Annotated in this window: 40 protein-coding genes and 1 pseudogene; 25 read left to right on the plus strand and 16 right to left on the minus strand. The window is 62.3% G+C overall.

Translation table 11 applies throughout. The features are described from left to right. The 5 genes from ACYVHT_RS20360 to dut form a co-directional block, all read right to left on the minus strand. The coding region (locus ACYVHT_RS20360) for a murein hydrolase activator EnvC family protein (protein WP_460556480.1) at positions 1 to 896 on the minus strand (896 nt) is incomplete at its 3' end. A 159-nt stretch (positions 897 to 1,055) separates the two neighbouring features. Then, the gene (locus tag ACYVHT_RS20365) at positions 1,056 to 1,835 is read right to left on the minus strand and encodes a DUF4292 domain-containing protein (protein ID WP_460556483.1); all 780 of its coding nucleotides are present in this window, start codon (positions 1,833 to 1,835) and stop codon (positions 1,056 to 1,058) included. Then, entirely contained in the window at positions 1,828 to 3,648 is a 1,821-nt protein-coding gene (locus tag ACYVHT_RS20370) for a tetratricopeptide repeat protein (RefSeq protein ID WP_460556486.1), read from the minus strand. The genes ACYVHT_RS20365 and ACYVHT_RS20370 overlap by 8 nt, the downstream gene beginning before the upstream one ends. A 113-nt stretch (positions 3,649 to 3,761) precedes the next feature. After that, positions 3,762 to 4,772: a sugar nucleotidyltransferase gene (locus tag ACYVHT_RS20375; RefSeq protein WP_460556489.1), complete on the minus strand. Its 1,011-nt coding sequence runs from the start codon at positions 4,770 to 4,772 to the stop codon at positions 3,762 to 3,764. A 128-nt stretch (positions 4,773 to 4,900) separates the two neighbouring features. Beyond that, complete coding sequence (dut, locus tag ACYVHT_RS20380; protein ID WP_460556492.1) at positions 4,901 to 5,338, minus strand: dUTP diphosphatase; 438 nt, start codon at positions 5,336 to 5,338, stop codon at positions 4,901 to 4,903. 137 nt (positions 5,339 to 5,475) lie between these two features. Here dut and ACYVHT_RS20385 point away from each other — a divergent pair, with 137 nt between their 5' ends. Next, a complete protein-coding gene (locus tag ACYVHT_RS20385; protein WP_460556495.1) occupies positions 5,476 to 6,087 on the plus strand; it encodes a hypothetical protein in 612 nt (203 codons plus the stop codon). Here the strand turns inward: ACYVHT_RS20385 and ACYVHT_RS20390 are convergent. Further along, positions 6,084 to 7,595, minus strand: coding sequence for a lipopolysaccharide biosynthesis protein (locus tag ACYVHT_RS20390; RefSeq protein ID WP_460556498.1), 1,512 nt, complete (start codon positions 7,593 to 7,595; stop codon positions 6,084 to 6,086). The two genes, ACYVHT_RS20385 and ACYVHT_RS20390, sit on opposite strands and share 4 nt — an antisense overlap. Before the next feature lie 102 nt (positions 7,596 to 7,697). Continuing rightward, entirely contained in the window at positions 7,698 to 8,489 is a 792-nt protein-coding gene (locus ACYVHT_RS20395; RefSeq protein WP_460556501.1) for an enoyl-CoA hydratase/isomerase family protein, read from the minus strand. Positions 8,490 to 8,717: 228 nt separating this feature from the next. Here ACYVHT_RS20395 and mscL point away from each other — a divergent pair, with 228 nt between their 5' ends. Both mscL and ACYVHT_RS20405 read left to right on the plus strand, forming a co-directional pair. Next, the gene (gene mscL / locus ACYVHT_RS20400; RefSeq protein WP_460556504.1) at positions 8,718 to 9,101 is read left to right on the plus strand and encodes an MscL family protein; all 384 of its coding nucleotides are present in this window, start codon (positions 8,718 to 8,720) and stop codon (positions 9,099 to 9,101) included. 241 nt (positions 9,102 to 9,342) lie between these two features. Further along, on the plus strand, positions 9,343 to 9,789 hold the full coding sequence (locus tag ACYVHT_RS20405; protein WP_460556507.1) for a hypothetical protein: 447 nt from the start codon (positions 9,343 to 9,345) through the stop codon (positions 9,787 to 9,789). A 175-nt stretch (positions 9,790 to 9,964) separates the two neighbouring features. On the opposite strand, the gene infB is transcribed toward ACYVHT_RS20405, so the two are convergent. The 4 genes and pseudogenes from infB to ACYVHT_RS20425 form a co-directional block, all read right to left on the minus strand. After that, on the minus strand, positions 9,965 to 13,048 hold the full coding sequence (gene infB / locus ACYVHT_RS20410) for a translation initiation factor IF-2 (RefSeq protein WP_460556510.1): 3,084 nt from the start codon (positions 13,046 to 13,048) through the stop codon (positions 9,965 to 9,967). A 333-nt stretch (positions 13,049 to 13,381) separates the two neighbouring features. Further along, positions 13,382 to 14,614, minus strand: a pseudogene (gene nusA / locus ACYVHT_RS20415) (transcription termination factor NusA); the annotation flags it as partial. A 128-nt stretch (positions 14,615 to 14,742) separates the two neighbouring features. Then, complete coding sequence (locus tag ACYVHT_RS20420; protein WP_460556513.1) at positions 14,743 to 15,213, minus strand: ribosome maturation factor RimP; 471 nt, start codon at positions 15,211 to 15,213, stop codon at positions 14,743 to 14,745. Positions 15,214 to 15,329: 116 nt separating this feature from the next. Continuing rightward, positions 15,330 to 18,773, minus strand: a complete 3,444-nt coding sequence (locus ACYVHT_RS20425; RefSeq protein ID WP_460556516.1) for a DUF7948 domain-containing protein — start codon at positions 18,771 to 18,773, stop codon at positions 15,330 to 15,332. 311 nt (positions 18,774 to 19,084) lie between these two features. Between ACYVHT_RS20425 and ACYVHT_RS20430 the strand changes: the two genes are divergently transcribed. The 3 genes from ACYVHT_RS20430 to ACYVHT_RS20440 all read left to right on the plus strand — a co-directional run bounded on the left by ACYVHT_RS20430 (position 19,085) and on the right by ACYVHT_RS20440 (position 21,353). After that, on the plus strand, positions 19,085 to 19,621 hold the full coding sequence (locus tag ACYVHT_RS20430; protein ID WP_460556519.1) for a DUF2911 domain-containing protein: 537 nt from the start codon (positions 19,085 to 19,087) through the stop codon (positions 19,619 to 19,621). Between the two features lie 82 nt (positions 19,622 to 19,703). Next, positions 19,704 to 20,741 carry a selenide, water dikinase gene (selD, locus tag ACYVHT_RS20435; RefSeq protein ID WP_460556522.1) on the plus strand — a complete coding sequence of 346 codons (1,038 nt, stop codon included), beginning with the start codon at positions 19,704 to 19,706 and terminating at the stop codon, positions 20,739 to 20,741. An 18-nt stretch (positions 20,742 to 20,759) separates the two neighbouring features. Further along, the gene (locus ACYVHT_RS20440) at positions 20,760 to 21,353 is read left to right on the plus strand and encodes a hypothetical protein (RefSeq protein WP_460556525.1); all 594 of its coding nucleotides are present in this window, start codon (positions 20,760 to 20,762) and stop codon (positions 21,351 to 21,353) included. Position 21,354: 1 nt separating this feature from the next. Here ACYVHT_RS20440 and ACYVHT_RS20445 read toward each other — a convergent pair whose 3' ends face one another. Beyond that, positions 21,355 to 22,743, minus strand: coding sequence for a hypothetical protein (locus ACYVHT_RS20445; protein ID WP_460556527.1), 1,389 nt, complete (start codon positions 22,741 to 22,743; stop codon positions 21,355 to 21,357). 214 nt (positions 22,744 to 22,957) lie between these two features. Between ACYVHT_RS20445 and ACYVHT_RS20450 the strand changes: the two genes are divergently transcribed. The 5 genes from ACYVHT_RS20450 (at position 22,958) to ACYVHT_RS20470 (ending at position 32,265) form a co-directional block, all read left to right on the plus strand. Next, positions 22,958 to 23,377 (plus strand): ribosome-binding factor A, encoded by a 420-nt coding sequence (locus tag ACYVHT_RS20450; RefSeq protein ID WP_460556530.1) that lies wholly within the window; start codon positions 22,958 to 22,960, stop codon positions 23,375 to 23,377. An 83-nt stretch (positions 23,378 to 23,460) separates the two neighbouring features. Then, positions 23,461 to 24,270 carry a class I SAM-dependent methyltransferase gene (locus ACYVHT_RS20455; protein ID WP_460556533.1) on the plus strand — a complete coding sequence of 270 codons (810 nt, stop codon included), beginning with the start codon at positions 23,461 to 23,463 and terminating at the stop codon, positions 24,268 to 24,270. Between the two features lie 101 nt (positions 24,271 to 24,371). Beyond that, the gene (locus ACYVHT_RS20460; protein ID WP_460556536.1) at positions 24,372 to 25,604 is read left to right on the plus strand and encodes an ABC transporter permease; all 1,233 of its coding nucleotides are present in this window, start codon (positions 24,372 to 24,374) and stop codon (positions 25,602 to 25,604) included. A 119-nt stretch (positions 25,605 to 25,723) separates the two neighbouring features. Next, positions 25,724 to 28,702: a DEAD/DEAH box helicase gene (locus ACYVHT_RS20465; protein ID WP_460556539.1), complete on the plus strand. Its 2,979-nt coding sequence runs from the start codon at positions 25,724 to 25,726 to the stop codon at positions 28,700 to 28,702. 629 nt (positions 28,703 to 29,331) lie between these two features. Further along, complete coding sequence (locus ACYVHT_RS20470) at positions 29,332 to 32,265, plus strand: PA14 domain-containing protein (protein WP_460556542.1); 2,934 nt, start codon at positions 29,332 to 29,334, stop codon at positions 32,263 to 32,265. 54 nt (positions 32,266 to 32,319) lie between these two features. Here ACYVHT_RS20470 and ACYVHT_RS20475 read toward each other — a convergent pair whose 3' ends face one another. Continuing rightward, on the minus strand, positions 32,320 to 33,075 hold the full coding sequence (locus ACYVHT_RS20475; RefSeq protein WP_460556545.1) for a phospholipase C/P1 nuclease family protein: 756 nt from the start codon (positions 33,073 to 33,075) through the stop codon (positions 32,320 to 32,322). A 211-nt stretch (positions 33,076 to 33,286) separates the two neighbouring features. On the opposite strand from ACYVHT_RS20475, the gene ACYVHT_RS20480 reads away from it, so the two are divergent. The 14 genes from ACYVHT_RS20480 to ACYVHT_RS20545 all read left to right on the plus strand — a co-directional run bounded on the left by ACYVHT_RS20480 (position 33,287) and on the right by ACYVHT_RS20545 (position 50,993). After that, the gene (locus tag ACYVHT_RS20480) at positions 33,287 to 35,341 is read left to right on the plus strand and encodes an ATP-binding protein (RefSeq protein ID WP_460556548.1); all 2,055 of its coding nucleotides are present in this window, start codon (positions 33,287 to 33,289) and stop codon (positions 35,339 to 35,341) included. A 416-nt stretch (positions 35,342 to 35,757) separates the two neighbouring features. After that, positions 35,758 to 36,135: a response regulator transcription factor gene (locus ACYVHT_RS20485; protein ID WP_460556551.1), complete on the plus strand. Its 378-nt coding sequence runs from the start codon at positions 35,758 to 35,760 to the stop codon at positions 36,133 to 36,135. Beyond that, positions 36,132 to 37,319 carry a sugar transferase gene (locus ACYVHT_RS20490; RefSeq protein ID WP_460556553.1) on the plus strand — a complete coding sequence of 396 codons (1,188 nt, stop codon included), beginning with the start codon at positions 36,132 to 36,134 and terminating at the stop codon, positions 37,317 to 37,319. The genes ACYVHT_RS20485 and ACYVHT_RS20490 overlap by 4 nt, the downstream gene beginning before the upstream one ends. Next, entirely contained in the window at positions 37,316 to 38,062 is a 747-nt protein-coding gene (locus ACYVHT_RS20495) for a TolC family protein (RefSeq protein WP_460556556.1), read from the plus strand. The genes ACYVHT_RS20490 and ACYVHT_RS20495 overlap by 4 nt, the downstream gene beginning before the upstream one ends. Continuing rightward, entirely contained in the window at positions 38,059 to 40,188 is a 2,130-nt protein-coding gene (locus ACYVHT_RS20500) for a GumC family protein (RefSeq protein WP_460556559.1), read from the plus strand. The genes ACYVHT_RS20495 and ACYVHT_RS20500 overlap by 4 nt, the downstream gene beginning before the upstream one ends. Positions 40,189 to 40,195: 7 nt before the next feature. Further along, complete coding sequence (locus tag ACYVHT_RS20505) at positions 40,196 to 41,641, plus strand: O-antigen ligase family protein (RefSeq protein WP_460556562.1); 1,446 nt, start codon at positions 40,196 to 40,198, stop codon at positions 41,639 to 41,641. Next, positions 41,634 to 42,545: a glycosyltransferase family 2 protein gene (locus tag ACYVHT_RS20510; RefSeq protein ID WP_460556565.1), complete on the plus strand. Its 912-nt coding sequence runs from the start codon at positions 41,634 to 41,636 to the stop codon at positions 42,543 to 42,545. Before ACYVHT_RS20505 ends, ACYVHT_RS20510 begins: the two co-directional genes overlap by 8 nt. Before the next feature lie 46 nt (positions 42,546 to 42,591). Then, on the plus strand, positions 42,592 to 43,647 hold the full coding sequence (locus ACYVHT_RS20515; protein WP_460556568.1) for an acyltransferase family protein: 1,056 nt from the start codon (positions 42,592 to 42,594) through the stop codon (positions 43,645 to 43,647). Positions 43,648 to 43,701: 54 nt separating this feature from the next. After that, positions 43,702 to 44,904: a glycosyltransferase gene (locus ACYVHT_RS20520; RefSeq protein ID WP_460556570.1), complete on the plus strand. Its 1,203-nt coding sequence runs from the start codon at positions 43,702 to 43,704 to the stop codon at positions 44,902 to 44,904. 121 nt (positions 44,905 to 45,025) lie between these two features. After that, entirely contained in the window at positions 45,026 to 46,225 is a 1,200-nt protein-coding gene (locus ACYVHT_RS20525; protein ID WP_460556573.1) for a glycosyltransferase family protein, read from the plus strand. 30 nt (positions 46,226 to 46,255) lie between these two features. Further along, positions 46,256 to 47,485, plus strand: coding sequence for a glycosyltransferase family 4 protein (locus tag ACYVHT_RS20530; RefSeq protein WP_460556576.1), 1,230 nt, complete (start codon positions 46,256 to 46,258; stop codon positions 47,483 to 47,485). Between the two features lie 34 nt (positions 47,486 to 47,519). Further along, positions 47,520 to 48,680, plus strand: a complete 1,161-nt coding sequence (locus ACYVHT_RS20535; RefSeq protein WP_460556579.1) for a glycosyltransferase family 2 protein — start codon at positions 47,520 to 47,522, stop codon at positions 48,678 to 48,680. Positions 48,681 to 48,744: 64 nt separating this feature from the next. Beyond that, complete coding sequence (locus tag ACYVHT_RS20540; RefSeq protein ID WP_460556582.1) at positions 48,745 to 50,139, plus strand: oligosaccharide flippase family protein; 1,395 nt, start codon at positions 48,745 to 48,747, stop codon at positions 50,137 to 50,139. Beyond that, on the plus strand, positions 50,136 to 50,993 hold the full coding sequence (locus ACYVHT_RS20545; RefSeq protein ID WP_460556585.1) for a core-2/I-branching beta-1,6-N-acetylglucosaminyltransferase family protein: 858 nt from the start codon (positions 50,136 to 50,138) through the stop codon (positions 50,991 to 50,993). Before ACYVHT_RS20540 ends, ACYVHT_RS20545 begins: the two co-directional genes overlap by 4 nt. An 80-nt stretch (positions 50,994 to 51,073) precedes the next feature. Here the strand turns inward: ACYVHT_RS20545 and ACYVHT_RS20550 are convergent, their stop codons facing one another. The 3 genes from ACYVHT_RS20550 to ACYVHT_RS20560 all read right to left on the minus strand — a co-directional run. Continuing rightward, on the minus strand, positions 51,074 to 51,922 hold the full coding sequence (locus tag ACYVHT_RS20550; protein WP_460556588.1) for a DUF707 domain-containing protein: 849 nt from the start codon (positions 51,920 to 51,922) through the stop codon (positions 51,074 to 51,076). 173 nt (positions 51,923 to 52,095) lie between these two features. Further along, positions 52,096 to 53,292 (minus strand): acyltransferase family protein, encoded by a 1,197-nt coding sequence (locus ACYVHT_RS20555; RefSeq protein ID WP_460556591.1) that lies wholly within the window; start codon positions 53,290 to 53,292, stop codon positions 52,096 to 52,098. A gap of 348 nt (positions 53,293 to 53,640) precedes the next feature. Continuing rightward, positions 53,641 to 54,024 (minus strand): T9SS type A sorting domain-containing protein (locus ACYVHT_RS20560; RefSeq protein WP_460556593.1); only part of this gene is annotated, 384 nt, incomplete at its 5' end.

Here is a 54,024-nt window from a genome sequence, read left to right on the forward strand (position 1 = left end):
GCGGCCCGGCGGGCATCGCGGGCAGCCACCGCAGCGGCTTCGCGGCGGGCGGCCAGGCGAGCGGCCCGGGCAGCGCGGGCAATTTCCTCGCGCACGCGGGCCGCAATCAGGTTATCGAGGCGGTTGACGGCCTGGCGGCGCTCTTCCAGCTCCTGGCGCAGGCCCTGCTCCTGCTGGCTGAGCTGCTGCACCATCTCATCTTCCTTCGACTTAAGGGTGATGAGGTTTTTATTCTCGGCCAGCTGGCTGTTGAGCAGGCTGCTTTTGCGCTGCTGCTGCCGGGTGAGGCCCGAAAGCTGCTGGTGCAGCCGGTACTGCGTGCCCATGATGCGGGCTGCCTGCCGCTGCCGCTCCTCGGTGTACTGCCGGATGTAGCGCAGCCGCAACGCAAACTGGTTGAACGACTCCGAGGCAAACAAAAACATCAGCCGGTTGAAGCCATTCGACGTTTTGGAGGCCGTGTAGAGCAGCCGGGCGTATTCGCTCTTGAGCTGGGCCAGGGTTCGCTGGGTCTGAATAACCTGCTCGGCCGTTTGGTGCACGTTGGTTTCGATGCCGTGCAGCTGGGTCGAAATCCCCTGGATGACCTGCTTTTTCTCCGTCAGCTTTTCGGTGATGACGTGCAGCTGGCCCAGGCTCACTTTTTTCTTTTCCTGGGTCTGGTTGAGGGCCTGCGTGGTTTTCTGAATCTGCTGCAGGTTGGCCAGCCGCTCGCGCTCAAGCTGCTCCTTGCTTTTGGCGCGCGTTCCGGCGGGCCTGGAGGCGCGGGAAGTGGTTTTGCGCTTCCCGCTCTGCGTGGTTTTGGCGGGCTGCTTTTTGCGGCGCTGCTGGGCCATGCCGGGCAGCGCCAGGCACAGCAGCAGCACGGCAGCCAGCCACCATTGCCCGCGCGCCAAACCGGCGGGGGCTTGTCCCAGCTTATTGCTGCCTGTACCCTGTTGTTTTTGCTTATTCAACGTGCGCCGTTCAAAACCTAATCTGGCAAAATTAGCAGTTGGCAGTGAGTTGCTTCTTACAAAGCCGGGGTTTGGCCCGAACCCGCTGCCGAATCCGGCTTACTTCTGCCGCTTGTAGCCCTTCGGCACGGCAAACGGGAAGGCCAGCCGCTCGCGGCCCACGTTCACTTTGCTGTAGTTGATGGCCGCCGTGACCACGCCCGCCGCCGGCTGCTGCGCCTGAATGAAGACGGAGTTCGCAAAGGGCAGCGCGCTGGCATCATCCAGGGGTTTGAAGTCGGTGTAGTCCACCGTCAGGTCGCGCTTGGTGGCCGCGTCGCTCACTTTCAGCTGCTGCACGCGGCCGGTGCCGGGCTGCAGCAGGCGCTCCACCAGCACATCGGCCAGCGGATAGCTCACGCGCTGGCGGCCAGCTTCTTCGTCGGCAATTTTGGGCGAGGTGCCCGCCGGGGCCGGCAGGTAGTCGCCGAGCAGAATGGCCTGCATCTGGGCAAAGCTCACGGGCACGTTCAGCAGCTTGCTCAGGTAGTCGTAGCCGCCCGAGAAGTAGGTTTTTTCCAGCCGGTTCAGCACCCGCACCGAATCGGGCGTGAGCACGGCGCGTACGCCCTCGATGCCCACCAGCGAGGCCGAAATCCAGATAACGCTGTCGCGGCGCATCCGCAGGGCCAGGTTGGCGCCCTGCTTGTTGCCCTTCATGTTGATTTGCGCCTTGCCCTTGGCATTCAAAAACAGAAACGAGGTATTGGTGGCCCGCACTTTAGGCTCGGCCACCGGCGTGGAGGTGCCGGGGCCGCCGGTCGAAACGGTGGGGGTGGCTTTGCGGGCGCAGCTGCCAAACAGCAGCCCCAGGGCCAGCAGCAAGGTCACTTTATTCATAGAGTTTTCGGTCTTTCAATTTGCGCTCCAGCAGGTCCGACGTGCCGCCGAGCTTGCGGGCGCGCTGCCATTCGGCTTCGGCTTTTTCCTTGTCGCCAAGCTGGTACAGCACGTCGCCGTAGTGCTCAACGACGGAGCCGTCCTTGCTGGTTTGCAGGGCTTTTTCCAGCGTGGTGCGGGCCCCGGCATAATCTTTCATCTTATACAGTACCCAGGCGTACGTATCCAGGTAGGTGTCGTTGTCGGGAAACTGCTTCACCACCTTGCCCGACATCTGCTTGGCCTTGTCCAGCTTTTCGCCCCGCAACGACAGGAAGTAGCTGTAATTGTTGAGCACCTGCACGTTGTTCGGGTCCGACGCCAGCGCGGCTTCGTAGGCCGCGTCCGATTTTTCGTACTCCTTCAGCTCGTGGTAGGCATCGCCCAGCTGGGCATCGAACTGGCCCAGCAGCTCGGGGTTGTTCACCACCAGCTTGCGGCCGTGCTCCAGGGCTTTCACGCCCTTGGTGGGCTGCTTTTTGAGCAAATGCGCCACGCCGTTGTAAAACCACAGCGACGCCTGGTTCGGAAACAGCTCCAGGGCCCGGTCCGAATGCACGAGCAGCGAGTCGGTCTGGTTCAGCTCGGCGTCAATCAGCACCACCTGCTGCCAGATTTGGTACTTGGAATTATCGAAGCGCAGGGCCTGCAGGTAGGTATTGCGGGCGTCCTTCTTGTGGTCGGTCAGGGTCTGGATGTCGCCAGCCACGGCGTAGGAGCGGGCATCCTTGGGGTAGGCTTTGACAGTGGCCGTGGCCAGGTCCCGCGCCATCTGGTTCACCGTTTCCTTGGGGCTGGGCAGCTGCTTGATGTAGCCCACCAGAATGCGCACCCGCGCGTCAATGTCCAGCGCCGGGCTGTCGAAGGCCAGGCGCACTTGCTGGGCGGCCTCTTCGGGCAGGTTCTGCTGGCGGTACACGTCCGACAGAATCAGGTGGGCCTGCGGGTTGCTGGCGTCGAGGCGCAGCGCCTGCTGGGCCACCCGAATGGCCTCGGGCAGGCGGTTGTTGCTGGCGTACATCTCGGCCTGGGCCAGCACGTAGCGCGGCTCGTCGGGGTTGGCGGCAATGAGCTTTTCGCCCTCGGCCAGGGCCAGGTCCAGCTTGTTCTGCTTGAGGTAAATCTGCTGCTTCTTGAAGGAAATCTCATCGACCTGCCCAAACTCCTTTTCGGCCTGGTCGAGCGTGGTCAGGGCTTCGGGCAGCTTGTTCTGGGCCAGGTAGAGGTCGGCCAGGTTAAACAGGTAGCTGCCCGAGTTGGGCACCTGCCTGATGAGCGTGGCGTAGGTTTTGGTGGCTTCGTCGTACTGCTTCTGGCTGGCCTGAATCTGGGCCAGCAGCAGGTAGTAGTACGCATTCTTGGGGTCGAGGCGGGTGGCGGCGTTGGCGTAGTTGGTGGCATCGCGCAGGTTGCCGCTCAGCAGGTTGGCTTCGGCAATCTTGTAGTTGACGGCCGCATTGTCCGGGTTGATGGCGTAGGCTTTCAGCAGGCGCTCCAGCCCTTTGGGGTAGTCTTCGAGCAGCACGTACTTCACCCCGTCCACAAACAGGGCCTCGCTCATTTCCTTGTCGCGCTCGGTGAGGGGCGGGGCGGCGGCGCGCCTGGCGCGGGCTTCGGCCAGCTTTTTGTCCAGCTCGCGCTGCTCTTTTTCCAGGGCGCGCTGCTCCTTCCGGCTCAGCTTGGCCGGGGGCGCGGTGGCACCCTCGGGGGCCTGGGCCGAAGCCGTGACCACCATTCCCACGCAAAACAGCAGACTCAGAGCAAGTTGACGCATACACAACAAAGCCGGACGCTCGGCCCGGCCCACGAAATTACGGGTAATAATAGCCAAAGACGCGGCCCCCGTGAGAAGGCCGCGTCCGGGTAACGTAATTATGCCTTAAAATGTCACACCCGCAGCTGGTTATAATCGCCGAGGCTCAGGTCGTCGGGCGTGCCAATGACCGAGGCGAAATTGCCAATCATCGAATTGGTAATAACCGAGTTCAGCACCGAGGCCGACTGCTGCACGATGGAGTTCGACAGGCGCGAGTCGCGCACGTTGGACTGTGAACCCACGCTCACGTGCGGGCCCACCACCGAATCGGTAATGATAGCGCCTTCGCCGATGTACACCGGCTCGATGATGACGGAGTTGGTGATTTTGGCCGACTCGGCCACCAGCGACTCGCCGCGCTCCTTCAGGTACTCCAGGTAGCGCTGGTTGGTGAACACGGTGGCGTCCTTGTTGCCGCAGTCGAGCCACTCGGTCACGCGGCCGGGCACGAACACCGTGCCTTTGTTCTTCATGTTTTCGAGGGCATTGGTGAGCTGGTACTCGCCTTTGTCCTTGATGTCGTTGTCGAGCAGGTACTGCAGCTCGCTGCGCAGGTACTCGCCGTCCTGGAAGTAATAGATGCCGATGATGGCCAGGTCCGACACGAACTCCTGCGGCTTCTCCACAAATTCGGTAATCTGGCCCTGCTCGTTCAGCTTCACCACGCCAAAGGGCTTGGGGTCTTCCACTTTCTGCACCCAGATGGTGCCGGGCACGCTGCTGTCGAGAGTGAAATCGGCTTTGAACAGGGTATCGGCAAAGGCTACTACCAGCGGGCCGGTCAGGCTTTCTTTGGCGCAGAGAATGGCGTGGGCCGTACCCAGCGGCTCGTCCTGGTACACAATGGTGCCCTTGGCCCCTACCGATTCGGCAATTTTCACCAGGCTTTTCTCCACCTCGCTGCCGAACCGGCCGATGATGAAGGCCACCTCGTCCACGGCTTCGCCGCAAACCTTGGCAATGTCCTCCACGAGGCGCTGCACAATGGGCTTGCCGGCAATGGGGATGAGCGGCTTGGGAACGGTGAGGGTGTGAGGGCGCATGCGTTTGCCCATGCCGGCCATCGGGACGATGATTTTCATGTGTTGAGTAGTGGTCAGGTGTTAGAAGTCCGTGCTGTTGAATTTTAGGAGATGCCGGCCGCACCAGGCGGGCAGCCGTTTGGCGGCCCGAATCTAGGGCCGGACCACGCACAACCGGTTACTGGATATTAGCTTTTTCCTGTACTCCCATACCCGCCTGCCCCGCGCTGGGTTGCGCTCAGGGTTTCGGCGGGCTGCCACACAATGGTTTCGTGCCTGGCAACTACCAGTTGGGCAATGCGTTCGCCGTCGTTTACCACAAAGTCCTCGTTCGATAAATTCACGAGCAGCACGCGCACTTCGCCCCGGTAGTCGGCATCAATCGTTCCCGGACTGTTCACGATGCCGATGCCGTGCTTCACGGCCAGGCCGCTGCGGGGCCGCACCTGCGCCTCGTAGCCCACCGGAATTTCCAGGCTCAGGCCCGTCGGAATGAGCTGGCGCTCCAGCGGCCGAAGCGTGACGGGACCCTCGGGCAGGTGGGCGCGCAGGTCGAGGCCGGCGGCGTGGGGCGTCTGGTATTCGGGCAGCGGGTGCCCGGAGTGGTTAATAACGGGGATGTGCATGGGAGAAGCAGGGATGGCGGGCAAAGATAGGAGTAGGCCCAATGCCTTGTGGCTCATCAATCGTGCTTCCCACAAAGGAAAATGGTTATGTTTATACTCCTTCCTTCAATCTCCCGAAGTAGAGATATCCACACAACATGCGCTACCGTAATTCGCTCATCCTATTCCCATTCTTCTTGTTGGCCAGCGTCAGTGGCTGGGGTCAAAAGCCTGTTGAGGCATTAATTGGCCTGAAAACAGGTGTAGCCCTCGCTACTAAATCTCCCAGTTCCGAATCAACGGTAATCAGTCCGTCGCTTACAGCCGTAGCCGGGGTAAATTTTTCTGAATTGCCTATCGCCCTATACAGCGGCCTTGGGTATGAGCAACATGGCAACCCGGTGCCCTATGCGCCAGGCCGCGTACACTACCTGAAAGTGCCGGTTTATCTCCGGCTATTCAAACCCAATACAGCAGTGCACCTGTCTCTTGGCACAGCATACGCATGGGCCTTGAATCAACCGTCTACGGATAACATCCCGTACCAAACAATCTACTACAACTCGAAATATCAGCGGGAATGGTCTTTTCTGTTCGAAGTCGAGTGCCGGTTGAAGCGGACGGCACACCATGAGTTCACCGTAGCACTATCCAACCGATATGCGCTTGACCCCACGCTAGCCACCACGCACCCGCGCTACTTTGCCAGCAAAGTGTATAACCGTTTTCTTGCGCTCACCTTCAACGCGTATTTATCTACGGGTCATTAAGCTGCCTTCGCAGCGACAGCTGCCCGCGGCCGCTCCACCACCCACAGCGCCGCCAGAAACGCCACCGTCAGCCCCGCGTGCCAGGCGTGGCGCGCCCAGAAGCCGGCCACTTCCACGCCCCAGCCCAGCGCCACCAGCAGCGTAGCGAACCCCAGCCACAGCCCCAGCCGCAACGCCGGATACGGCACCGGGAAGTGCCGCTCGCCCAGCCGCCAGCACAAGATGGCCATGCTGAAATAGCATACCAGCGTAGCAATGGCCGAGCCCATGTAGCCCAGCACCGGAATCAGCAGGAAGTTGAGCGCGATGGTGAGCACTGCCCCACCGGCCCCGATGTAGGTGCCGTAATACGTCTTGTCCGTGAGCTTAAACCACACAGACAGGTTGTAGTACACGCCCAGAAACAGGTTGGCCAGCAGCAGTACCGGCACCACGGCCAGCCCCTGCAGGTACTCCGGCCGCCGCAGAAACAGCGGCCCGATGTCTTCCACGTTCAGGCTCACACCCACGAAAATGACGGCGCAGCACAGCGTGAACCATTTCAAAATCATGGCAAACGTGGCCGGCGAGTTCTTATCCGTGCTTTGGGCGAAGAAGAACGGCTCGGCCGCGTAGCGGAACGCCTGAATCACCAGCGACATCAGAATGCTCAGCTTGTAGCAGGCCCCGTAGATGCCCACCGCCGTGAGGCTGCTCTGGCCGGGATAGAAACCCTCGGGCAGCCACTTCGGCAGCAGAATGCGGTCCAGCGTCTCGTTCACCATGCCGGCCAGGCCCATCAGCATCAGCGGGTAGGCGTAGCGCAGCAGCGGCTTCAGGAAAGCCAGGCTCAGCCGGAAGCGGAAGTCCAGCAGCTCGCGCCCCAGCAGCAGCAGCGTGAGGCCGCTGGCAAACAGGTTCGACAGGAAAATGTAGCCCACGCCCACTGCGGGGTCGTACACGCGGGCCACCAGCGGCTGCAAAGCGGGCAGCCATTTGCCGCTCATCACCGCCGGGCACAGCACGATGAAAAACAGGTTCAGCACCACGTTGGCAATAATGCCCGCGAGCTTGATGCTGGCAAACTTCTTCGCCTTGTTCTCCAGCCGCAGCCGGGCAAACGGAATGGCCGACAACGCATCCAGCCCCAGAATGAGGGCCACCCACACGGCGTACTGCTCGTGGCCGGGCGGAATGGCCAGCAGCTCCAGCAGCGGCCGGGCCAGCAGCATCAGCAGGGCCGTGAGCACGGCCGTGCTCACCAGCAGCAGGCTCAGCGTGCGGTCGTACAGCTCCTGCCGGTCGGCCCCGGCCCGGTTGGCAAAGCGGAAATACGTGGTTTCCATGCCGTAGGTAAACACCACGTTCAGAAACGACACGTAGGCGTAGAGCCCCGTTACGATGCCAAACTCGGCCGCCGCAAATGCCCGCGTGTACAGCGGCGTGAGCAGGTACGTGAGCACGCGGCCCACAATGCTGCTCACGCCATACACGGCCGTCTGCGACGCTAATTTTTTAACTACACTCATTCGTTGGGTAATGAAGAATGAGGAATGAAGAATGAGGAATGGCAGATTGTCTTCGGCGACAATTCCTCATTCCTCATTCTTCATTCCTCATTAAAAAGCAGGCTATTTACCAGTGAACACGGACGGGCGCTTCTCCACAAAAGCCGTGGTGCCCTCCTTGAAATCGTCGCTTTCGAAGGCGCGCTCGAAGGCCTTGGCTTCGGTTTCGTAGCCGTTGGCGTCTTTGGCGTAGTGCGCGTTCACGCAGTCCAGCACCAGGCCCACGGCCAGCGGGGCCTTGCCCAGAATTTTGGTGAGCAGCTGCGTGCAGAAGGGCAGCAGCTCGGCCTGGGGCACCACGTGGTTTACCAATCCCAGCCGCAGGGCCTCGTCGGCCTTTATCATGTCGGCCGTCAGCAGCAATTCAATGGCTTTGCCCTTGCCGATGAGCTGGGGCAGGCGCTGGGTGCCGCCGTAGCCGGGCGGCAGGCCCAGGTTCACCTCGGGCTGGCCAAAGCGGGCATTGTCGGAGGCCACGCGCATGTGGCAGGCCATGGCCAGCTCGCAGCCGCCGCCCAGCGCAAAGCCGTTCACGGCCGCGATAACCGGCTTGGTGCCGGCCTCGATGCGGGCAAAGGCTTCCTGCCCGGCCACGGCCGCCCGGCCGCCCAGCTCAGGCGTGAGGGCCGCCAGCTCGGCAATGTCGGCCCCGGCCACGAAGGCCTTTTCGCCGCTGCCCGTGATGATGATGCCGCGCACCTTCGGGTCGGCCAGGGCCTGCTGCGCCGCCGCGTCGATGTCGGCAATGGTGGCCGCGTTCAGCGCATTGAGCTTGGTGGGCCGGTTGATGGTGATGGTGAGGATGCCGCTGGCAGCATCCAGGTCGTAGAGCAGGTTTTCGAAAGAAGCCGACATATAGGTGTGAGAAGCGTGGAGTGAATTGGGCCCGTCAAAGATAGCGCCCGCACCGGCCGGACGGGCCAGCGCAGCGGTTGGGCGGCTATCCGCTTAGGCCTGCCGAAACCAGTCGGTATTCCCTGAAATCTTCCCTCACCTTTGCCGCACAAATAAGCGAATGTATTTTTTTCAATACCTTAACGCTTCAACACTACCCACTTTTTTCACTTTTAACCCTTTACTGCAATGGGACTTGTCTCCGAATTCAAAGAGTTTATCTCCAAAGGCAACGTGCTTGACCTGGCCGTTGGTGTCATCATCGGCGGCGCGTTTGGCAAAATCGTCTCCTCGCTCACCGATGACGTTATCATGCCCATTGTGGGCCTGATAGGCGGCCAGCCCGATTTTTCGGCCATTCATGCCGGTCCCGTCAAAATTGGTTTGTTCCTCAACGCAGTGGTTGGTTTCTTCATCCTGGCCCTCATTATCTTCTTCATTGTGAAGGGTGCCAACAGCATCAAGAAGAAGCCCGTGGAAGTGGTAGCGGCCCCCGCCAGCCCGCCGCCGCCCACCACCGACCAGCAGCTGCTCATGGAAATCCGCGACGCTCTGCGCGCCAACCGCGCCTAAGCTCTGCGTTTTCTTTCAGCGTGCAAAAACCGCTGTCCACCGAGTGTGGGCAGCGGTTTTTGCATTTTCTGCTTCAAGTAGTCATTTTATATACCTCGGGTAATTGCGCGAATCAAAATAAGTTACGAACTTAGGGGCGACCTAATCGCACTCGGCAAAATTTACCTGCCGCCGATGAACCACCCACCCTTCGCATCCGTTAGGTCGCAACTCCTCCCCCACTCCACCCCATTTCGCTGATATGAAAATGTTGCTTTTTGCCGCGCTTCTGGGCGGTCTGAGTCTGAGTTCGGTTTCGGCAGCCCATGCCCAAACCGGTCCTGCTTTCCCCACGCCCGGCCAGGGCACCAGCGAGGAAGGCGCCCGCCGCACGTCCGCGATGAATGCCCAAGAGCTGGCCCGCAATCAGCGCCGCGCCGCCATGACGCCCGAAGAGCAGAAGCGCGACCAGCAGATGGAGCTCCTCGAAGCCCGCACCGGCAACACCAGCTTCGGTGGCAATGGCGGCCCCGAGCGGCAGTTCGACTCCGGCCGTAGCGGCAACGGTTTCATGGTGAAGAAATACAAAGCCAAAGCCGGTTTCCTGGAGAACAAGCGCGGCCAGACGCACTACGTAGGCGGCTCCAATCCTCCCGGCAAGCCGCTGGTTCACAAGCACAATACGAAGAAGAAATTCCTCCTTTTCTAAGCATTTACTAACAGCAAAAAGCCCCGGCCGTTATGCGGCCGGGGCTTTTTGCTGCCTGTACTGCGGCTGCTTTGGCAGGGAATGGTTATCTGCCCGCCCGGCGTCAGCCAATCAAACAAAAAGCCCCGACTGCTCGCACAGTCGGGGCTTTTCGCTTTCAGGCGCAACGCTGTCGCTACAGCGTACGCTTGATTTCCTTTTCTTCGAAGCCTTCGATGTTATCGCCTTCCTGTAGCTCGTTGAAGCCTTTGATGGAGATACCACACTCGTAGCCCTGGCGCACCTCGCTCACATCGTCTTTGAAGCGTTTGAGGTCCTGAATGTCGCCGGTGTGCAGCACAATGCCGTCGCGCACCACGCGCACCTTGGTTTTGCGGGTCATGGTGCCCTCGGTCATCATACAGCCGGCAATGGTTCCCACTTTGGTAATGTTGAACACCTGACGAACTTCGGCGTTGGCCACCACCACTTCCTGCACCGTCGGGGCCAGCATGCCTTCCATGGCATCCTTCACCTCGTTGATGGCGTTGTAAATGATGGAGTACAGGCGGATGTCAATCTGCTCGTTCTCGGCCAGCTTGCGGGCACTCTGCGAGGGCCGCACCTGGAAGCCGATGATGATGGCATCGGAAGCCGAAGCCAGCAGCACGTCGCTTTCGGAGATGGCGCCCACCCCTTTCGAGAGGATGTTCACCTTCACTTCCGGCGTGCTCAGCTTGAGCAGCGAGTCGGAAAGTGCTTCTACCGAGCCGTCCACGTCGCCCTTCACCAAGATGTTGAGCTCCTTAAACGAACCGATGGCCAGGCGGCGACCAATTTCGTCGAGCGTGATGTGCTTCTTGGTCCGGATGGTTTGCTCGCGGGCCAGTTGCAGGCGCTGGGTAGCAATTTCGCGGGCTTCGCGCTCCGTCTCCATCACCTGGAGGCGGTCGCCGGCCTGCGGGGCACCCGTGAGGCCGAGCACCTGCACCGGCGTAGCGGGCGGCGCAGTCTTCATCTTCTTGCCGCGGTGGTCCGTCATGGCCTTCACGCGGCCGAAGTGCGGGCCGGCCAGAATCACATCGCCCACGTTCAGCGTGCCGGTTTGCACCAGCACGGTGGTTACGTAGCCGCGGCCTTTGTCCAGCGAGGCTTCGATAACGGTGCCGATGGCGTTGCGGTCGGGGTTGGCTTTCAGGTCGAGCAGCTCGGCCTCCAGCAGTACCTTTTCCAGCAGGTCCTCCACGCCCAGACCCGATTTGGCCGAAACCTCCTGGCTTTGGTACTTGCCACCCCACTCTTCCACCAGAATATTAATCTGGGAAAGCTCCTCGCGGATTTTCTCGGGGTTGGCGGCGGGCTTGTCAATCTTGTTGAGGGCGATGATAATCGGCACCCCGGCGGCCTGCGCGTGGTTGATGGCTTCCTTCGTCTGCGGCATTACCGAGTCGTCGGCCGCCACCACAATGATGGCAATGTCCGTCACCTTGGCACCCCGGGCACGCATGGCGGTAAACGCTTCGTGACCAGGCGTATCGAGGAAGGTGATGGGCTGGCCCGATTTGGTGCGCACCTCGTAGGCACCAATGTGCTGCGTGATGCCGCCGGCTTCGCCTTTAGCCACACTCGCATCGCGGATGTAGTCGAGCAACGACGTTTTGCCGTGGTCGACGTGGCCCATGATGGTCACGATGGGGGCACGGGGCAGCAGGTCGGCCGGGTCGTCGCCGGCGTCCACATCAATTTCTTCTTCTTCAGCCGAGAGGAATTCCACGTCAAAGCCGAATTCATCGGCAATCACGGTAATGGCTTCGGCGTCGAGGCGCTGGTTGATGGACACGAACATGCCCATGCCCAGGCACACCTTGATGACCTCGTTCACGTTCACGTCCATCAGCGAGGCCAGGTCGTTGGCCGAGATGAATTCGGTGAGCTTGAGGGTCTTGGCGTCGAGCTCGTTCTGCGCGCGCAGGGCCTCGCGGTCCTCCGCCAGCATGCTGCGCTTGTCGCGGCGGTACTTGGCGCGGTTCTGATTGTTGCCGCCCTTGTTGCCGCCAAGCTTGGCGAGCGTAGCCTTAATCTGCTCCTGAATCTGCTTTTCGGCCTGTTCGGGGGTAAGTGCCGGTGCCGCAGGCTTGGGAGCCGACTGCCCACCGCGCTGGCCGGGACCGCCGGGACGGTTGCCCTGCCCCTGGCCACCACCAGGACGGTTGCCCTGGTAGCCGCCGCCCTGGCCGCCCTGGCCACCGCCAGCAGGGCGGTTGCCCTGGTAGCCGGGACTGGGGGGCGACGTGGTGCTGCCGGGAGGGCCAGGCAGACGCGTACGCTTCTTCTGGCCGGGGCCGGCGGGCAGGCCACGCTTGCTTACATCCGACGATGCAATGGGGCGGGGGCCACGGCCACCCGGCCCGCGCCGGTCGTTGTTGATAGACGACAAATCGATTTTGCCAAGAACCGTGAGGCCCTTCAGCGTGTCCGACTTGGCCACAATCGTGCTGGTATCTTCGGCCGGGGCCGGCGTTTCGGCCGGGGTGGGGGCGGCGGGGGCAGTAGCAGCCGGAGCAGCAGCTACCGGGGCTGCAGGAGCGGCCGGAGCTGGCGTAGCCGGGGCCGCGGGCGTGGGTTCCGCTTTGGCAGCTGGCTGTGGGGCCGGAGCCGGAGCAGCCGGGGCCTCCACCTGGGCCGGAACCGGGGCGGGCGCAGCGGGCACTTCTGCTTTCGGCGCAGCCGGGGCGGGCGTTGGCACCGGTGCGGCTACAGGCGCAGCGGCAGCCGGGGTCGGAGCCGGCGCTGCCGGGCGCGGCGGTACCACGCGGCCTTTGCTGTCAAGCTCGATTTTGCCCAATACTTTCAGGCCGGGTACGCTGGGCGCTTCGGCAGCAGGAGCCGGAGCGGGCGTAGCCGCCACGGGAGCGGCCGGGGCCGCAGCCGGCACTACCGGCGCAGCGGGAGCAGGCGCTGCCGCTACCGGTGCAGCCGCTGGCTTCGGAGCGGGCGTAGGCACCGCCTGCACGGGCCGGGGAGCTGGCGCGACGGGCTTGGGGGCGGCATCAAGGTCGCTCTGGCGCTTGGCCTGAATGACTTTCTGGGCCTCCTGCCGGTCGTGGGCAGACGCAGCAAATTCTTTCTCAAGCGAAGCAACCTGCTCACCAGTCAGCTTGGTGGTGGGCTTGTTCTCTACTTGTATGCCTTTTTTGGCCAGGGCCTCGACCACCCTGTCCATTCCAATATTCAGGTCTTTGGCCGCCTGTTGTAGCCGTTTCGGGGTTGCTTCCGCCATTCTATCTATCTCGCGTACGATACGCTTCTAAGTGCAAAGGTATTACATTAAATCTTGCCAGCAGGGCGCAAACCGCACCTGCTGGCACGATTTGTTACCCTTGCCGTACCGGCCGCGCGGCCGTCATTGGGCTGGCTCGGCGGGAGAGCTGCTGCCCGCGTCCTCAGTCGGTGCCCCGGCATCGGCTGCCAGGGGCGTGTGTTCGGGGGTGGTATCGGTGGCCGAGGCGTGGGTCACTGCTGCTTCCTCGGTGGCCGCAACAGGCGTTTTTGCAGCTTCTACACGGCTTTTGGCCGCTTCCAGCGTGTTGTCGTCCAAGTCTTCGTCGTCGGCAAATTCCTGGCGGATAATGCGGTACACATCGTCCACCATTTCTTCTTCGAGCTCCGTGCGGCGCACGATGTCGTCTTTCTTCACGGCCAGTACGGCACGGCCGGTATCGAGGCCAATTTTCTTGAGTTCGGCCAGTACCCAGGGTTCGATTTCGTCCTGGAACTCGTCGAGCGAGATGTCTTCCTCGTAGTCGGTGGCTTCGCGGAACACGTCGATTTCCATGCCCACCAAGCGGCTGGCCAGCTTGATGTTGGCACCGCCGCGGCCGATGGCCAGGCTCACCTGGTCGGGCTTCATGAACACGGAAACCCGGCCGTTCTCCTGGTTTATCTTCATAGAACCCACCTTGGCCGGCGATAGTGCCCGCGCAATATAGAGTTCGAGGTTATCGGTGTAGTTGATGATGTCGATGTTCTCGTTTTCGAGCTCGCGCACCACCGGGTGGATGCGGCTGCCCTTCATGCCCACGCAGGCGCCCACGGGGTCGATGCGCTCGTCATAGCTTTCCACGGCTACTTTGGCACGCTCGCCGGGCTCGCGCACCACGTTCTTGATGACGATGAGGCCGTCGTAAATCTCGGGCACTTCCAGTTCGAACAAACGCTCGAGGAAGGCCGGCGCGGCGCGCGAGAGAATAATTTTCGGCGTGCCGTTAATTACTTCCACGCGGTGCACGACGGCACGCACGGTGTCGCCCTTGCGGAAACGGTCCTTGGGGATTTGCTCGCCTTTCGGCATCACCAGCTCGTTGTCATCCTTGTCCATGATGAGGGCTTCACGGCTCCACACCTGGTACACTTCGCCGGTCACGATTTCGCCCACCTGGTCCTTGTATTTCTGGTACAGGTTGTCGCGCTCGAGGTCCTTCACGCGCTGAATCAGCGTCTGGCGGGCCATGAGCACGGCGCGGCGGCCGAAGTCTTCCAGTTTTACGGCTTCGGCCACCGATTCGCCCACCTCGAAGTCGGGCTCGATTTTCTGGGCTTCGGCCAGCGGAATTTTGTCGTGGTCCCAGATATCCTCCGAGTTGTCGTCCACGATTTCGCGGTTGCGCCAGATTTCGAGGTCGCCGTTGTCGGGGTTGATGATGACGTCGAAGTTTTCGTCCTGGTCGTACTTCTTCCGAATCATGGTGCGAAACACGTCGTCCAGGATGCTCATCATCGTGGGCCGGTCGATGTTCTTGCTCCGGGCAAATTCGCCGAAGGATTCAATGAGTTCGTGGCTGTTCATAGGTACTGCTGTCATGCTGAGCTTGCGAAGCATCTTATCACGTTCGCAGGGCTCGGGTAGTAACTGATTTTGATTTCTGACGAAAGCAGCCGTGATAAGATGCTTCCTCCGTCAGCATGACAAAAGATTTACTTAAAGGAGATAACAACCTTGGCCTCTTTAATGTCCCCGAAGGAATAGAAAGCGGCGGGCAGGATGGTTTTCTTGGTTTTTTGCTTGATGACTTCTTCGATTTCGACGCCTTCGGGCGTGGCGGCGGTGAGGGTGCCGGTTTTCTCGGTGCCGTCGGCCAGCTTCAGGGCCAGCGAGCGGCCGATGTGGCGCACGTACTGGCGCGGGTCGGTGAGGGGCTGGTCAGCGCCGGGGCTGGTCACTTCCAGGGAATAGGCCGATTCTTCGCCGTAGTGCTCGTCGATGCGACGAGCCAGGCGGCGGCTGATGGTGGCACACTCGTTGATGCCGAGGCCGGTGGGGCCGTCGAGAATAACGGTGACTTTGGGCAGCACCGAATCGGACACGGTGAGGCCCACAACAAACAGCTCCTGGTCGCTCATGGCGTCCTGGAGCATTTCCAGCAGCAGGTTACGGTCGAAACGCATAATATTTGAGACAAGCGGGCAAAAAAAGAGGGGACTGCGCGTCCCCTCTTTATCAGATTGAATACCAACTTCGGGGCAAAGGTACGACAATTGCCGACCGAATGCAAGATTGGGCTTTAGCGCTGCACTTCGAGCCAGCCCTTGACAATGCCGCCCTGCTCGCCGGCAAAGCGATAATAGTAGGTGCCGCTGGGCAAGCCGGCGGCCGACCAGTCGTTGCGGTAGTGCTCGGCGTGGTACACCTCCTGGCCCCAGCGCGAGAAAACACGCAGGTCGGGCAATTCGCAAAACTGGCGCTGTACGAAGAAATCGTTGAGGCCATCGGCATTGGGGGTGATGATGTTGGGCAGCGGCTGGGCTTCGCCAAGCGTGAAGGCTGCCAGGGGCACGGTGCGCGGGCAGCCGCTTGGGTATTCGATGTGCAGCACGGCGGCGTAGGTGCCGGCCGCGGTGTAGGTATGCGACACGGGCGGGATTCCGTACTGATAGATGGTGGAGGTTTCGCCATCGCCAAAGTCCCAGTAGTACTTCGCCGAATAGTCGGTAGGCACCGAGGGCATTTCCAGGGTATAGGGCGGGAAGCCTGCCTGGTCGGGCCGTAACGGGCAGCGCGGCTGCGGCACCGGGCTGAGGTAAGGCGCATTTGGAATGAGCAGGATGCGTACCGTGCGCTTGCTCACGCAGCCATCGGGGCTATTGAAGCTATAAACCGGGTAGGCAGATAAGGAAGTAGCACTGGCACTGGGGTTGCTGAAAGCGCGGGCCGGGTCGAACCAGCCGCTGGCCGTCACGCCGTAGCCGCTCCAGGTGCCGCCGGCTGGCGTAGACCTGAGCTGAAAGGCTCGGAACGGAAGGCCGCACATTACGGTGTCGGGGCCAGCTTGCAGCGGCGTACCCAGCACCGTGACGGTCAGTGCGCCGCTGCCGCACTGCCCATCCTGGTTGAAGGTGTACGTAATGGTGTGGGTGCCAGGGCCAGCGGCTACCGGCGAAAACCGTCCGTTGGCCACCCCAGGCCCCGAAAAAGAACCGCCGGCCGGCCGGGCGACCAAGGTAATATCAAGCCCGGATGACTGACTGGGGCAGAAGGGCCCGCCAATGGGGTCGATGATGGCAGTAGTCGGAGCAATTACTTTGACTACCAGCCGGCTATTAGGGCATGCCGAGCCGCTGGGCACATTATAGGTCAGCGTGTTATCGCCCAGCAGGCTGGCACTCGGAATAAACTGAAAGCCGCCTCCCGGCGCAGCGACCACCCCGGGCCCACTCCAGGTGCCGCCCACCGGGCTGCCGTTCAGCGGCAAGGAGGCGGCGCCCATGCAGAGCTGCCGGGCACTGGTGTTGGCCTCGGGGGCTACGGCGATTTTCAGCGAGGCGTCGTTGCAGTTGCTGGCGGGTGATGTCGTCGTGTAGAAATGCGCCTGGGCCGGAATGGGAAACGTGTTGCGATAGCCGCTGCAATGGCCGCAAATAGCCTGGTACAACGCCCCATCGGGCCCGAAACGACTGATACCGTGCGTGTGGTCGCCACCGTAGCAGGCGCCAAACTCAAGCGTCCGGCCCTGCGCGCTAAGCCGGGCCACGTAAGTTGCTTCGTAAGGCCGGCTTCCTTCCGTGAGGGGCAGGCCGGTGGTAAGGCCCACCGCCGCCAGGTAAAGGGTGCCGCAGTCGTCGGCGCGGAAGGCCGTCAGGGTCAAATCATTGAAATTGTGCGCCGCACCCAGCGAAGCCGTAAAAAAACTCTGGCTCAAATCAGCCGATAGCTGCTGCACAAACATTCCGCCACCCGACAGGCTGCCCGGCGAACTGGCCACCTGGCCCGTGCTGAGGCCTGCCAGGTAGATAGCAGAGCTGGCATCGGCCTGCACAAATTCCACGGCGTCGGCATCAGCAGTACCGGTGCGGCAGGCATAGCGTAGGGTTTGCCCATCGGCACTGAGGGCAGCCACGAAACCGTCGGCCCCGCCTCTGGCCGCGGGCTGGAAGGCGCCAGCGGTGACCGGAAAGTTGGCGCTGGTGCTGCTGCCGGCCACATACACCAGGCCATTGGGCGCCAGGGTCAGGCCGAAGGCGGTATCGGCAGCGCTGCCGCCCAGGAAGGCGCTCCAGCGCAGGTCGCGCAGGTTGGGCGAGAGCTGGCACACCACGGCATCGGAAAGCCCGCCCCGGTACGAGGGCTGAAAGGAGTTGAGGCCTGGAAAATCCCGGCTGGCCGTTGCGGTGGCGATGTACACATTGCCCTGGGCATCGACCTGCACATCGCCACGCCACGCGGCGAATCCGAGCTGCGGCAGTACCAGCGGCCCGGTGGCCCCATTGAGCCCGCTGAAGGGCAGGCCATCGGTGCCACTCCCACCCAGGTAGGTGGACCCGAGCAGCTGCCGGCCGTCGGCGCTGAGGCGGGCCACAAACAGGTCGGCGCCATTCGGATAGGTGACCCCGTTTTCCGGGATGATGGCCGGCCCGCCCTGAAACCGGCGCGGCGCCAGAAAAGGCCTGGGAAAATCGGCGGAGCCGGTGGTGCCGAGCAATATCAGCTCGCCCTGGGCATCTACTGCCAGGCGGTGGGCGATATCGGTACCGCCACCACCCAGGTAGGTGGCGTAGATGCGGGCCGCCGCCCCCGTCGTGTTGGGATTGTACTTGATGATGGCCACATCAATCGAACCATTGAAACGGGGGTCGAAGGCGCCGGGACTGGTGGGGTAGCCCTGGGCGAAGACCGTGCCGGCCGAGTACAGGTTGCCTTGCCCGTCGTAGGTGGCCGTGTGGCCCCAGTTGTCGGCAGTTGAGCCGGTGTACGTGGCGAATATCACCGTGGGGTCGATGATGAGTGGCCGGGCTTTATCATAAGCCGCCAGCCTGAAGCGCACGGTGTTACCGGTCAGTTCAAAGGCGCAGGCCACTTTTTTTTGCTGGCCGGCGGCGTCGGTTTGCCAGGCACGGGGCGCCAGCTCCGTCACGGTGCCCACGCTGGTGGCAATGCGCAGGTTGCCGTCGGCATCGAGCGCCAGGCCATTGGTGCCTTCGTATTGCAGCGCAATGCTGCCAGGCAGGCCACCGGGCTGCACCGTAAACGTGTATTCGAGTTGGCTGGCCGCATTTTCGTAAAGCCGCAGGCCGATGCCCGGGTACGCGGCCGCGTACTGCACGGCCCGGAAACTTGGCACGTCGCGGGCCCACTTCGTCGAGTCATCGCCGCAGAAATAGTTGCGCCGCTCTGCCGTCAGGTTTTGGCCGCGAGGGTTGGCGCCGGTGCTGCCCAGCAGCTGCACGCGGTAGGCATGGCCCCGTTGCGGTAGCTGGGCCGTGGTATCAGCAGCGGCGGTGCGGTGCGGCCGGGGCGTGGCCAACACATAGGTGAAGCCAGCATCGCCCACAAAGAGCCGACCGCAGGCCAACGGCGCGGCAAAGCGCACGGCCGCCGGCCACTGGCCTTTGTTTTGAATGAATTCGACCGTCGCCGGTTCGCTGGGAGCAGTAGCAACAGGGAAGACGCGGCCAGCAGCGGCGCTCCAACTTAACACCCAGAATAAAAGCAGTGTAGCCGTTTTGAACATACCAGCGTAGCGAAAGAAAGTAGACTATGCTTGCAAGTACCACGACCGGTTTTGCCACCGCAACCCAATAATTACTCTCCTGGGACCTTTGCGCTTGGCCGATTATTGCGTTGGAACGGGCGCAGGCCAGTTTATTTGGGCCAATTATCGGACTTTATGTGTGCGATAATTCTTTGCGCCTCGGCAGCTACCGCCGCAACCTGAGCTCCTGGCCGGAGTCTTTGAAAACCTCAGCGATGCATTGCCGGTTTCCCGGCGCGGGCTGGGTATATTGGTCATCCATCCCCGCTCACTTTTAAGCTTTTAATTTCATGAACACCACTTCATTGCTTCGCCGTGCCGCTTTCGGCCTGACTACGCTGCTGGCCATCAGCACCGCACACGCCCAGACGCCGGCCCCGGCCAAAGACGCCGTGAAACCCAGCCCGGCCGCTACGGCCACCGGCAAAATCGGCGCAACCAATGTGACGGTAAATTACAGCAGCCCCGCCGTGAAGGGCCGCGCCATCTGGGGCGGGCTGGTGCCCTACGGACAGGTGTGGCGGGCTGGAGCCAACGAGGCCACTACGGTAGAGTTCAGCAAAGCCGTGACGGTGGAAGGCAAGCCGCTGCCCGCCGGCAAATACGCCTTCTTTGTGATTCCGACGGAAAAGCAGTGGACGGTGATTTTCAACAAAACCGCGAACCAGTGGGGCGCTTTCAAATACGATGAGAAGCAGGACGCGCTGCGCGTGCTGGTAACGCCGCGCAAGGCCGATACCATGAACGAGCGACTGGTGTACGTGGTGACCCCGGCCGGCCTGGTAATGCGCTGGGACAAGCTGGAGGTGCCGGTCAGCATCAAATAAGCAGCCTAACCATTCCCCTTCAGGCGGGCGGCCCAGCGTGGGCCGCCCGCTTACTTTTGCACCCATCTCACTTCGGAATCTCATGGACTACAAACTCACCCAGTACAGCCACGGCGCGGGCTGCGGCTGCAAAATCGCCCCGGCCGTGCTCGACCAGATGCTGCACACCAGCATTGCCCAGCCGCACCACGACAAGCTGCTGGTGGGCAATGCCAGCCGCGACGACGCGGCCGTGTACGACATCGGCGGGGGCCAGGCGGTGATTTCGACCACCGACTTCTTCATGCCCATCGTGGACGATGCGTATGATTTCGGGCGCATTGCCTCGGCCAATGCCATCTCGGACGTCTACGCCATGGGCGGCCGGCCGCTGCTGGCCATTGCCGTGCTGGGCTGGCCCGTGGACAAGCTGCCGCCCGAAGTGGCGCGGCGGGTGCTGGAAGGCGCCCGCAGCATCTGCGCCGAGGCCGGGATTCCGCTGGCCGGCGGCCACAGCATCGACTCGCCAGAACCGATTTTTGGGCTGGCCGTGACGGGCATGGTTGACATTCAAGACCTGAAGCGAAACGACACCGCCACGGCCGGCTCGGAGCTGTTTCTGACCAAGCCGCTGGGGGTGGGCATTCTGACGACGGCCCAGAAAAAAGGCATTCTGCGCGATGAGGACGCCGCCATCGCGCCGGCCCAGATGATGCAGCTCAATAAAATCGGGGCCGAGCTGAGCAAGCTGCCCGCCGTGACGGCCCTGACCGACGTCACCGGCTTCGGCCTGCTGGGCCACCTGGCCGAAGTGTGCGAAGGCAGCCACCTCACGGCCGAAATCGACTTTTCGAAAGTGCCCCGCATCGCGGCGGCCGAGGCGTACCTGAAGCAGGGCAGCGTGCCCGGCGGCACCGTGCGCAACTGGACCAGCTACGGCCACAAAGTGGCCGCCATCAGCGAGGAGCAGCGGGCCTGGCTCTGCGACCCGCAAACCTCGGGCGGCCTGCTGGTGTGCGTGGAGCCGGGCGGGCGGGCAGCCGTGCAGGCCGTGTTTGAGAAGCACGGGCTGGTGCTGGAAAGCTTCGGCCACCTGCGGGCGCATGCCGATGGCGAGGCCTGGGTGCAGGTGGGGGCGTAGCCTTCACGGTTTCCATTCATGAAATCGACTTTCTTTCGGCCGCTACTCGAAGTGGCCGTGGCGCTGTTTATCTTCATCGGGGCCGCCCGCTGGGTCACGGGCCTGTTCTCGAAGCGCACCCACGTGTACCGGGCCACGGCGGCGCGGCAGCTGCGGCTGCTGTTCTGGCCGCTGCTGGCGCTGGGGGCGGGGCTGAGCGTGCTGCCCGCCGTGGCGATGAGCGAGGGGACGGTCAGCCGCTTCGAGTGGGGGCTGACGGCGGGCTTCCTGCTTTTTACGCTGGGGCTGAGCGGCCCGGCGGTGCTGCTGCACCTGCGCTACTGGCTGCTGAACCACGAAACCACGCTGGTTTTTCAGCCCACCGACAACCGACTGGAAGTGTACGAGGGCGGCCAGCGGCAGCCCTTCGAGCGGCGCGACCTGGCCCGCGTGGAGCGCGTGACGTGCCGGGCCCGCCGCACCTTCTGGGCGAAATACGACTACCTCAGGCTGCACCTGCACGATGGCCGCGTCATCACGCTCACTGCTTTGCTGACGGATTTGGAGACGCTGATGGGTTTCCTGCGCAGCCTGCCCACGGAGCGGCGCACGGCGGCTTGGTGCTGGGCCTGACTCAGGGCCGGCGCCGGTACAGGCCGGGCGTAGCGGTGGCTTCGTAAGCGCCAAAGATATTGGGCAGCAGCTGTTTCAGGCGCGGCACGTGGCGGCCCTGGTCGAGCAGGTAAGCGGGCGGCGTAACGCCCATTTTCTGGGCGACGCGCACCACGGCGGCATATTCGTTCAGGTGGCCGAAATCGACCTGCGAGAGCGTCCAGTCGAGGTAGGGCGTGGCGGGGTGGTTGTTGAAATACGCCCGGTCATCGGGGCCGAGAATGAGCAGGGTTTGGCCGCGCAGCGCCGCATAGCGCGGGTCGGGCTCGATGCCGAAGCTGCTTTCGGCCGGCATGTGCAGCAGGCTTTCGAGGCGGGGCACCTGGGCCCGGTAGCGCAGCACCACCACGGCGTTGATGATGAGCAGCAGCAGCAGCTCCAGCAGCCAGCTCTGGCGGTAGCGCTGCCACAGAAACAGGCTGAAATAAGCCAGCGGCGGCAGCAGCAGCACCAGCACCCCCGGCGCCGCCCCGCGCTCCACGGCCGCCGCCGCAATGGCCACCACCAGCCACACCAGCATCAGCTGCCGGAACTTCACCTGAAACACCAGGCCCAGCGTGGTGCCCAGCGAGCGCAGCAGCGCCAGCGCCAGCACCACGCCGGGCACTATCAGCAGGCGCAGCTGCAGGCCGGCTGGCAGGCCACTGGCAATAAGGTCGGTGAGGCCGGGCTGGAGGTGGAACTGCCCAAATTCCGGCAGCGCCTCATTGTAAGCCAAAAACGTGGCCACCAGCGCATACGGAAAGAAAAACCCGCACAGCAGCAGCAGCGCGCTCCGAAAGGAATTGGCCGCGAAGATGAGCACCGCAAACAAGCCCACCAGCACAAACAGGCTCAGCGGCAGGTAGCACAGCGCCCCCAGCCCAATCAGAAACCCGGCCCGGAACAGGCGGCGGTTGTCGTAGCCCTCCCGCGAGGTGGGCAGCAGCGCGCTCAGGGCAAACACGATGAACGTGTGCCCCAGCAGCAGCGGCGAGAGCGCATCCAAATCGGTGCTCACGCTGCCCACCAGCAGGTAGGTCAGGGCCACGGTGTAGCCGCGCTCGGGGTGCACGTCGTAGCGGTTGAGCACCACGTTCAGGCGCAGGGCCTGCAGCAGCAGCAGCACCAGCGCCCCCACCCGGTAGAGCCACACCGGGCGCGCCAGCACGGCATCGAGCGCGGCGAAGGCGGCGGCGGCCAGCGGCGCGGTGCCGTCGTAGAGGTCGCGGTAGGGCATTGCCCCGCCGTGCAGCCGCTCGCCCACCAGCAGCGCCCGCAGCTCGGCGGCCGTGAGGGGCAGGCCCAGCCACAGCAGCGGCAGGCGCAGGGCCAGCACCAGTATCAGCAGCGCCAAGAGCTGGGCCGGCAAAGAGCTTTTGAAAAAGCGAAGCAAAGGGGAACGGGAAACAGAGAAAACGGGATGGGGCAAAGGTACCTGTGGGTTTCTGTTGCTTCCCATAGCACCGAAGCGGCAGAACGGCCAGTGGCTGGCCGCTGCTTGCTTTGCAGCCGCCCATTTCTCCGGTCCCTTTTGCCTTATCCCTTAAACCCTTCTCTCCTATCCCGTACCTTTGCCGGTCATTATGGAAAGTAAACGACAACAAAAAATGGCCAGCCTGCTGCAACAGGAGCTGGCGGCCGTGCTGCAGCGCGACCTGCCCCACCTGTTCGGCGGGGGCCTGGCGCCCGGCATCAGCACGGTGAAGGTGACGCCCGACCTGGGCCAGGCCCGTGTGTACCTCAGCCTGCTGCTGGGCGGCGATGCCAACGAGCGCCTCGCCATTATCAAGGACAACGCCAAGGAAATCCGCCACGCCCTGGCCAAGCGCATCCGCAAAACGGCCCGCGTGGTGCCCGAACTCATCTTCTTCCACGACGACAGCGCCGCCTACGCCGCCCATATGGACCAGGTGCTGGGCACCCTCACCATCCCGCCCGCGCCCAAAGACGCCGACGAAGACGAGGAGAAACCCGCCCGCCCGCGCCTGTTCAAAGGCGAATGAGTGAGTGGGTGAATGGGTGAATGTTTCATTGCCTGTTTGCCCATTGCCTCATTTCCCCATTCACTCATTCCCCCAGTCACCCATTGTATTACGACCCGATAAAGAAATCGCTCGGCCAGGTATTTAACCGCACGCCGTGGCTGCGCCGGCTGTTCTACCACCTGCTCGACCTGCTGCTGCTCCGCACCTGGCACGTGCACCGCGAGCTGCGCCAGTGGGCCAGGGGCCGCACCCAGGAGCCGTTGCACATCCTCGATGCGGGCTCCGGCTACGGGCAGTACACCTACTGGCTGAGCAGCCTGAGCGCGAAGTGGAACATTCTGGCCGTGGACGTGAAGGAGGAACAGGTAGCCGATTCCAACCAGTTTTTCCGGGAGATTGGCCGCCAAAACGTGCAGTTTGCCGTGCAGGACCTCGTGCTTTATCAGGAGCCCAATTCCTTCGACCTGGCCTTGTCCGTTGATGTGATGGAGCACATTCTGGAAGACGTGGAGGTGTTTCGCAACATCCACGCCTCGCTGAAAGACGGCGGCATGCTGCTCATTTCCACGCCCAGCGACCAGGGCGGCTCCGACGTGCACGACGACGGCGAAACCAGCTTCATCGAGGAGCACGTGCGCGATGGCTACAACATCCGCGAGATTCAGCAGAAGCTCAGCACCGCCGGCTTCGAGCGCATCGAGGCGCGCTACAGCTACGGCGAGCCCGGCCAGATTTCCTGGCGCCTGAGCATGAAATACCCCATTCTGATGCTGGGCAAGTCGCGGCTGTTTTTCCTCATCCTGCCGTTCTACTACCTTGTGGTGTTCCCGTTCTGCCTGCTGCTGAACTGGTTCGATGCCCGCACCAAGCACGACTCCGGCACCGGCCTCATCGTGAAAGCCTGGAAGTAAGCTGTCGGGCCTGTTAGGATAGGTGTTGGGGCAGGCGGTAGCTTTACCCGGAATTGATTAACCCTGAAATGTCCACCCGCGTACCCTACCAAACTTTATAGGTGAACGTTCCTCTCCTCATTGCCCGGCGCTACTTCCGCTCCAAGAACAAGCGCAACATCATCACCATCATTTCCAACATTTCGATGATTGGGGTGGCGGTGGGCACGGCCGCGCTCATCATTGTGCTGTCGGTGTTCAACGGGCTCGAGGACCTGGTGCGTACGCTCTACGGCAAGTCCGACCCCAACCTGGTCATCTCGGCCGCCAAGGGCAAGGCCTTTCCCGTGGACCGCACCTTTCTGATGAAGCTGGAAAACACGCCCGGCGTGGCCCTGCTCACCGAAGTCATCGAGGACAACGCCCTGCTGCAATACCACGACCGCCAGATGGTGGTGAAAATGCGCGGCCTGAGCGACAACTACTTCGGCCAGAGCCAGATTGACGCCAACATCCGCGAGGGCGACCACCGCCTGCGCCGCGACAGCACCGAGCTGGCCCTGGTGGGCGCCGGCGTGCAGCACGAGCTCAGCATCACGCTCAACAACCGCCTGGCGCCCATGCGCCTGCTCTACCCGCGCAACACGCCGGGCAAAAAATCGCTCAGCATCGACCCCAGCAAGGCGTTCAACGAGGAGAACCTGATTGCGGGCGGCGTGTTTCTCATCGAGCAGCACATCGACGACAGCTACATTTTCGTGCCGCTCACCTTCGCCCAGCGCCTGCTGGGCTACGGCACGCGCCGCACCGCCCTCTACGTGAAAGTGGGCCAGAGCTTCGAGATTGAGCAGGTGAAGGAAGTGCTCCGCAAGCAGCTTGGCCCCGCCTTCAAGGTTCAGGACTCGGACGAGCAGCACGTCAGCCTGTTCAAGGCCATTAAGGTGGAGAAGCTGTTTGTGTTCATCACCTTCACGCTCATCCTGCTCATTGCTTCGCTCAACATCTTTTTCTCGCTCTCGATGCTGGTCATCGACAAAAAGAAAGATATTTCGGTGCTCTTGGCCATGGGGGCCAGCCAGAAGGCGGTGCGGCGCACGTTCTTGTACGTAGGCGCCATTGTGGCGCTGGTGGGGGCCACCGTAGGGCTGGTGGTAGGCGTGAGCCTTTGCTGGCTGCAGCAGCGCTTCGGCTTTGTGAGCATGGGCATGGCCACGAGCGTGGTGGATGCCTATCCGGTAAAAATTCAGTCCACCGACCTCATTTTTACCTGTCTGTCTATTATCCTCATCACGCTGGCCGTGAGCATTCGCCCCGCCCTGAATGCCAGCCATTTGGATTTGCGAGAGAATTTATAGCATTGTATAAATTCAAAAAAGCATAACCCGGCCCCGTGTGCGTGCATGCGGCCGGCAGCGAAATAATACTCCGTCATATCCGCTTTCGGCCTTACCTTGCGCTTTCCGCGTGCCCGGCTATGAAAGTATCTACCGCTGAACCGTTTCAAATCGTCTACTCGCTCTTCGAGCACGAGTTTCTCGGCCACTTGTTTGCGGCCTACGTGGTGCAGCTGGGGCCGCGCGGCCAGCTCACGCTGCAGCACCAGACGGTATCGGGCAAAAACGCCCACGAGTTTGCCGCCGCGCTTGACGCCACTGATTTTGAGTTGGTTGAGCTCTGCGACCAGATTCAGCAGGAAGCCGTGGTGAAGGAATTCTGGCCCCGCAAAATTGCCACGGCCGAATTCTTCCTGAAGACCTACCACGCGGAGAAGGGCGACAAGCCCATGCAGGAAGCAATTGCCAAATACGTGCAGGCGCGCATGGCCGGTCTGCTGGCGCGCCTGGCCGGCAAGCGCGTATTCATTATGGGCCGCGACGGCGAGCCCACCTGGCGCGAGATTGGCATGGCCCCGGCCAAGGCTTCCATCCTCTTTCATTTTCGCCGCAACGAGGAAGGCACGCACTACTTCCCCACCATTCAGTACCAAGGGCAGAAGCTTGATTTTCAATACAAGGATGCCGTGCTGGTGTGCCTGCAACCGGCCTGGCTGCTGCTCAACGACCTGCTCTATTCCTTCCGCACCGACGTGGACGGGCGCAAGCTGCTGCCCTTTTTAAAGAAGAAGTTCATTGTGGTGCCCCGGCAGGTGGAGGAAAGCTATTTCCAGAAGTTCGTGGCCCCGCTCATGGAGTCGTTTGAGGTGCACGCGCGCGGGTTCGACATTCGCTCGGAGCGCTACGTGGCGCGGCCCCGCCTCACGTTCAGCGATGCCATTCCGGCACCGCCGATGCCCGAGGCACCCGTGCGCCCGCCCGGCCCGCCGCGCCGGGGCCGCATTCCGCTGCCCAAGCCCATTGCCCCCCTGCTCACCGGCGCCGAAACCGAGCAGATTCATTTCGAGCTCAGCTTTCGCTACGGCCCGCACCTGATGCCCCTCGGCAACGACAAGCCAGTGAGCGTCCGCCTTGAGAAAACCGCCGACAGCTACGTTTTCCATCGCCTGCTGCGCAGCCCCGAACAGGAAAGCAGCACCGTGGAAGAGCTGCGGGCCCGCCAGCTGTCGGTCGACAAAGGCCATGCTACCTTGCCCAAAGGCCAGGCCTTTAAGTGGCTGCACGACAATGCGGCGGCACTCACCGAACTCGGCTACACTGTGGAAGCGGCCACAACGGCCAGCAAAAACTACTTCATCGGGCCCACCAGCGTGCAGGTGGGCATCCAGGAAGCCGGCGACTGGTTTGACGTGCGCGGCACGGTGCGCTTCGGCGATATTGAGATTCCGTTTATCCGCTTGCGTGGCCATATTCTGCAGCGCCGCCGCGAGTTCAAGCTGCCCAACGGCCAGATTGCCATCATTCCCGAAGAGTGGTTTACAGACTACCTGGAGCTGTTTGCCTTCGGCGAAGAAACCGAGGACGGCCTGAACCTGCGCCGCCACCACCTGGCCCTGGTAGCGGACTTGCAAAGCAATGAACTGGCCACCGTGCGCATGGGCCGCAAGCTGGCCAGGCTGCGCGACTTTGCCGAAGTGGAAGACCATCCCCTGCCCGCCGGCTTCCAGGGCGAATTGCGGCCCTACCAAAAAGCGGGCTACAACTGGCTGCGCTTCGTGCAGGACTACCACTTCGGGGGCTGCCTGGCCGACGACATGGGCCTGGGCAAAACCGTGCAGACCCTGGCCATGCTCCAGCACCGCCGCGAAAGCGGCGAGGCGCAGGGCGCGGCCTCGTTGCTGGTGCTACCTACCTCGCTGGTATTCAACTGGCTGAACGAGGCCCAGAAATTCACGCCCGACCTGCGGGTGCTGGCCTATACCGGCACTTACCGCGACAAAAACCCCGACCGCTTCGCCGACTACGACGTGGTGCTGACCAGCTACGGCATTGTGCGGCTCGATACGGAGCTGCTGGCCAGCTATAAGTTTGATTACGTGATTCTGGACGAGTCGCAGGCCATCAAGAATCCGTCGAGTACGACTTCGCAGGCCGTGCGGCAGCTGCGCTCCAAGCACCGGCTCATTCTCACGGGCACGCCCGTGGAAAACAGCACGATGGACCTGTGGTCGCAGATGTCCTTTATCAATCCGGGCTTGCTGGGCACGCAGGCGTTTTTCCGCAAGGAATTCCTCAAGCCCATCGAGAAGAACCAGGACGAAGGCCGGACCCGCCGGCTGCATGCCCTCATCAAACCGTTCATTCTGCGGCGCCACAAGGCTCAGGTAGCCAAGGAATTGCCGGCAAAAACAGAGCAACTCAGCTACTGCCAGATGACGGAGGAGCAGGCCCACGCCTACGAAGAAACCAAAAGCTTCTACCGCAATAAGATTCTGCGCAATCTGGACGAGCATGGCCCGGCCAGCACGCAGTTTTTGCTGTTGCAGGGCCTCACCCGCCTGCGCCAGATTGCCAACCACCCGCGCCTGGCCGACGAAGCCTATGTGCACGAATCGGGCAAGCTGCGAGAAGTATTGCGCATGATTCGCAACGTGGTGGCCGAAGGGCACAAAGTATTGGTATTTAGCCAGTTTGTGCAACACCTTGCCTTGGTGCGTGCTGCGCTCGATGAGCGGCAGATGGAATATGCCTACCTCGACGGTGCCACCCGCGACCGGCCCGCCGAAGTAGCTCGCTTTCAGAAAAATGAAGAGTTAAAAATCTTCCTCATCAGCCTGAAGGCCGGCGGCGTAGGCCTTAATCTCACAGCTGCCGACTATGTTTTCATTCTCGACCCGTGGTGGAATCCGGCCGTGGAAGCCCAAGCCGTAGACCGTGCCCACCGCATCGGCCAGCAGCGCCCGGTATTCACCTACAAGTTCATTACCCAGAACACCGTTGAGGAGAAAATTCTGGCACTGCAGCGCCGTAAGCTGGCCCTGGTGAGCGAGCTTATCGCGACCGATGAAGCGGTGATTAAGCACCTCACCAGAGCCGACATTGAGGAATTGCTTGGCTAATCCAAAGAATAATAATTAATATATTAAGCTATACAAATTAATATTTGCGTATTCTGCTGCCAGAGGCTGCAGGCTTTCAAAACAATTGCCCGACCTATGCTAATCCACAACCTGCTTATTAATGAGCCGGAAAGTGGATTTTTTTTTGTCAAAAGCAAAAAAAAGCTCCCAGTCCGCTTGTCTGGCCAAAAAAATATTGAACAATTCGGAGTCCAATAGCTGAACAGCTAATACGATTTGAAATATGCCTTGCATTGTGCTTTACCCGAAAGTACAATTTACACTTATTTGTTTATCAGCTATTTGTATGTGCAATGCTGTTGCCCGCAGCATTCAGCAGCCACTTTTAGCTTAAAATAGTCATAATAATTATTACAAGAGGCTTGCGGGGAGAAGTAGCGCCTGTAGCGAAGAGTGTCGTATGGTAAAAATGCCGTTTTTAGAAAAATAATACAATTTATCACCAGATTATTCAGTCAATTTGAATCATTTTTATCCGATTTTGGGAATCAATCTTTTTCCACTGCTTTGATTTTAAAATCCCCGCCTCTAACTTAGTGGAATTGTATCCTACCAATACAGTATAAGCAATGCTAAAATGAATCCTTAACCATAAAGTACCATTTTTCTTGAAACGCATCTTTATAACCTTGCTCCTGGTAGTTAGTCACTCCATTTTTTATGCCTGTGGCCAGGCTCCTGCTCAAACGGCCAACGACTACATCCGCCCCTATACAGAAGCTTTTCAATACGGCAGCAACCTGGGCTTTTACAATAACAGCTGGACCGATGAGAGCTTGGCTACCATTGCCCAGGCGGCAGGGGCGCACTCGCTCCGGCCCACCCTGCCGGAGTCCTTTCTGGAAACATATGGCTATAATGTGCGGGCCAACACCTTCAACACCTATGTGAATACCCTGGGCATGAAGGAAATGACCTGCTTTGTGGAAGGGCCTTCGCCGGCGCACCGCGACATGACAGTGTATCCGACAGCCCCGGGGCCATCGAAGCTGTTTGCACACATGTACGAGCCCATCTGGAACACCGACGGGACGGTGAACCAGAACAACTACTATGCTTACTACCTCTACCGGCTGCTTCAGATATACGGCGACAAGGTGCGCTACTGGGAAGTGGTGAACGAGCCGGACTTCAGCTACTCGGGCAGCATCGACGACTGGACAACCCGCGCTCCGCAGCCGGGCGAGCTGTTTAACCTGCACGCCCCCATCTTCCACTATGTGAGAATGCTGCACATCAGCTACGAGGTGATTAAGAAGTATCATCCGGAGGCGTATGTGACGGTGGGCGGCGTGGGCTACCCGCAGTTTGTGGATGCCCTGCTGCGCTACACCGAAAACCCCGTGGATGGCAGCGTCACCGCGCAGTATCCCAACAAGGCCGGCGCTTACCTCGATGCGCTGAGCTTCCACAGCTACCCTACCTACTCGCTGCACTACTGGGACACGGCGTTGAATGCCTTCCGCTACACCCGGACGTCGGACTACGCGGCCAGCAAGGTGATGGCCGATAAGCAGGCCATGGTGGACGTGATGGCCCGCTACGGCTACGGCACCACCTACCCGGCCAAGCAGTTGCTGATATCGGAAACCAACGTGAGCCGCCGCACCTCCGGCGACCGCACGGGCTCGGATGAGTCGCAGCGTAATTTTGGCATTAAAACACTGGTACTGGCCCAGAAAAACGCCATTACGCAGCTGTACTACTATGCGCTGGGCGAGGCCGTGGATGCGCCGGCAGAAGGCGTTTCGGTATCGGGCAACGACGAGTTCGGGCTGATGGGCCTTTACCAGAACCTCACCACCATTGCCCCGGGGGCCGAGCGCCTCACCAACCTAGGCCAGGCGTTTCAAACGACTTCTTCGCTGCTGTATGAAGCGCGCTACGATGCCGCCCGCACGGCGGCCCTGGCCCTGCCCAGCAACATAGAGGGCGCGGCGTTTAATAAAAACGGCACTTACTACTATGTACTGTGGGCCAAAGCCCTGGTGGACGACTCGGAGGTGGCCAGTGCCACGTATTCCTTCCCCACAGCCCTGAACATGACCAACGTGAACCGCTACGAGTGGAATTACTCGGTCACATCGGTGAAGACTACCCAGGCCGCGCGCAGCATCAGCCTCACCAGCTCGCCGGCGTTTTTTACGGAAGCGCCGAGCGGGACGGTTGTCACACCGCCCACTCAGGGGTCTTCGAGTGGCTGCTCGGGCACGGGCTCGCTGGACCGGGAGCAGTGGAATAACATCTGGGGCAGCAGTGTGGCCAGCATTCCGCTGACTACCACGGCCACCAGCAACGCGCCGCTAACGCAATTTGAGGCTTCTTCGGCCACAGATTATAACTACGGGGCCCGCCTGCGCGGCTACGTTTGCCCGCCCCAGAGCGGCAGCTACACTTTCTTCGTGACCGGCGACGACCAGGCTGAGCTCTACCTCAGCACTGATGCCGACCCGGTCCATGCCGTGCGCATTGCCTCGTGCAGCAACTGGATTGCTTCGGCCCACGACTTCTACCGCTACGCCAGCCAGCAGTCGGCGGCCATCACGCTGCAGGCCGGCACGCGCTACTACATCGAGGCCCGCCACAAGCAGGGCTGGGGGCCCGGCTACGTGGCCGTGGCCTGGCGCAAGCCCAACGGCACCACCGAAGAGCCCATTCCCGGCACCGCCCTCATTCCGTTTTCGGCGGCAGTGATTCCTCCGGCTGCGGAAACCACGCCGGCCAATGGCTGCACGGGCACCGGCACGCTGCTGCGCGAGCAGTGGGACAATGCCAATGGCAGCACGGTGGCCAGCATTCCGCTGACGACGGCTCCGACCAGCAGCGCGCCGCTAACGCAGTTTGAGGCTTCTTCGACCACGGCTTATAACTACGGGGCCCGCCTGCGCGGCTACGTTTGCCCGCCCCAGAGCGGCAGCTACACTTTCTTCGTGACCGGCGACGACGCGGCCGAGCTCTGGCTGAGCACCGATGCCGACCCGGCCCATGCCGTGCGCATTGCCTCGTGCTCCGGCTGGATTTCCTCCATTCACGATTTTTACCGCTATGCCAGCCAGCAGTCGGCGGCCATCACGCTGCAGGCCGGCACGCGCTACTACATCGAGGCCCGCCACAAGCAGGGCTGGGGGCCCGGCTACGTGGCCGTGGCCTGGCGCAAGCCCAACGGCACCACCGAAGAGCCCATTCCCGGCACCGCCCTCATTCCGTATGTGGCCACGGCTGCCCGGGGCGTGGCGGGGGGAAGCGTAGCCACTGCCACTGCCGGCGCCCAAAGCGCCCAGCCGGTTCTCAATGTATTTCCGAACCCGTTTACCAAAGAGGCGACCGTGCAGTTCAGCACGGCACAGAGCGGCAAGGTTGAGCTGGCGCTTTACGACCTGCAAGGCCGGCTGGTGAGCAAGTTTTTCGCGACGGAAGCCGTGGCTGGCGTGATGCAGAACGCACGACTGGACGTGCCCAACCTGAGCAACGGCGTGTATTTACTCAAAATGACTACGCCCACGCGGGTGCTGACCCAACGGGTGACGCACGCAGGCAAATAGCCCCGCCGGCCCACTGCCCGCCCGCCACGAAGCTGGCCTGCGCCCCACGCCTTCTCAGGGCCGGGCACGGGCCAGCTTCATGCGTTTGGCATAGCCCGAAGCCACCAGCACGCCCACCAGCCCGGCCGAGATGGCAGCAATGCTGCCGTCTATCAGCGCGGGGCCGATGGCCAGCACCCACTCGACCAGCAGCGCAAACGCGACCAGGGCCGCCAGCCCCCAATACCGGCCCATGGCGGCAGGCGGCACCACGGCCACCCGGCCCGGGCGCACAGGCATCAGCCAGATGGCCAGCCCGATTACAATTGCGCCCACCACGGTGCTTACGGCGGCCAGGATGTCGAACAGCGCTATTTCCGTACCGTTCCAGTCCAGGGTGTCGTTCAGCATCGGTATCAGGCGGGTCATCAGGGCATTGCGATGCGTGAAGCTGTCCCACAGCAAATGCAGCGCGGCCCCCACCACAATGCTGGCAAGCACGCCGGCATAATGCTGCCGGAAATAGGCCAGCCAGCTGAAACGCGCAAAGCTGCCCAGCCGGCGCTGCAAAGCCAGTGGCAGGTGCGCCAGCAGCGGCTCGCGCACCACCGCATGAAACAGGAAGGCCAGGGCCAGGGCCACCGGGCAGCTGAAGTAAAAGATACTGGCAAAGCTGTGGCTGTATTCGCTGGCCAGCCGCAGCCGGAAAAACTTTTCGAAATCGGGCGCGATGCTGCCCGTAATCAGCCCCGTGGCCGATAGCCAGCGGTGCCGGGGCCGGGCGTGCAGCAAGGGGATAATCAGGGCCGGGTGCGAAAACGTAAAGGGCATATCATAGAGAAAAAACCGTATTTTCTTTGTCGGGCAGCCGCCTCGTCTCAAATCTACCGCTCATTGCCCCGGTTCGCCATTGCCTGCACCGGAGGCCGGACCACAAGCCAACGTAAACGTCATCCATTGGTTAAAATTGCTTTATTTGCGTTTTGGAGTTTCCTGTCTTTAATTAGGGGTGCTTGCTACCGGCCAACTTTTTTCCCTTTGTATGAGCCCAGAAGCAATATTGGCGGCTGAACGCCAGCGCCGTGAGGCCGCCGAGGCGGAGGTACTGCACCTCCGCGCCCAGCTCAGCGCCCTCACCGCAGAAAAGGCGGCCAGCACCCCAGCCGTGACCGATGCCGTGCACCTGGCCCGCGTCACAAGCCAGCTCAGGCATGCCGAGCAGCTGCTGGAAGACCAGCAAAGCCTGGTGCGCCAGGTCATCGACAACAGCCCCAACTTGGTGTATGTAGAGGACGAAACCGGCCAGCGCATCCTGGCCAACCAAGCCTATACCACGCTGCTGGCCCAGCAAGCGCCGGCCGCTGCCGGGGCCCTGCCCGCCAGCCCCCCTTTCAGCGTTCCGGACGTGCCCACTTCTTTTGAGGAGTGCTTTCACCTGCGCGATGGGCGCACGGTGTGGTACTACACCACCAAAAGCCTGCTGGTACGCACCGACGGCTCGCGCTACGTGCTCACGTTCTCGTCCGACATTACCGACCTGAAGGAGGCGCACCGGGTGGCCGAGGAGTCGGTGCGGGCCAAGCAGGTGTTCATGGCCAACATGAGCCACGAAATCCGCACGCCGCTGCACGGCGTGATGGGCCTGAGCGAGCTGCTGCAAAAAGGGCCGTTGTCGGCGGAGCAGGCCGACTATGTGGACATGATTCAGTCCAGCACCGCCAACCTGCTGGTGGTTATCAACGACATCCTCGACTTCACCAAGATGGAAGCCGGGGCCATTCGGCTGGAGAGCATTCCGTTCGACATTCTCAAGACGGTGCAGGAAGCGGTGCGCTCGCTCATCTTCAAATCGGACGAGAAGGGCCTGCTGCTGCGCATCGAATACCTCGGCGACGACCTGCCGCTGGCCCAGGGCGACCCCTTCCGGCTGCATCAGGTGCTGGTGAACCTGATTAGCAACGCCATCAAGTTCACGCACCGCGGGGCCATCACCATCACCATCGATGCCCGGCAGCGGGCCGGCCTGTCGCTGCCCATCACCTTCAGCGTGGCCGACACCGGCATCGGCATCAGCGCCGACAACCTGGAGCACGTGTTCAGCAGCTTCCGGCAGGCCGACAGCAGCATTCCGCGCCTGTACGGCGGCACGGGGCTGGGCCTCACCATCTGCAAAAACCTGGTGGAGCTGCAGGGCGGCCACATGGGCGTGCGCAGCGAGCCGGGCCAGGGCAGCTGCTTCTTCTTCACGCTGCCCTACACCGTGAGCGAGGGCCTGCTGGTGAAGGAGCCCACGGCCGTGCAGCAGCCCGACCTGCTGCAGGGCCTGACGGTGCTGCTGGCCGAAGACAACGGCGTGAACCAGCTCATTGCCGTGTCGATGCTGGGCCAGTGGCAGGTGCAGGTCGACATTGCCCAGAACGGCGTGGAGGCCCTGAACAAGGCCCTGACCCAACCTTACGACCTGATTCTGATGGACATTCAGATGCCGCAGGTGGATGGCCTGGAGGCCACGGCGCAGCTGCGGGCCACGCCCGGCCCCAACCAGCATACCCCCGTGGTGGCCCTGACGGCCGATGCCATTCAGGTCAACGCCGGGTCGGCGGCGGCGCAGGGGTTCAGCAACTTCCTCATCAAGCCCTACAGCGAGATGGCGCTCTACAAAATGCTGGCCCAGGTGAGCAAGCGCGCCCACGGCCTGCCCCAGGAGCTGGCACTGCCCGCACCGGTGCCCGCCAACCTGCGCAAGCTGCACTACGACTTTCTGCTGCTAGGCAAGCTGGCCACCGACACCGAGTTTATCCGCCAGATGCTGGAGCTGTTCGTGAGCCGGGTGCCCCACCAGGTGCAGGCCCTGCACGAAGCCATTGAGCAGAAAAGCTGGCGGGCCGCCGCCCGCGAGGCGCACAGCCTGAAGACCACCTTCGGCAGCCTCAACATTCAGCCGGAAACTGAATACCTGAAAAAAATAGAAAAGCTGGCCGAAGCCGACGCGCCGCACGAAGAATTCCGGCCGCTCATCAGCGCGGTGCGCAAGGCGACGCAACACTTTACCGACATTTTCACGGAAGAGCTGGAGCAGCTTTCCCAGATTTCGTAGGCCGTGCCGGGCAATGGCGGGATTAAGACGCAAAAAAATTATGAAACAATCCGGATATATTGGGCAGTCGGATATATCCAATAATTCTTCGGCCGGCCGCTGGTTGTCAAAATCAACTTAATCCAACTCCTGCCGCGCTCATGGTCAAGCCCTCCGTCTTTGAAACAAAAAATGGCCGTTGGCGGCGAAACCGGCTTTCCCCATAAATGTGCTAAAACGCCGGGACGCGCCTGCCGATTCTTTTCCCAAAGCGGCTTGCCAAGAGCACAAAACCAACATTATTTTACATTGAAACTGCTTTGGAGGGTATTTTCAGGAGTAAGTTTACAGATAGTTGCCTCTGCTAAAAAAAGCCTGCCCCTTCATTCCAACGTCTTTTGCTGAAAGTATCTGTTGCGCTGAAATTTTAAGAACGGATGAAGAAAACGCTACTCATTGTTGACGACGAGCCCTCCATTCGGCTGATACTGGCTCATTATTTTACCTCCGATTTCGACGTGGTCCTCAAGGCCAACGGACTGGAGGCCATGGAGTGGCTGGAGGCCGGCAACAGCCCGGACGCCATTGTGGCCGATTACGACATGCCGGTGATGAACGGGCCGGATTTTATCCGGCAGATTCGGGCCAGCAGCCTGCACCGCGACGTGGGCCTGATTATTCTGTCGGGCAAGGACAACACGAGCAGCAAAATCCAGTGCCTCAAGCTGGGAGCCGATGACTATCTGGTAAAGCCCTTCAACCCCGAAGAGCTGAGTTTGCGCATTCAGAACATGCTTAACCGCATCCGGATATGAAGCCAACACCTACTAAAATCACCGTTCTGTACCTCACCGCCGACCCCGCCGAAGCCCAGCGCTTTGCGCAGGAGTTTGCGCAGGAGCTGGAGGTGCTCGTCGCCACTTCGCCGGCCCAGGCCCTGAGCTACTGCCAGGGGCAGCCGGTTCCGTTTGCCGCCATCCTGCACGCCACCGACCCGGCCTCGCCCATGGGCCTGCGCCTGATGCGGCTGCTGAAGGGCGAGCTGCAGCTGCCCCAGCCCGTGCTCTGGCTGCTGAAAGCCACGCCCGCCCCGGCCCTGCAGAAACTGCTGCTCGAAACCGGCGACAGCGAAATCTTTGCGGCCGATACCGACCACGAAGCCCTGCTCACCCGGCTCTATTTCTTGTCGCGCCCGCGCCAGGCGGCCAGCGAAACCCGCAGCCCCTACGAGCTGCGCATGCCGTTGGGCAAGCGCCTGCTGGACGTGCTGTGCGCGGGCCTGGCCCTGCTGCTGCTGGCCCCGGTGCTGCTGCTGCTGGCCATCCTCATCAAGCTGGAGTCGCGCGGGCCGGCGTTTTACTATTCCTACCGGGTGGGGGCGGGCTACCGGGTGTTTAAGTTCTGGAAGCTGCGCTCGATGCGCCCGGATGCCGACAAGCTGCTGGGCTCGGTGAAAGGCCTGAACCAGTACCAGTCGGCGGGGTCGTCGGGCAGCCCCCAAATGGCGATGGCGGGGCTGTGCGCCAGCTGTGCGGCGGCCGGCACCGGCTGCCAGCAGCAGCTGGTGGACCAGCGCGGCCAGCTGATATGCGAGCAGCAGTACCGCCAGCAGCAAAAAGAAGCCGAAGCCCCGGCCTTCCTGAAAATTGCTAACGACCCGCGCGTCACGCGCATTGGCCGCTTCATTCGCAACACCAGCCTCGACGAGCTGCCGCAGCTCTATAACGTGCTGCGGGGCGATATGTCGCTGGTGGGCAACCGCCCGCTGCCGCTCTACGAGGCCGAGAAGCTGCTCACCGACGAGTATTCGCGGCGGTTCATTGCCCCGGCCGGCATCACGGGCCTCTGGCAGGTGAGCCGGCGCGGCAAGGGCGGGGAAATGTCGGAGGCCGAGCGCAAAGAGCTCGACAACGAGTATGCCCGCGAATATTCCATGAAAAAAGACCTGGAAATTATCTTACGGACCATTCCGGCGCTTTTTCAGAAGGAGAATGTATGATAAAAACGCTTGTAAGCACATTACTGCTGACGCTGGGCGCGGCGGCGGCGTGGGGCCAGGAAACCCGGCCGGCCCCGGCGGAAGGCTGGCAAACCACTTTTTTTGAGGCCCCCACGGTGGCGCTGCCGCTGCTTACGGCGGCGGCCGTGCAGCACTCGGCGCAGCTGAAGGCCCTGGATAAGGAGGTGGCCATCAGCCAGCAAGACGTTCAAATCGCCAAAAAAGGCATTCTCAACATTGTTTCGCTGGGCGGTAGCTACACCTACGGCAACCTGGCCGGCGTGGCCCTGGCCGACCCCAGCAACCCCAGCCAGTTCACCACCTTCAGCTCCGGCCGCTACTCTACCGGCGTGGGCGTGACGCTGCCGCTCGACCGGGTGGCCACGCGGGGCAACACCATCCGGCGCGAAAAGCTGAACGTGGAGCGCGCCCAGTCGCTGCGCCAGGAACGGGAGAACGAGATTCGCCAGCTGGTCATTCAGAGCTACCAGAACGTGCTGCTGGCCAAGAAGCTGCTCACCATTCGGCAGGAAGCATCGGTGACGGTGCAAACCAGCTACCGGCTGGCCGAAAAGCAGTTTCGCCAGGGCCAGCTGTCGCTGCCCGACTTTTCGGTGGCCAGCAATTCTCTCACCGAAGTGGCCGTGGCCGAAACCAGCGCCCGCACGCAGTACGAAACCGCGTTTATGCTGCTGGAAGAGCTGACCGGGGCCCGGATTTCAACCTTAATGACGAACCGATGAGTTTAGCGGACCTTTTCCGGCTGCTGGCGCGCAAGTGGCCGCTGCTGCTGCTGGTGCCCCTGGTACTCAGCGCTTCTACGTATTACTTTGGCCGCCACATGCCGAAGGTGTACGCCTCCGATACCATTATCTATACGGGCATCGCCTCGGGCTATTCGCTCACCGGCAACGCCGGGTCCGACTTCAATGCCACCAATAATGCCTTCGACAACCTGGTGAACCTGATTACGGCCCGCTCCACGAAGGAGGAGGTGGTGTATCAGCTGCTGGCCACGCACCTGTGGCAGGCCCGGCAGCAGCCTGAGCTGCTGGCCAAGGCCCCCTACGATGCCCTGCGCGAAAGCCTGCCCACCCTGCTGCGCCAGCGCCTGACGGGCCCCACCCGCGAGGCTACCCTGGACAGCGTGCGCCGCTTCGCCCACGCCGACGATACCAATGCCCTGGTGCAGCTGCTGAACTCCAACAACGCGACCTACTCGCTGGATGCGCTTTCGCGCCTGAAGGCTACCCGCGTGGCTTCGAGCGACCTGGTGCGCCTGGAATTTGAGAGCTACAACCCCGAGCTGGCCCGCTACACGCTGGCCCTGGTGACGCAGGTGTTTCTGGCCGAATCCAAGAACCTGCGCGAGGGCCAGACCGACTCCGTGATTGACTACTACGAGCGGGAGTTGGCGAAGGCCAAAGACCGGCTGGCCAAGGCCGAAGGAGAAAACCTTGCCTTCAACCGCGACAACAACATCATCAACTACGAGGCGCAGTCGAAGGACGTGGCGGCGGAAAAAGAGGCCCTGGCCAGCGACATGACCCAAGTGAGCCAGCAATACGCCGGCGCACTGGCCGCCCTCAATGCCGTGAACCGCAAGCTGGGCGGCCGGGAAGCGGCCGTGCTCAGCAGCCGCCAGGTGGTGGAGCAGCGCCAGAAGCTGAGCCAGCTGAACGCCGCCCTGGCCGACCAGCAGCTGTTTGCCCAGCAGGGCGAAGCCGGGCAGTCGGCCAAAGCCCGGCAGCTGCAGGACGAAGCCGACAAGGTGGCGCAAAGCATTCAGAACAACGTGGATAGCTACTTCACGCGCAGCAACTCGCCCGAAGGCATCCCGAACAAGGAGCTGCTCAACGAATGGGTGCAGGACATGGTGCTGGTGGAGTCGAACCGCGCCAAGCTGGGGGTGATGAACCGCCGCAAGCAGGAGTTTGAGCGCGAGTACCAGCGCATGGCCCCGCTGGGCGCCACGCTCAAGCGCATTGAGCGCGAAATCGACTTATCGGAAAAAGCCTACCTCTCGGCCCTTACCAGCCTGAACTCGAGCAAGGCCTCGAAGCAGAACACCCAGCTCACGGCCAACCTCAAAATCATTGACCCGCCCAACCTGCCCCTGCACCCCCGCACCAGCAAGCTGCTGCTGCTGGTGCTGCTGAGCGGCGCGGGCGGCTTCGTGTTTGCGGCCGGCCTGGTGGTGGGCCTGGGCCTGCTCGATAAATCGTTGAAGAAACCCTCGGTGGCCGAGCGGGAGATTGGCCTGCCGGTGGCGGGCTACATGCTCGACACCCAGGCCAAAACCACCAAGCTGCTGCAGGCCAGCAAGCAGCGCAGCCTGGGCCAGCTGGTGCGGCACATTCTGCTGAAGGCCAACACGCCGCCCGCGCCCGCGCCGTTTGTGGTGGGCATTTTCAGCGTGCAGCGGCAGGAGGGCAAAACCACCCTGTGCCAGGCCCTGGCCCAGCGCTGCCACGAGATGGGCGTGCAAACCCTGGCCCTGTACCCCGACAGCGAAGGCCACAGCGAAGACCAGGAAGCGCCGTCGCTGTTCTACCCGTCGGAAATGGCCGCCGTGCAGGGCTGGCAGCTGGAGCAGCTGGTGCAGCACGCGCAGCCCAAGCAGATGCCGGAAGAAACCACCCCCAACGTGCAGGTCATCTTCGTGGAGTTTCCGGCCCTGCGCGAGGAGGTGCTGCCGGTGGGCATTTTGCACCAGCTGCATCTGATTTTTCTGACGGTGCCGGCCTCCCGCGCCTGGCGGCTCGCCGACCACCAGACGGTGGAGCGCCTGCGCGCCGCCACCACGGCCCCGGTCGAAGTGGTGCTCTCGGGCGTGGCCCTTCACCACAGCGAGGAGGACCTGAGCTAAGCCGGCCATGAAAACCGCCCCGCCTCTTTCCGAAGCCCTGCTCAACTCGCGCTGGCTGCTGCCGTTGCTGCTGCTGGGGGCGCTGGCAGCCGGCTGGCTGGCCAGCCTGGTGGGGCCCGTGCTGCCCGGGCTGCTGGTGGTGGTGCCCGCCCTGCTCCTGTTTGTGGTGCTGGTGTTCCGGTCGCCGCACGCGGGCTTCGTGGTGTTCGTCAGCTACTGCTTCGTCATCAACTTCCTGTCGCGGCATTCCACCGTGCCCGTGGGGCTGGCCATGGAGGGCATTCTGGTGAGCACCTGGCTGGCGGTGCTGTTTTACCACCGCGAGCCGCCGCAGTGGCGCCGGGTGCGCAACGACTTGTGCCTGCTCACCTTCGCCTGGTTTGTCATCAACATCCTGGAGCTGCTGAACCCGGCGGGCGTGAGCGTGGCCGGCTGGTTCAACGAGTGCCGCACCAGCACGTTTCTGTGGCTGCTCACGGTGCCGCTGGCGTTTCTGGTGTTCAACCGCAGGGGCGACCTGAACCTGTTCCTCTACCTCGTCATCGGGTTTTCGCTGGTGGGTACGCTCTACGGCATCAAGCAGAAATTCATTGGGGTGGATGCCATGGAGCAGGCCTGGCTCGATGAAGGCCCGGGCACCACCCACATTATCTGGGGCGTGCTGCGCGTGTTTTCGACCTACAGCGATGCCGCCCAGTTTGGCTCGTCGCAGGCGCACATCTGCCTGATTTGCCTGATTCTGGCCCTCGGCCCGTTTTCCTGGCCCAAGAAGCTGCTGCTGGCGGCGGCGGCCGGCCTGCTGCTCTATGGCATGCTGATTTCGGGCACGCGCGGGGCGCTGTTTGTGCTGGCGGTGGGCGTGTTCATCTACCTGGCCCTGAGCAAGCAGCTCAAGGTGCTGCTGCTGGGCTGCGTGGTGGCGGCCGGCGTGTTTTTCATCATGAAATACACCCACATCGGCGACAGCAACCAGAGCGTGTACCGCATGCGCTCGGCCCTCGACCCCAACGACCCCTCGTTTCAGTTCCGCCTCAACAACCAGAAAACCATGCGCGAATACCTCGCCACCCGGCCTTTTGGCGGGGGCGTGGGCGTGATGGGGGCCTGGGGCAAAACCTACAACAAGGATAAATTCCTCTCGCATATTCCGCCGGACAGCTACTTCGTGAAAATCTGGGGGCAGTACGGCATCGTGGGGTTCCTCATCTGGTTCGGCATCATGCTCTACATTCTGGGCAAGTGCGCCGGCATTGTCTGGAACACGCGCGACCCGCGGCTGCGCCAGAAGCTACTGGCCCTCACGGCCGGCTACGGCGGCATTCTGATGTGCAGCTACGGCAACGAAATCATGAACCAGATGCCGTCGTCGATGCTGCTCTACGTGTCCTGGGTGCTGGTTTTTCTGGGCCCCTCCTTCGATACCCCGTCCTTAAAAGCCGCTGCCCATGCGTAAGCCGCTGGTTTCCATCATTTCCATCAACTACAACCAGGCCCAGGTGACCTGCGCCCTGCTGGCTTCGCTGCGCCGCCTCACCTACCCCCACTACGAGGTGATTGTGGTGGACAACGCCTCGCCCACCGAAGACCCGGCCCCCATTGCCGAGCAGTTTCCGGAAGTGCAGCTCATCCGCTCGGCCGAAAACCTGGGCTTTGCGGGCGGCAACAACTTGGGCATTAAAGCCGCCAAAGGCGACTATTGCCTGTTTCTGAACAACGACACCGAAGTGGTGCCGCACCTGCTGGAGCCGCTGGTGGCCGTGTTCGAACGCGACGCGCAGGTGGGCGTGGTGTCGCCCAAAATTATTTTCTACGGCACCAACGACCTGATTCAGTACGCGGGTTGCACCGGCATCAGCCCGCTCACGGGCCGGGGCTTTGTGATTGGGGCCCTGGAGCCCGATGCCGGGCAGTACAACACCTCGCACCGCACCGCCCTGGCCCACGGCGCGGCCATGATGGTGCCCACCCACGTCATCCGGCAGGCCGGCCTCATGCCCGAGCTGTACTTCCTGTACTACGAGGAGCTGGACTGGTGCGAGATGATTAAGCGCATGGGCTACCACAGCTACTACGAGGCCGGGGCCACGGTGTACCACAAGGAGTCGGTATCGGTGGGGCAGGGCTCGGTGCTGCGCACGTATTACCTGAACCGCAACCGCCTGCTCTACATCCGGCGCAACGCGCGCGGCTGGCGGCTGTGGAGCGGCTGCCTGTTTTTCCTGTCGGTGGCGCTGCCCAAAATCAGCCTGCGCCACGCCAGCCGGCGCGAGTGGGACCACCTGCGCGCCCTGTGGCGCGGCCTGAAATGGCACCTGCAGGGCCACAACATTCACGAAAACCATTTTCTATCCCGCTAGCCCGTTGGCCGGCCACCAGCCCTCCACCCCCAGACTCGTCGTTCCGATGCATCCTTCCGCGCCGTTGCTCAGGGCTCCCGCCCGCCCCGCCGTTGCCGAGAAACAGGTGTTTATCAGTTTCGCGCGCGGTCTTTCCATGGGCTCCATCGTGCTCTACCATCTGCTGATAAATGCGCAGCTGCCGCCCCTGCTGGCCCGCGCCAACCAGATAGGCGGCGCGGGCATCTACGTTTTTCTGTTTGCGTCCAGCTACGGCCTCTATTTCTCGCGCACCACCAGCTGGGGCAGCTTCTACTTTAAACGGTTTCAGAAAATACTGGTCCCTTACTACGTGGCCATTACACTGATTTTCATCGTCAACCAGTTCGTGGTGCTGTATCCGGCCGGCTGGCCGGCGTACCTGAGCCATGTGCTGCTGTACAAAATGTTTTTCCCGCAGTACATGGAGAGCTTCGGGCCGCATTTCTGGTTCATATCCACTATTGTGCAGTTCTACCTGCTGTGGCCGGCGCTGCTGGCGGTTTCGCGGCGCCTGTCGGCCCCGGCGCTGCTGTGCGGGGCGCTGCTCATCTCATTGCTCTACAGCGGGCTGCTGCTGCGGCTGGGCGTGCAGCACGAGCGGGTGTGGTGCAGCTCGGCCGTGCAGTACCTGTGGCTGTTTGCGCTGGGCCTGGTGACGGCCCGCGAGCAGTGGCTGCCCCGGCTGCTGCAGCTGGGGGCCGGGCGCTTCGGCCTGCTGCTGGGCGGGGCGCTGGGCGCGGCGGTGCTGCTCAACCGCTTTGCCGGCGAGCAGGGCAACGTGCTGAACGACTACTTCATGTTCGTTGCCTACTTCTCGGGCTGCGTGCTGCTTTTTCTGCTGGGCCAGCGGCTGCCGGCCCTCACCCGCGCCACGCTGTGGCTCGAGTCCTTCTCGTTTTCGCTCTACCTCACCCACCTGTTCATCTTCTCGCTCTATCTCAAGGCGGTTTCGCAGCTTGAAATCAGCTTGTATGAAGTGCCCATTGTGGCGGCTATCTGCGTGGCCGGAGCCCTTTTATTCGATAAATTAGTCCAGCCTTTGACGAACTTACGTCTTTGGCACCGCCACCCGGCCGCGTAGCGGCCCAATGGCATGTGCGGGCTTGCGCCCCGGCCCGTTTTCCTGTTTCTTATCATGAGTACCCTGGTTTCACTTTTCTCACTGCTGCTGTACCTGCTGGGTAGCTACCTGCTGCTGAACGTGCTGTACCTGCTGTTTTTTGCCATCGCCGGCCACCGGCGGCCGGTAGCCCTGGTGCCTACTGCCACCGGGGCCGTGCTCCGCCGCATGTGCGTGCTCATGCCCGCCTACCACGCCGATACCGTGATTCAGGAAACCGGCCCCGCCGCCAGCCGCCACGCCTACGCCGGGGCGTTCGCGGTCCACGTCATTGCCGATGGCCTGCAGCCGGCCACCGTGGCCGCGCTGCGCCAGCAGGGCACCGGCGTGGTCGAGGTCAGCTTCGTGAAAAGCACCAAGGGCAAGGCCCTGCTCGCCGCGCTCGATGCGCTGCCCCGCGCGGCCTACGACGTGGCCGTGATTCTGGACGTGGACAACGAGATGGCCCCCGGCTTCCTGGCCCAGGTCAACGAGGCCTTCGCCGCCGGCTACCGCGTGGTGCAGGGCCACCGCACCGCCAAAAACCTGGACTCGCCCTTCGCCGTGCTCGATGCCTGCAACGAGGAAATCAACAACCACATTTTCCGGCAGGGCCACACGCGCCTGGGCATGTCGTCGGCGCTCATTGGCTCGGGCATGGCTTTCGAGTATGACTACCTCCACCGCCTGCTGCAGGACATCGGCGACACGCCGGGCGAGGACAAGGAGATTGATTTCCGGGTGCTGCGCGACCGCTGCAAAATCGCCTACCTGCCCCAGGCCTTCGTGCTCGACGAGAAAATCCCGAACTCCAAGGTATTTGCCACGCAGCGCACGCGCTGGCTGGCCACCCAGCAGGAGTTTCTGCAGAAGTATTTCCGCGAAGGAATAGCTCAGCTGTTCAGGGGAAACATCGATTTCTTCGACAAGGTGTTGCAGTCCATGCTGTTGCCGCGCATTTTGCTACTGGGCATACTGGGCGCGCTGCTGGTGCTTTCGCTGCTGTGGCCGGTGGGGCCGGCGGCCGGCTACTGGCTGGGGCTGCTCGGCGGCGCGGGGGCCGCCCTGCTGCTGGCCCTGCCGGCGCGGCTCTACACCCGCCAGGTGGGCCAGGCCGTGCTGCACTTGCCGGTGGCGCTGGGGGCCATGGTGCTGGCCCTGCTGCAAATGAAAAAAGCCAAAACCTCCTTCATGCACACCCCGCACGGCGTGGCCTCCACGCCCCGCCCCGGTGCTTAGCCGGCCATTGCCATGCCCTGGGAAATCATCTTTCTGCCCGCCCTTTTTTGTTTAATCATCGGCATTCGGCACGGGCTGCGCGCGGCCGGCCGACGCTAATTTGCCACTCCGTGGTTCGCTTATGAAAGAGCAAAACATCGTCATGCTATGCCAGCAAAACTGGGACATGGGCCTGGCGTTCAATGCTAAAAACCTGGCCAAGGAATTTGCGAAGCACAACCAGGTCCTGTTCGTAAACCTGCCGCTGGACCTGAATACGGTGCTGAGGGATTCCCGCGATGCCGTTGTGAAACAGCGCATCCGGGTGTGGCGCGGCCAGGAGGCCAGCCTGGTGCAGGCCGGGCCCAACCTCTGGGTGCTCACGCCCCCGGTGCTGAGCCTGTCCATCAACTGGCTGTCGTCGAAATCGTTGTTTCGCAAGCTGAACCGCTGGAACAGCCAGCTGCTGGCCGCCAGCATCCGCAAAGCCGCCGAAGCCATTGGGTTTTCTGCATACCACTTTTTTCAGGACGGCATTATTCCCCAAGGGCTGGAAATGAAGCGCTTGCTGGCTCCGCTCAGCTTCACCTACTACGTGCGCGACTACGTGCTGGGCCAGCCCTACTTCCGGCGGCACGGGCCGTGGGTAGAGGCCGAGCTGTGCCGCCAGGCCGATGTGGTGGTGGCCAACTCTGCCTATCTGGGCGACTACGCGCGGGCGCACAACCCGCACAGCTACGACATTGGCCAGGGCTGCGTGCTGGCCCAGTACGACGCCACCGCCCGGCACGCCGTGCCCGCCGACCTGGCGGCCGTGCCCCGGCCCACCATCGGCTACACCGGCTTCCTCACGGAAATGCGCCTGGACATCGACCTGCTGCTGACCATTGCCCGCGAGCGCCCGCACTGGAACCTGGTGCTGATAGGCCCCGAGGACGAGGCCTTCCGGCGCAGCGCCCTGCACGGGCTGCCAAACGTGTTTTTCCTGGGCAGCAAGCGCCCCGACCAGCTGGCGGCCTACCTCCAGCATTTCGACGTCTGCATCAATCCGCAGCTGGCCAATGAGCTGACGCAGGGAAACTACCCCCTCAAAATCGACGAATACCTGGCCATGGGCCGGCCGGTGGTGGCCACCCACACGCGGGCCATGGACCTGTTTGCCCCCTATACCTACCTGGCCCACACCCCCGCCGACTGGCTGCACCTGCTGGAAAAGGCCCTGGCCGATGCCGGCCCGCGCCCCGCCGCCGAGGGCATTGCCTTCGCCCAAAGCCATACCTGGGCGGCCAGCGCCCAGGCCCTGTACCACGCCCTGGCCGCCACCCGGCTGCAGGCCGTCTGAGCCGGTGCCTTCACCTTTTTACGCTGCTTTATGACCCCGACTTCTTCAAACTCATTGCCGCTGACTGCTCCCCCTGCTGGCGCCAGCCCACGTCCGGCGGCACCGCGGCGGCGCATTGGCATCGAAGCCCAGCGGCTGTTCCGGCCCCGAAAGTACGGCATGGACGTGGTGGCGCTGGAGCTCATCCGGCACCTGCAGGAAATTGATACGGAGAACGAATACTTCATTTTCGTGAAGCCCGACGAAGACCGGGAAGTCATTCGGGAAACGCCCAACTTTCGCATCATCGAAGTGCCCGGCGGGCCCTACCCCTATTGGGAGCAGGTGCTGCTGCCGCGGGCGGCGGCGCAGGCCGGCATCGAACTGCTGCACTGCACCAGCAACACGGCCCCGCTGCGGGCCGGCCGGCCGCTGGTGCTCACGCTGCACGACGTCATCTTTCTGGAGCCGCTGAACCTGCGCCTGGGCACTTGGTACCAGCGCCTGGGCAACCTCTACCGTCGCTGGAACGTGCCCCGCGTGGTGCACGCCTGCCAGCGCATCATCACCATCTCGCACTTCGAGGGCCGCCGCATTCGGGAAAAGCTGCCCCTGCCCGACGGCCAGCTGCAAGTGGTGTACAACGGGGTGGGCCAGCAGTTCCGGGCCGTGACCGACCCGGCCGTGCTGGCCGATGCCCGGCGCCGCCTGGAGCTGCCCGACCAGTTTATGCTGTTCATGGCCAACACCGACCCCAAGAAGAACTTCCGGGGCCTGCTCAGGGCCATGGCGCAGCTCAAAGCTCAGCAGCAGCTCAAGCTGAAGCTGGTCATTTTGAATTTCAAGGAAGCTGATTTACAGGCCTTGCTGAATGAGCTGAGCCTGACCGATTTGCGGGCCGACATCAAGCTCTGCGGCTACGTGCTGACCTCAGACCTGCCCACCCTGTACAGCCTGGCCGAGCTGTTTCTGTACCCCTCCCTGCGCGAAGGCTTTGGGTTGCCCATTCTGGAAGCCATGTCCTGCGGCACCCCGGTTATCACGAGCAACACCTCGGCCATGCCCGAAGTGGCCGGCGATGCCGCTGTGCTCATCGACCCCTTCCGGCCCGAAACCATTGCCGCCGCCATCATGCGCCTGCAAAACGACCCGGCCGAACGGGCCGCGCTGGTGGCCAAAGGCTTCCTGCGCATCCGGCAGTTTTCGTGGCAGGAAACGGCCCGGCAGGTGCGTGCAGTGTATGAGGAAGTGCTGGCCCGGCAGTCGCATTCCGCACGGTAGCTTCTTGTTTCTGAATTCGTTATACCTCTCATTTATGCTGCAATATCTATTCTGGTTGGCCCTGGCCGTGGTGCTTTATACCTACCTGGGCTATGCCCTGGTGGTGGGCCTGTGGGCGCGCCTGGCGCGGCGGCCGGCCCCCGCCGCCGGGCCGGCGTTTGAGCCGGAGGTGACGCTGGTGGTGCCGGCCTACAACGAGGCCGATATTCTGGCCGAGAAAGTGCGCAACTGCCTGGCCCTCGACTATCCGGCCGAAAAGCTGCGCCTGCTGTTCATCACCGACGGCTCGAACGACCACTCGGGCGAGGTGCTGGCGGCTTTTCCCACCGTGCAGCACCTGCACGCCCCGGAGCGGGCCGGCAAGTCGATGGCCGAAAACCGCGCCATTCGCTACGTGACCACGCCCTACGTCATCTTCACCGACTGCAACACCATGCTCAACCCCGAGGCGGTGCGCCGCCTGGTGCGCCACTACGCCAACCCCGCCGTGGGCGCGGTATCGGGCGAGAAGCGGGTGCTGAGCGACGGCAGCACCTCGGGCGCGGGCGAAGGCCTGTACTGGAAATACGAGTCGTTTCTGAAGCGCTGCGACTCGCGCATCTACAGCCTGATGGGCGCGGCCGGCGAGCTGGTTTCCTTCCGCACCAGCCTGTTCAGGCCCCTGGAGGCCGATACCATTCTCGATGACTTCGTGCAGTCCATGCGCATCGTCGATGCCGGCTATCAGGTTATGTATGAGCCCGAAGCCTACGCCATGGAGCCGCCGTCCTTCTCGCTCGGCGAGGAGATGAAGCGCAAGGTGCGCATCTGCGCGGGCGGCTGGCAGGCCATGTCCCGGCTGCTGTCGCTGCTCAACCCGTTTCGGCAGCCGGTGGTGGCGTTTCTCTACTTCTCGCACCGGGTGCTGCGCTGGACGCTGACGCCCGCCCTGCTGGCCGCGCTGCTGCCGCTCAATGCCGTGCTGGCCGCGCAATACGGCGGCTTCTATGCGCTGCTGCTGGCGCTGCAAGGGGCTTTTTATGGCGCGGCGGCGCTGGGCTGGTGGCGGGCGGCACAGGGCAAGCCGGCCGGGCCGCTGTTGGTGCCGCTTTATTTTACGATGATGAACGTGGCCGTTTTTCAGGGCGCGGTCCGGTTTTTCCGCAACAGCCAGCCCGCTGCCTGGGCCAAGGCGCAGCGGGCGGCAGCCCGTTAACAAGCCCCGGCCTTAGCCTGCACTTCCGGCCCTTACGGCCCTGTCTGCAAGCACTTTGCACACCATGAGAAAGCTTTTGCCTGCTAAACTGTATTCGTACCTCGGCAACAACCAGTTCCTGTCGCTGGCCGGCAACGTGGCGGTGTCGGGGCTGGGCATTGTGTCGTTGGGGCTGCTCTACCGGGCGCTGCCCATCCGGGAAGTGGGCCTGTGGATTTTCTTCATTTCCAACATTGGCCTGGCCGATGCTTTCCGGACGGGTTTCCTCACCACGGCCTTCATCCGGGCCTGCTCGGGGGCCACGCCCGCCCGCAGCGCCGAAGTCATTGGCTCGGCCTGGATTATTGCGCTGGCCATTACGGGCATCATGCTGCTGCTCAACCTGGTAGCGTTATTTCTCCCCTTTGCCCACCAATCCACCGAGATGGCGCTGCTGTTGCGCTGGTTTGGGCTCACGCTGCTGGCCACGCTGCCCTACTACATCGCCACCAACGTGCTGCAGGCCGAAATGAGGTTCGATAAAATCCTGTATATCCGCTTGTTGTCGCAGGGACTGTTTGTGCTGGGCGTGGGCATCATGCTCCTCACCCACACCGGCAGCCTGCAGTACGTGGTGTATTGCTACCTGGCGGCCTCGGTGGGCACCAGCCTGGTTTCGCTGGCCCTGGGCTGGGCGCGGCTGGGCAGCCTGCGTGCCCGCACGGCGGCCTGCATCTGGGAGCTGACGCACTTTGGCAAGTACAGCTTTGGCAGCTACGTGGCCACCAACCTGCTCTCCCTGTCCGACACCTACTTCATCAACTTCATGCTGGGCCCGGCCGCCCTTGCCATCTACAGCGTGGCGGGGCGTTTTGGCGAGATTATCAACATTCCCCTGCGCAGCTTCACGGCCACGGCCATTCCCACGCTTTCGGCCGCCTACCACCAGGGCCGCCTGGCCGAAGTGGCCCGGCTGCTGCGCAAAAACGCGGGCGTGCTCACTTGGGCCTTCGTGCCCATCATTCTGGGCACGGTGCTGCTGGCCGATATTCCGATAGCCCTGGTGGGCGGCAATAAGTACCGGGGCACCGAAGCCGCCAATCTGCTGCGCATCATCATGAGCCTGGCCATTCTGTTTCCCATCGACCGCTTTGTGGGCGTGACGCTCGATGTGGTGAACCAGCCGCGCATCAACATGTACAAAGTGCTTATCATGCTGGCTACCAACATTGCCGGCGACACGGTGGTGCTGCTGCTGTTTCCCAACATCTACGGCATCACGCTGGCCTCGTTCCCCACGGCCATCGTGGGCTTTGTGTACGGCTACCTGCAGCTGAAGCGCTTTTTGCCGCTGTCCATCCGCGACATCATCGTTACCGGTTTCTGGGAGGCGCGCACGCTGCTGTGGGGGGTATTTGGCAAAACTACGCCGCTCAGGCCCTGCCAGGAGCCCACGCAGCCTCAGTCCACGGTCGCATGAGAATTGCCCACCTGATTCTGGCCCACAAAGCGCCGGCCCAGCTGGCGCGCCTGGTGCAGGCCCTGGCCCACCCGCAGGCCGACCTCTACATTCACCTCGACCAGAAGACCGATTATCAGCCCTTTGCCCACCTGGCTGCGCTGCCCAATGTGCAGTTTACCCAGGTTCGGCTCGACGTGAAGTGGGGCGGCTACAGCCTCACGCAGGCCTCGCTGGAGGGCATGCGCGAAATCCTGCACACCGGCCGGCCCTACGATTTCATCAACCTGCTGAGCGGCGAAGACTACCCCATCAAGCCGGTGGCGGCCATCCATGCGTTTCTGGCACGGCACCTCGGCCACTCGTTTCTGGAATACGAGGCGCAGGGCTCGGCCTGGTGGCAGGCCAATGCCAGCCATTTCGACCGGTACCACTTCACCGAGCTCTCGTTTCGGGGGCGGTATGCGCTGCAGCGCGTGCTCAATGCGCTGCTGCCGCGCCGCCGGCCGCCACTGCCGGTGCTCTACGGCGGCAACATGGGCGGCTGGTACACCCTGAGCCGCGAATGCGCGGCCTACGTGCTCGGTTTTCTGGATGCGCGCCCCCGGCTGCAACGCTTCTTCCGGTACACCTGGGGCTCCGATGAGTTTGTGGTTCAATCCATTGTGCTCAACTCGCCGCTGGCGCCCACGGTCATCAACAACAACCTGCGCTACATCGACTGGTCGGGCGGCGGGCACAGTCCCAAAACCTTTACCCCGGCCGACCTGCCCGCGCTACAGGCATCGGCGCGGCTCTACGCCCGCAAGTTCGATGCCCAGCAGGGAGCCGCCGTGCTCGAAGCGCTTGACCAGTCTTTCCAGGAAAGCCGGTAATCGGCCGCAACGCCCCAAAACACACGCCCCCCCAGAGCATTGCTCTGGGGGGGCGTGTGTTTTGGGGCGTTGCGCAGCTGCTAGGCTTTGATGTTGAGGCGGTTTTTCACCCGCGACATCACGTCGTAGTCCTGAATGTGCTGCTTGAGCTTGTCGGCCTGCTCGCGCAGCTTATACAAGCTGAAAATCACGGGGTTGTATTGCTCGCTCACGTATTCGAGGCGGCCGTATTCCACGTAGTTGTCCTTGATGGCGTCGTACTTTTTCACCACTGCTTCCCATTCTTCGTGGGGGTCGGCCTGAATTTTCTTGTACAGCTCGCCGCCGCCCACCGGCCGGGTGTGCTCCATTATCACGTCATCGAACACGGCCATCTCGTTGCGCGGGTAGCCCAGAATCTTCGGCCACACCGAATCCAGGCCCCACGACGACTTGTTTTCGTTGAAGCTCACCAGGCACTTTTGCAGCGCCACGCGGCTGAACAGCGGGGCCATCACCTCCACCTGGCCCACGTAGCGGAGCAGGCAGTTGGGCTTGTTTTTGAAAATGGGCCAGCTGCAGAACGAGTCGTGCGAGAGCGAAGCCTGCGAGATGGCCGTGCCGAAGGTGCGGCTCAGCTCAAACATGCGGTTGATGGCGGCCGTGTCCATCGCAATGTCGTCGTCGAGAAAGAAAAAGTATTCGTACTCGTCGATGAGCTGCGGGGCTTCCGCTGTGAGCAGCGTGTGCAGCATTCGGTACTTGAAGTCCTTCAAGTGGTAGAAATGCTCCACGCCTTCGTAAAGCGCTGGCTCATTGATGACCGGGTGATAAAAAAGCAGGCAGACATCAAACTCTTTTTCCGCCGGATTGCGCAGCCAGTCCGTGGCAAATAGCGTGGAAGCGTTGCCGCACGGGGCCACGACGAGGTTCTTCTTCTTGTTTTCCATACCCATATTCCGTTGGCATTACCGCCCGGGCGAAGATAGCGCCACGTAAGCGAATATACTTGTATTACTTATGGTTTATCGGCTACAGAGCAGGGCTTTTCCAAGGCTGTTGCCACAAATCGATTCGGGTTGGCCGCGCCCGCCGGCAGCCGCTGGTGGCGGGCCGGGGCAGGCTAAATGGCTGGCTCCACCACCGCCGCCAGGGCCACCGAGGGCTGCCGGCGGGTCATGAACGGCCGCTCGCAGAGCAGGAAGAACCCGTAGGCCGCGCCCACAATGGCCACCAGCCCCACGGTGCTCAGCACCAGAAAGCCTGCGAACGGATTGAGGCCCAGCGGCATCAGCACGTACTGCGTCAGCACCTGCAGCAGCGGCGCATGAATGAGGTAGAGGCTGTAGCCAAACGTGCCCACCCACACCAGGGGCTTCCAGCCCATCAGCGCTTTGAGGCCGTGGTGCGCGCCGGCGGGCGTGTGCTGAATGCGGTGGCAGATGACGAGCAGGCACACGCCCCACACGCTTACGCACACATCGATGAGCTGCCACGGAATGACGCTAAACGTCTCGGAGGCAATGGATAGCGCCGCAATGAGGCCGGTGGTGAGCACGAGGGCCGCCGTCCAGTGGGTGGCGGTCAGCCGGGCCCACAGGCCGCTCCGGGCAAAGGAAATATCGGCCCCCAGCATGCCCAGCGCGAAGAGCAGCAGGTAGTGCGGCACGATGCCGTTGGGGTTGTTATTCAGGTCGGGGTAGCTTTTGTGCAGAAATTTCAGCGCGCCCACCAGGGCGAAGGCCCCAACGACGACCAACGCGACGGTGCGCGCCGCCCCGATTTTGCGCCACAGCAGCAGCAGCACCGGAAACAGGAAATAGATGCGCCACTCCACCGAAATAGACCAGAAGGAGTGGTTGATTTTGCCGCCCGTGCTCACCAGCAAATCCTGTATCAGCAGCACATGCATCAGCACGTCGGTTTTGGTGACCGGAATGCTGACATCCCAGTGCGTACCGGTTTTCTGCCCGATGAGCAGCGCAATGAGCAGCAGCGAGAGCAGCATGGCCAGGTAGTAGGGCGGCAGAATGCGCCGCGCCCGCTTTTTGAAAAAGCTCAGCGCCCCGCCTTTCAGCTCGTAATTGGTTTTCAGCACGGGCAGCATCAGGCAGTAGCCCGAGAGCACGATGAAGAAGTTGACCGGGTAATGCCCGTTCTGAAACAGCGCCAGAAACCACGTCTGCGCCGTGGTGAGGGCATACCCCTGCAAGTTGACCTGGAGCAGCGCGTGGTGCACCACCACCACCAGCGCGGCCACGCCGCGCAGGCTGTCGAGGTAGAGCAGGTGTACTTTGTCCCCGGCGTAAGGTTTTTCCATAAGGAGCAGTGAAGCCAGCCGCCACAGGCTGGGTAATGATGAGGAAGCCGCAAGCGCCAGACAGGGTGAGATGCCCCTTGCAACCGGCCCGGATGCACTGAAAAAACGCCGCAACAGGCAAAATCAATTGGCGGCGCAAAGAACCCGAAACCAAATATAATTGCTATGCTTTATTAAATAAACCCCATTTCGCGAGGCGGGCAGCTTTGCGCGGCACAGCCCCGGGCACAGCCGGCACACACCACTGCATTTCTCTTTAACAGTCAATCATCTATCTCCAAAAAAAGAGCCCCGGCCAAATTGGCCGGGGCTCTTTTTTTGCCGGTTCAGGCGTTCAGCCGGAGGGGCTTACTTCTGGATGGACACGCGCACGACTTTCACGTCCTTGCCGCTCTGCAGGCGCACCATGTACAGGCCCGAAGAAGCTTCGGTCACGTTCACGGGCACGATGCGCTCCTCGCCGGCCTGCATCGAGCCGCTGAACAGCGCACTCACGCGCCGGCCCTGCAGGTCGAACAGGTCCACCTGGGCCGGGCCTTCCGTGCCGGCCACCATCCGCACGCGGAACTGGCCGTTGCTCGGGTTCGGCGCGGCTTCGAGCACCGTCTGGCCTTTGGTGCCGGCCGTGCTGCGCGAGGCGTTACCGCTAACGTTGACGGTAACGGTTCCGGTGGCGAAGAGCGTGGGGGTGCAGGCCTCGAGGCCGCCGTACTCGACGAAGTAGCCCGAGGT

The organism is Hymenobacter daeguensis (assembly GCF_054780555.1).

Excerpts from the sequence above, each read along its gene's own strand:
- ACYVHT_RS20365 (WP_460556483.1), bottom strand. The coding sequence starts at position 1,835 with ATGAATAAAGTGACCTTGCTGCTGGCCCTGGGGCTGCTGTTTGGCAGC.
- ACYVHT_RS20370 (WP_460556486.1), bottom strand. The coding sequence starts at position 3,648 with ATGCGTCAACTTGCTCTGAGTCTGCTGTTTTGCGTGGGAATGGTGGTC.
- ACYVHT_RS20375 (WP_460556489.1), bottom strand. The coding sequence starts at position 4,772 with ATGAAAATCATCGTCCCGATGGCCGGCATGGGCAAACGCATGCGCCCT.
- dut (WP_460556492.1), bottom strand. The coding sequence starts at position 5,338 with ATGCACATCCCCGTTATTAACCACTCCGGGCACCCGCTGCCCGAATAC.
- ACYVHT_RS20385 (WP_460556495.1), top strand. The coding sequence starts at position 5,476 with ATGCGCTACCGTAATTCGCTCATCCTATTCCCATTCTTCTTGTTGGCC.
- ACYVHT_RS20390 (WP_460556498.1), bottom strand. The coding sequence starts at position 7,595 with ATGAGTGTAGTTAAAAAATTAGCGTCGCAGACGGCCGTGTATGGCGTG.
- ACYVHT_RS20395 (WP_460556501.1), bottom strand. The coding sequence starts at position 8,489 with ATGTCGGCTTCTTTCGAAAACCTGCTCTACGACCTGGATGCTGCCAGC.
- mscL (WP_460556504.1), top strand. The coding sequence starts at position 8,718 with ATGGGACTTGTCTCCGAATTCAAAGAGTTTATCTCCAAAGGCAACGTG.
- ACYVHT_RS20405 (WP_460556507.1), top strand. The coding sequence starts at position 9,343 with ATGAAAATGTTGCTTTTTGCCGCGCTTCTGGGCGGTCTGAGTCTGAGT.
- infB (WP_460556510.1), bottom strand. The coding sequence starts at position 13,048 with ATGGCGGAAGCAACCCCGAAACGGCTACAACAGGCGGCCAAAGACCTG.
- ACYVHT_RS20420 (WP_460556513.1), bottom strand. The coding sequence starts at position 15,213 with ATGCGTTTCGACCGTAACCTGCTGCTGGAAATGCTCCAGGACGCCATG.
- ACYVHT_RS20425 (WP_460556516.1), bottom strand. The coding sequence starts at position 18,773 with ATGTTCAAAACGGCTACACTGCTTTTATTCTGGGTGTTAAGTTGGAGC.
- ACYVHT_RS20430 (WP_460556519.1), top strand. The coding sequence starts at position 19,085 with ATGAACACCACTTCATTGCTTCGCCGTGCCGCTTTCGGCCTGACTACG.
- selD (WP_460556522.1), top strand. The coding sequence starts at position 19,704 with ATGGACTACAAACTCACCCAGTACAGCCACGGCGCGGGCTGCGGCTGC.
- ACYVHT_RS20440 (WP_460556525.1), top strand. The coding sequence starts at position 20,760 with ATGAAATCGACTTTCTTTCGGCCGCTACTCGAAGTGGCCGTGGCGCTG.
- ACYVHT_RS20450 (WP_460556530.1), top strand. The coding sequence starts at position 22,958 with ATGGAAAGTAAACGACAACAAAAAATGGCCAGCCTGCTGCAACAGGAG.
- ACYVHT_RS20465 (WP_460556539.1), top strand. The coding sequence starts at position 25,724 with ATGAAAGTATCTACCGCTGAACCGTTTCAAATCGTCTACTCGCTCTTC.
- ACYVHT_RS20475 (WP_460556545.1), bottom strand. The coding sequence starts at position 33,075 with ATGCCCTTTACGTTTTCGCACCCGGCCCTGATTATCCCCTTGCTGCAC.
- ACYVHT_RS20480 (WP_460556548.1), top strand. The coding sequence starts at position 33,287 with ATGAGCCCAGAAGCAATATTGGCGGCTGAACGCCAGCGCCGTGAGGCC.
- ACYVHT_RS20485 (WP_460556551.1), top strand. The coding sequence starts at position 35,758 with ATGAAGAAAACGCTACTCATTGTTGACGACGAGCCCTCCATTCGGCTG.
- ACYVHT_RS20490 (WP_460556553.1), top strand. The coding sequence starts at position 36,132 with ATGAAGCCAACACCTACTAAAATCACCGTTCTGTACCTCACCGCCGAC.
- ACYVHT_RS20495 (WP_460556556.1), top strand. The coding sequence starts at position 37,316 with ATGATAAAAACGCTTGTAAGCACATTACTGCTGACGCTGGGCGCGGCG.
- ACYVHT_RS20500 (WP_460556559.1), top strand. The coding sequence starts at position 38,059 with ATGAGTTTAGCGGACCTTTTCCGGCTGCTGGCGCGCAAGTGGCCGCTG.
- ACYVHT_RS20505 (WP_460556562.1), top strand. The coding sequence starts at position 40,196 with ATGAAAACCGCCCCGCCTCTTTCCGAAGCCCTGCTCAACTCGCGCTGG.
- ACYVHT_RS20510 (WP_460556565.1), top strand. The coding sequence starts at position 41,634 with ATGCGTAAGCCGCTGGTTTCCATCATTTCCATCAACTACAACCAGGCC.
- ACYVHT_RS20515 (WP_460556568.1), top strand. The coding sequence starts at position 42,592 with ATGCATCCTTCCGCGCCGTTGCTCAGGGCTCCCGCCCGCCCCGCCGTT.
- ACYVHT_RS20520 (WP_460556570.1), top strand. The coding sequence starts at position 43,702 with ATGAGTACCCTGGTTTCACTTTTCTCACTGCTGCTGTACCTGCTGGGT.
- ACYVHT_RS20525 (WP_460556573.1), top strand. The coding sequence starts at position 45,026 with ATGAAAGAGCAAAACATCGTCATGCTATGCCAGCAAAACTGGGACATG.
- ACYVHT_RS20530 (WP_460556576.1), top strand. The coding sequence starts at position 46,256 with ATGACCCCGACTTCTTCAAACTCATTGCCGCTGACTGCTCCCCCTGCT.
- ACYVHT_RS20535 (WP_460556579.1), top strand. The coding sequence starts at position 47,520 with ATGCTGCAATATCTATTCTGGTTGGCCCTGGCCGTGGTGCTTTATACC.
- ACYVHT_RS20540 (WP_460556582.1), top strand. The coding sequence starts at position 48,745 with ATGAGAAAGCTTTTGCCTGCTAAACTGTATTCGTACCTCGGCAACAAC.
- ACYVHT_RS20545 (WP_460556585.1), top strand. The coding sequence starts at position 50,136 with ATGAGAATTGCCCACCTGATTCTGGCCCACAAAGCGCCGGCCCAGCTG.
- ACYVHT_RS20550 (WP_460556588.1), bottom strand. The coding sequence starts at position 51,922 with ATGGAAAACAAGAAGAAGAACCTCGTCGTGGCCCCGTGCGGCAACGCT.
- ACYVHT_RS20555 (WP_460556591.1), bottom strand. The coding sequence starts at position 53,292 with ATGGAAAAACCTTACGCCGGGGACAAAGTACACCTGCTCTACCTCGAC.